Below are 47365 nucleotides of genomic sequence, written 5' to 3' on the forward strand. Positions count from 1 at the left end.
GTGCACGTCTAGGTCGAGTGGCTGCTGGCGCTGACCGACCGCCGCCTCTTCGGCTCCGAGCCCGTCGACGCGGCGACCGCCGAGGAGCTGCGCCGCCGCCGCGCTCCCCGTCATCGCGAAGCCGCCGATCCGCAAGCTCGCGAAGGACCTCGACGTCGACCTCCTCGAGGTGCAGGCCACCGGCCTCGCCGGCGAGGTCACCCGCGACGACGTCATCCGCCACGCCTCCCAGGCCAGCGTCTTCCGCAACATCCAGACCCCCGCCTGGGGCGACGACCGCGAGGAGCGCATCCCCGTGCGCGGCGTCCGCAAGGCGATCGCCGCCGCGATGTCGACGAGCGCGTTCACCGCGCCCCACGTCAGCGTCTTCGTCGACGTCGACGCGACCCGCACCATGGAGTTCGTCAAGCGCCTCAAGAACTCGCCCGACTTCGCCGGCGTCAAGGTCTCGCCGCTGCTCATCATGGCCAAGGCCATCATCTGGGCCGTCCGCCGCAACCCCACCGTCAACTCCGCCTGGACCGACACCGAGATCGTCGTCCGCCACTACGTCAACCTCGGCATCGCCGCGGCCACCCCGCGCGGACTGCTCGTCCCCAACGTCAAGGACGCCCAGTCGATGAGCCTCCTCGAACTGGCCCAGGCCCTCGAGAAGCTCACCCTCGACGCCCGCGACGGCAAGACCACCGCCGCCGACATGCAGAACGGCACCATCACCATCACCAACATCGGCGTGTTCGGGATGGACACGGGCACCCCGATCCTGAACCCCGGCGAAGTCGCGATCATCGCCCTCGGCACGATCAAGCAGAAGCCCTGGGTCGTCGACGGCGAGGTCCGCCCCCGCTTCGTCACCACGGTCGGCGGCTCCTTCGACCACCGCGTCGTCGACGGCGACGTCGTCAGCCGCTTCGTCGCCGACGTCGCCAGCGTGCTGGAGGAACCGGCGCTGCTCTTGGATTGAGCGGATTCCTCCTTCGTCGTCATCCGCTCCGCGGTCGGCTGTACGAGGTGGGGGCGTGTCGTGGAGCGGGGAGCGTACCGCTACGGCGAATCGCTGGAACGCGATTCGGCGGTCAGCTCGGCCCTGAGGGCGAGCGTGCACGGATGCGGCTCGGCCCTTCGCTGTCGAGGGAGAGCGGGTGGTCTCCGCTGAGGGTGCGGGGCACGGGCCGCGGCTGCGCCGGCGGGAGCGGGAGAGCGGGGGAACGGCAGCGGTCAGCGGGGGGCGACCGCGAAGGAGTGCAGGGCGAGGGCGTCGCTCAGGCGGGCGGCGACGCGGGCGCCGCGGACGCTGGTGCCCTGGGGGTCCAGCGGCGGGCTGACGACGGCGGCGCCGAGGCGGCCGGGAGCGGAGAGGACGAGGGCGCCCGAGACGCTCGACTTGGCGGGGACGCCGACCGCGCGCATCCAGCGGCCCGAGCCGTCGTAGACGCCGCACGTCGCCATGACCGCGACCACGTCGCGCGCGACCGAGGCCGGCACGACCCGCTCGCCGGTCCCCGGGTGCACGCCGCCGAACGCGAGCGTCGCGCCCATCGCGGCCAGGTCGCGGACGTCGACAAGCACGGCGCACGCCCGGGCGTACGCGGAGACGGCGTCGTCGGCGCTGCGGTGCAGGGTGCCCTCCGCGCGCATCAGGTGCGCGAGGGCGTGGTTCCGGTCGCCGAGGAGGTGCTCGTCGGCGGCGACGCTCTCGTCGACGGAGAGCGGGCGGCCGGCGAAGGCGGAGAGGCCGCGGAGGATCCGCTCGCTCCGGCCGTCGGCGTCGCCGCCGTCGACCAGGGCGGCGGTCAGCAGCGCTCCCGCGTTGACCATCGGGTTCGGCGGGCGCCCGGTGCCGCTCTCGAGCTTGAGGGCGTCGAAGGCCTCGCCGGTGGGCTCGATGCCGACGCGGTCGAGCGCGTCACCGCCGGTGTCGAGGAGCGCGAGCGCGAACAGGAACGGCTTCACGGCCGACTGGATGCTGAACCCCGACTCCGCGTCGGCGCTCGCGCGGACGGACCCGTCGGGCAGGACGAGCGCGATCGCGCAGAGTCCCGGGTCGGCGTCCGCGAGCGCGGGGATGCTGTCGTCGACCTCGCCCCCGTCGTCCGGCAGCACCTCCCGGCGCAGCGCCTCGAGGTCGAAGGCCAGGGGATCGGGGAGGGGGCTCATCCGTCCACTCTGTCAGGGCGGGGAGCCCGTCGCGTCCCGGGCCTCAGACGAGCCCGAACTCCGCGTCCAGCTCCGCGGCGAACGACGCGCGCAGACTCTCCTTCTCGTCGGCGGGCAGCCAGGAGGCCTCCGCTCCGGTGAGCGCCATCGCGCGCAGCTGAGCGGCGGTCGCGCCGATCGGGCCGGCGGCGAGGCGGTACTCGTCGGCGAGCGTGGTCGGGAACATCCCGGGATCGTCGGAGCACGGCACGACCCGCAGTCCCGCGTCGAGCATCGCCCGGATGGACGCGCGCCGCCAGGGCCGCCAGGAGCGGCGCGAGGTCGTCGAGGCGACGGTGAACACGACGCCCTGCTCGCGGACGCGCTCGACGACGGCGGGGTCCTCGAGGACGAAGTAGCCGTGGTCGATCCGGTCGCAGCCCAGCAGATCGAGGCAGGTCGTCGTGTTGGCCGCGGTCGGGGCGTGCTCGGAGGAGTGGGCGGTCCGGCCCAGGCCGGCCTCCCCGGCGAGGCGGTAGGCGTCGGCGAAGCGCTCGGGCGGACCCGCCGTCTCGAGGTTGTCGAGCCCGATCCCCGCCACGTACTGGTGGGGGTGGCGGACGACCTCGCGGACCAGCTCGAGCGCCTCCTCCCCGCTGTGGCCCGCGGCCTGAGCCGAGACGGTTGCCGACGGGGCCCGCGGGACCGCGCGGCTCCGGGAAGCCGGACGCGGTCCCGCGGGTCGGACGTCGCTACGCCGTGAGCGCGACCGCCGTCCACGAGACGGGCGGGAGGGTCAGCGTCAGCACGCCGTCCTCGAGCGTCGCCGTGGCCTCGCGCAGGCGCACGCGGTTCTGGTCGTCACGCGTGTTCTTCGCGTAGGGGTCCTCGTCGAACAGGGCCACCGCCTCCGCGATGCTCGAGACTCCGAGGCCGCTGACGTCGACGGTGACCTCGATCGGCTCCGTCTGCGAGCGGTTCACCAGGAAGACGGCCGCGCGGCCCTCGTCGACGGTGGCGACGGAGTCGATGAGCGGAGCGTCGCCGTGGCGGGCGGTCGAGTAGGTCCCCGCGTCGATCCGGGGGCGCAGCACCGAGCCGGAGGCCAGGCGTGCAGTGGTCGAGAACGGGAAGAACGTGGTCTGGCGCCAGGCGGCTCCGCCCGGCTCGGTCATGATCGGCGCGATCACGTTGACGAGCTGCGCGAGGGAGGCGGAGGTGACCCGGTCGGAGTTCTTCAGCAGCGTGATCATCAGGTTGCCGAGGACGACGGCGTCGGCGACGGAGTAGACGTCCTCGAGCAGGCGCGGGGCGTAGGCCCACTCGCGGGTGCTCTGGTCGCCCTCGGCGTCGGCCTTCTCCTTGGCCTGCCACTCCTCGAGGTACCAGACGTTCCACTCGTCGAAGGAGAGCTTGATGTCCTTCGTCTTCTTGAGCTTGAACTTCACGTGGTCCACGGTCGCCGCGACGGTGGCGATGAAGTACTCCATGTCGAGGGAGGAGGCGAGGAAGGAGCCGAGGTCTCCGTCGTACTCCTGGTAGTAGGCGTGGCACGAGACGTACTCGACGTCGTCGTACGCGTGCTCGAGGACCACGCGCTCCCACTCGCCGAAGGTCGGCATCGACGAGCTCGACGAGCCGCAGACGACCAGCTCGAGCGAGGGGTCGGCGATCTTGAGGGCCTTGGCGGTGCGGGAGGCGAGCTTGCCGTAGTCGTCGGCGCTCATGTGGCCGACCTGCCAGGGGCCGTCCATCTCGTTCCCGAGGCACCACATGCGGATGTCGTAGGGCTCGGTCCCGCCGTTGGCGATGCGCTGGTCGGCGAGAGCGGTGCCGGCCGGTCCGTTGGCGTACTCGAGGACGTCGAGCGCCTCGAGGACGCCGCGGGTGCCGAGGTTGACGGCGTACATGATCTCGCTGCCGGTCAGCTCCGCCCACTTGGCGAAGTCGTCCAGCCCGACCTCGTTGGTCTCGAGCGAGTGCCAGGCCAGGTCGCGGCGGCGGGGGCGCTCGGAGCGGGGGCCGACACCGTCCTCCCAGCGGTAGCCCGAGACGAAGTTGCCGCCGGGGTAGCGGATCGTCGTGGTGCCCAGCTCCTTGACCAGCTCGACCACGTCGAGGCGGAAGCCGTCCTCGTTCGAGGCGGGGTGGCCGGGCTCGTAGATGCCGTCGTACACGCAGCGGCCGAGGTGCTCGACGAACGAGCCGAAGAGGCGCGGAGTGACGGGGGCGACGACCGCGGCGGGGTCGAGGCTGATGCGCGCGGTGGCGGCGGGGGCGTCGGTCATGAGGGCCTTTCGGGCTTCGGGCTCCCGCAGCGGGCTCGGCGGCGAGCGGTCTTTCTAACGTTGTACACGATGGTCCGCCCCGGCTCGGCCGCTGTCAAGAGCGGCACGGGCCCCTCCTGCCTCGCTGCTCGCCGCTGCCGACGGCGGCAGACCTCTTCGGGCGTCGCGTCTCCCCGCCGCCGCTCAGCGCACCTGTGCTCGACTGGGCGGGTGCCCTCCTCCGATGCCGTCACCGACGCCTGCTCCGAGCTCGCCGACCGCGCCGACGCCCTCGCGGCGTCGCATCCCCGCCCGCGCGCGTTCCTCGCGGCCGTCGCGAAGGACGTCGCCGGCATCCGCAGCGCCCCTCTCGGCGCTCTCGACCTGGCGCACGGCGGCCGCAACCGGGTCCGGGGGAAGGGCTTCCGCCGCCCCTACGACGACGGCACCCGCGGCCAGGCCCGCCACTTCGCCGGCGTCGCGGGCGCCACGCTGTACCTCGGCGGCCCGCTCGCGCACCTGTTCCTCCGCACCGTCGGCGGCGACGTCCGCGGCTCGGCCGACGACCGGCTGACGACGCGGGCCGTGGAGTGGAGCCGGCTCCTCCGCCGCGGCGAGCTGGCCGTCGCGGACGCGGGAGCGTGGATCCGCCGCGAGATCTGCGGCAGCGGGACCTGCGCCTAGGCCCCGGCCGACGCCCGTCCGACGGCCGGGTCCTCCGCGATCGGCCGGCCCGCGGTCGACTCCCGGGCGACCACGGTGAACGCCGCCTCGTGGAGCGTCCCGGGGCCGGTGCGGGTGCCCTCGATCCGGGCCTGCAGCACCTCGACCGCGGTGCGCGCGATCTCGTCGCGCCCCGAGTCCACGGTGGAGAGGCTGGGGGAGGAGTAGCCCGCCTCGTCGATGTCGTCGAAGCCGATAACCGCCACCTCCTCGGGCACGCGGACCCCCGCCTCCTGGAGCGCGCGGACCGCGCCGAGCGCGAGGGTGTCGTTGAGCGCGAACACGGCGTCGAAGTCGAGCCCGGAGGCGAGCACGCGGCGCATCGCCTCGGCGCCGCCGGAGCGCCGCCACGGGCCCGAGACGCCGATCATCCGCTCGTCGTAGGCGATGCCGGCCTCGGCGAGCGCGGCGCGGTAGCCCTCGAGGCGGAGCGACGCCGAGCTGACAGCGGCGTCGGGGTGCGTCCCGAGCGCCACGATCCGGCGCCTTCCGGAGGCGAGCAGGTGCGCGGTGGCAGCGTGCGCCGCCGCCGTGTTCTGCATGGTGACGTGGTCGACCAGCCCGGTGAAGATCCGCTCGCCGAGCAGCACCAGGGGGAAGCCGACCGCGAGCGCGTCCTCGTCGGCGAGGCCCAGCGGGCTGAAGAGCAGCCCGTCGGTGAGCTGCCGGCGCTCGCTCGCCAGCACGCTCCGCTCGCGCTCGGGGTCGCCGCCGGTCTGCTCGATCAGCACCGTCAGCCCGCGCTCGTCGGCGGCGCGCATCACGCTGTCGGCGAGCTCGGCGAAGTAGGGGAGGCTCAGCTCCGGCAGGGCGAGGCCGATCACGCCGGTGCGGCCGCGGCGCAGGCTCCGCGCGGAGAGGTTGGGGCGGTAGCCCAGCTGCGCGATGGCCGCCTGCACCCGGGAGCGGGTGGCCGGGCGCACGTGCGGATAGTCGTTGATCACGTTCGAGACGGTCTTGATCGAGACGTCGGCGGCGCGGGCGACGTCGTGCAGCGTGACGGCCACGGTCCTCCCTCCGCTCGGCCCTCACGCTACCCCGGGGCTCCGCTCCGGCCTGTCGCGGATCGACGCCGGGGCGGCGTGCGGGCGGGGCGCGCCGCCGGAGCAGGACGCGCCCCGCGGCCGATCAGGTGTACCAGCTGGGCTCGGGGACGGTGTCGAGCAGGGCGAAGACGCCGACCTCGCGGCGCTTGTAGGGCAGCGGATCGTGCAGGGAGTGGGTGCGGAGGTTCCGCCAGTAGAGGTCGAGTCCGACCGAGCTGGCGGAGGCGCGGGCGCCGGTCAGCTCGAAGACGCGGGTCGCCGTCGCGAGGCCGTCCTCCACGATCCGCGCCTTGGCCGCGGCGATCCGCACGGCGATCTCGCCGCGGCGCCGAGGCGTCAGCTCCTCGCGCGGAGCGTGCAGCGCGGCCGAGAGCGCGGCCCCCGTCGCGTCGATCAGCGCCTCGTCGGCCCAGAGCCGGGACTGCAGGTCGCCGTATCCCTCGAGCACGTACCACTCGTCGCCGGCGCGCTCCTTGTCGTCGCCGCCGTACGGCCAGGCCCGGGTGCGCTCGCGGGTGTACTGCGCCGCGCGCTCGAGCGCTCCCTGCGCGATGCCGAGGTAGAACTCGGCGAAGACCTGCTGGATGACGGGCACGTTGAGGGTGTTGTAGACGAGCGGACGGTAGACCTTGTCGACGAAGCCGGCCGCCGCCGCCCACGGCACGCGGACGCCGCGGATCTCGACGGAGCCGGACTCGGTGAGCCGCTGGCCGAGGCTGTCCCAGTCGCGGCCGAAGACGATCCCCTCCTGATCGGTGGGGACGATCGCGAAGAGGTGGGTGTCCGTCCCCTCGAGCACCCCCTCGAGCACGGTCAGGTCGCTGACCACGCCGCCGGTCGAGAACGACTTGCGGCCGGTGAAGACCAGCTCGTCGCCCTCCTCCCGCACGGTGAGGTCGGAGTCGCGCGGGTTCACCGCGCCTCCGTAGAGGAGGTCCCCCTCGGTCGCGAGCTGCTCGACCGCGATGATCTGCTCAGGGGTCCCCACGAGGCGGGCCGCCCAGGCCCAGAGGTAGTGGTAGCCGAGCAGCTGGCCGATCGAGCCGTCGCCGCGCGCGACGGTGCGGACGACGCGGAGGGCGGTGGTCCACTCCTGGGCGCCGCCGCCGTGCTCGGCGGGCCCGAGCAGCGTGACGAGGCCGGCCGCCTTGAGCAGGGCGACCTCGGCGAAGGGGGCGGCGCCGGCGCGGTCGCGCTCGAGGGCGTCGGTCGCGAGCACGGCGGCGACCTCCTCGGCGCGGACGAGCCAGGCGTCGGGGGAGTCGGGCCGGGGGGCGGCCGACCAGTGCTCGGCGGCGGCGCCGATCGGCGTCGCGGCATCGGCGCCGGTGGTCGTGGGTGCGGTGGTGGTCACGGTGTCCTCGTCTCGTCGGGGGCGGTGTGCAGCGACTGTGCCAGGGGCGAGGTGCTCGGAGCGAGGCGCGTGTCGCCCCGTGTCCGCGTGTGTCCGCGGATGACCGGCGGGCGCCTCTGCACGATTTTGACAATCGTTATCAATAGCCGTTAGCGTGGGGGCACCCGCCCGGCCCCTGACCCAGATCGGCTCACCGTGAAGACCCGCCTCCTCGCCCTCACCGCCCTCCTCGGCGGCACCGCGCTCGCCCTGAGCGGCTGCTCCGGAGCGGGCAGCGCCTCCGACAGCTCCTCCGCCGCCGCCGCGGGCGGGCCCGTGAAGGTCGTCGCGTCGACGAACGTCTACGGCGACCTCGTCTCGAGCATCGGCGGCGACCTGGTCGAGGTGACCAGCATCATCGACAGCCCGGACAAGGACCCGCACGAGTACGAGGCCACCGCCCGCGACCAGCTCGCCGTGTCCGGCGCGACCCTCGTGATCGAGAACGGCGGCGGCTACGACCACTTCCTCGACACCATGATCAGCGCGGCCGGCACCGAGGCCCCCGTCATCACGGCCACCGTGATCGCCGGCCTGGAGGACGTCCACGACCACGCGGAGGAGGAGGAGGAGTCGGAGGGCGGGCACGAGCACGCGGAGTTCAACGAGCACGTCTGGTACGACCTCTCGGTGATGAAGGAGGTCGCGGGGCGGATCGGCGACGAGCTCGCCGCGCTCGACCCCGACAACGCCTCCGCCTACTCCGCCAATCTCGCCACCCTCGACGAGGGGCTCGACGCCCTGATCGCCCGCGAGGGCGAGCTGAAGGGCGCGCTCTCCGGCCGCTCCATCGCGATCACCGAGCCCGTCCCGCTGTACATGACCGATGCGCTCGGCCTGACCGACGCGACTCCCGAGGCCTTCAGCGAGGCGGTCGAGGAGGGCACCGACGTCCCCGCGACCACGCTCCAGGAGACGCTGGCGCTGTTCTCCGGCGAGGCCGTCGACGCGCTGATCTACAACGAGCAGACCGAGGGCGCGCAGACGGACGCGGTGCTCGACGCCGCGAAGGCCGCCGGGATCCCGGCCGTCCCCGTCACCGAGACGCTGCCCGAGGGCGACGACTACACCGGCTGGATGACCGCCAACCTCGACGCGATCGAGGGAGCCCTCTCCCAGTGAGGCACGACTCCCCGACCAGGCCCGTCTCCCCGGAGGCGGGCCCTTCGGCGTCCGTGCTGCGGCTGCGCGGCGCCGGGCTCCGCTTCGGCGACCGCGAGCTGTGGAGCGGCGTCGACCTCGACGTGCGCGCCGGCGAGTTCGTCGCGGTGCTCGGGGCGAACGGCTCCGGCAAGACGAGCCTCCTGCGCGCGGTGCTCGGTCAGCAGCAGCTGAGCGCGGGGGAGCTGCAGGTGCTCGGCGAGCCCGTGCACCGCGGCAACCGGCGCATCGGCTACATCCCGCAGCAGAAGCTCGCCGACGAGGGCACGCCGCTGCGCGCGCGCGATCTGCTCGGGCTCGGGATCGACGGCCACCGGTTCGGCCTGCCCCTGCCCTCCCGCTCCCGGCGCGCGGCCGTCGACGCGCTGCTCGAGGCCGTCGGCGCCACCGCCTTCGCCGACGCCCCCATCGGCAGCCTGTCCGGCGGCGAGCAGCAGCGCGTCCGCGTCGGCCAGGCGCTCGCGGGCGACCCGGCGCTCCTGCTCTGCGACGAGCCGCTGATCGCGCTCGACCTCGCCCACCAGCGAGCGGTCAGCGAGCTGATCGACCGGCACCGCCGCGAGCGGAACCTCGGCGTCCTCTTCGTCACGCACGACGTGAATCCGGTGCTCGGCATGGTGGACCGCGTGCTCTACCTCGCCGGCGGCCGGTTCCGGATCGGCACCCCCGACGAGGTCCTGCGCTCGGAGGTGCTCAGCGAGCTCTACGATGCACCCGTCGACGTGATCCGCGCCCGGGGCCGGGTCATCGTGGTCGGCGCACCCGACCACTCGCACGTGCACGAGCACGAGGAGGGGCAGTCGTGACGGACGTCTGGTCGCAGATCTTCGACTTCTCGGACTACGGAGCGCTGCTGTCGCTCCTGATGAACTCGGTGATCGCCGGCGCGGTCCTCGGAGTGGTCGGCGGGCTCATCGGCGTCTTCGTGATGTCGCGCGACATGGCCTTCGCGGTCCACGGCATCAGCGAGCTCTCGTTCGCGGGGGCCTCCGCGGGGCTGCTGCTGGGCGTCGGCGTCGTCGAGGGATCGATCGTCGGCTCGCTGATCGCGGCGGTCCTGATCGGCGTGCTCGGCTCGCGCGCCCGCGACCGCAACTCGATCATCGCGGTGCTGATGCCGTTCGGACTCGGCATCGGCATCCTCTGCCTGGCCCTCTACCCGGGCCGCAGCGCGAACAAGTTCGGCCTGCTCACGGGTCAGATCGTCGCGGTCGACGACCCGCAGCTCGGGTGGCTGATCGGCATCTCGGTGGTCGTCCTCGTCGGTCTCGCGCTGATCTGGCGCCCCCTCACCTTCGCGAGCGTCGACGCCGACGTGGCGGCCGCGCGCGGCATCCCCACCCGGGCGCTCTCGATCGCGTTCATGCTCCTGCTCGGCCTCGCGGTCGCCGTCTCGGTGCAGATCGTCGGCTCGCTGCTCGTGCTCGCGATCCTGGTGACGCCGGCGGCCGCGGCGCTGCGCCTGTCCGCCTCGCCGGTGGTCGTGCCGCTGCTGAGCGTGCTCTTCGCCGTCGGCGCGCTGGTGGGCGGCATCCTGCTCGCGCTGGGCGGATCGATCCCGATCAGCCCCTACGTGACGACGATCTCGTTCGCGATCTACGCGGTCTGCCGGATCATCGGCCGGAAGGGCGTCCGGCGCTCCCGGCTCGCCGTCGGCGGGGGGCGGTAGCGTGGCCCGGGTCGTGCGGAGTGGAGGTGGTCCAGTGGTCAAGCGCAACACGTGGCAGCGCGAGGCGGTGCGCGAGGCTCTCGGGCGTCGCGAGGACTTCGTCAGCGCCCAGGGCCTGCACAGTGCGCTGCACGCCTCCGGCTCGCCGATCGGGCTCGCGACGGTCTACCGCGCGCTCTCGGACCTGGCCGTGGAGGGCGAGGCCGACTCGCTGCAGTCGCCCGAGGGCGAGAGCCTCTACCGCGCCTGCACGCCGGGCACGCACCACCACCACCTGATCTGCCGCCGCTGCGGGCTGACGGTCGAGATCGCGGCCGACGAGGTCGAGGAGTGGGCGCGCTCGGTCGCGTCGCAGAACGGCTTCACGGACGCGCACCACGTCGTGGACGTCTTCGGGCTCTGCGCGGCCTGCACCGCGGGGCTCGCCGAGGCCTGAGGGTGGTCCGGCCGGGAGCCCGTCCGCGGGCGCCCCTCGATCCTGGTCCGGCTCAGGCCGGGAGGAACACCCCGATCGACCGGTCCTTCACCACGGAGCCGGCGGGCAGCACCCGTCCGCTCATCGCGAGGTAGACGCCCGGCGGCAGCAGCTGCACGGCGGCCACCGCGGTGCCGAGGTTGAACGCGGCGTCGCTGTCGAGCATCCGTGCGGGCTGCATCGCGCCGGTGAGGACGACCACCCGATCGCGGACGACGCCGAGGGCCTCGGCCGTCGCGGTCATCGTGTCGGTGCCGTGGGTGAGGACGATCCGGTCCTCCTCGGCGGCGAGCACCCGCTCGCGGATGAGGGCCCGATCGGCGTCGTCGAGCTCGAGGCTGTCCTTGGCGAGGACCTCCTCGACGCGGAACTCGAGCGTGGTGAGCACCGGGGCGAGCAGGCGCGGCACCATCGGGGCGCCGATCTCGAGCTCGCCCGCGAGCGAGTACTCCTTGTCGACGGTGCCACCGGTGGTGAGGACGAGGATGCGGTCAGTCACGCGATCAGACTAGGCGCCGCCTCCGACACCGGCACGTTCGTGCGCAGTGGCCGCGCCACGGCGGCGGCGGCGGCCCGCATCGGGAACGATGGAGCGCATGACATCCTCCTCCCCGTCCCTCCTCCGCACCGGCGCCAAGGTGCTCCTCGGCTCCGCCCTCCTCTTCGCGGGGGTGAGCCACCTTACCCGCAAGCGGGAGGAGTTCCAGGCGCAGGTGCCCGAGTGGGTGCCGCTGGACAAGGACGCGGTCGTGCTCGCCTCGGGCGTGGTGGAGATCGGCCTGGGCGCCTCCCTGGTGCTCGCGCGCCGCCGGGCGCCGCTGGTCGGAGCCGCGGCCGCCGCCTTCTTCACCGCGATCTTCCCGGGCAACGTCTCGCAGTGGGTGACGCGGACGAGCGCCTTCGGCCTCGACACCGACCGCAAGCGCGCCGTGCGCCTCGCGTTCCAGCCGCTGCTGGTGGCGTGGGCGCTCTGGTCGACCCGTCGTCCGCGGGGCTGATCCCGCTCGGCTGATCCCGCTCGCCGGGCGGCACGGCGCCGGCCGCGAGCGCGTGCCGTTCGCCGCCCGCCGCTGAGGATCCCCTCAGCCTCAGCCGTCGCCCTGCTGCGCCTCGGCCAGCAGCGGCGCGAGCAGCTCCTCGATCCGGCGCCGCGCCCCCTCGGCGTCACCCGCGGCGATCGCCTCGACCAGCTCGGCGTGCTGGCGGGCGTGTACGTCCTCCTCGCCGACGACGTCCTCCTCCAGCACCGACTCGAACATGCCGGTGAGGCCGTCGTAGAGCTCGACGAACAGGTCGTTGTGGGTCGCGACGACGACGGCCCGGTGCAGCGCGGTGTCCGCGGCGATCCGCTCGGCGAGCTCCGGCGCCTCCCACGAGCGGGCCCGGCGGGCCAGCAGGGCGCGGAGGGCGGCGACGTCCTCCCCGGTGCGGCGCTCGGCCGCCAGCGCGGCCGTCGCCCCGTCGATCGCGAACCGCAGCTCGAGGCCCTCCCGGCGGGCGGCGCTCGGGATGCGGCGGCGCAGCGACTCGGCGAGCTGCGAGCGCGCGGTGACGAACGTGCCGCGCCCCTGCTCCCGCCGCACGAGGCCCGCCTGCACGAGGGCCTGGACGGCCTCGCGGACGGAGTTGCGTCCGGCGCCGGTCCAGCGGGCGAGCTCGGCCTCCACCGGGATCCGCTCGCCGACGGCCCAGCGGCCCGAGCGGATCTCCTCGTGGAACAGCGCCGTGACGTGGTCGATCACGCTCTCGCGCTGGAACGGCGCCGCGGGGCTAGACTCGCCAGGATTCATCCCATCATCCTATCTCTCGGGGACTCCATGACCGCAGCACCGACGCTCCGCGCCACCGCCCTCCTGGCCCTCGCCGCCATCGCGATCACCGCGCTGAACCTCCGCACCGCCGTCACCGGCTTCAGCCCGCTGCTCGACACGATCGGCGCCGATCTCGGCTTCGGGCCCTCGCTCTACGGGGCGCTGGGGACGATCGTCACCGCCTCCTTCGCCGTCTTCGGCTTCGTCGCCGCGGCCGTCTCGCGCCGGATCGGCCTGGAGCGCACGCTCGCGATCGCGACGCTGGTGACCACGCTGGGCATCGCCCTCCGCGCGCTCAGCCCGAGCCCGGTCGCTCTGGTGCTCTCGACCGTCGTCGCCTTCGCGGGCGTGGGCACCACGAACGTGCTCATCGTGCCGATCGTGAAGCGGTACTTCGCCGAGCGGATCAAGACGGTCAGCTCGCTCTACCTGGCGCTGCTGCAGGTGGGCCAGTTCGTCGCTCCGCTGGTCGCGGTGCCGCTGGCCTCGACGGCGGGGTGGCGCTGGGCGATCGGGATCTGGGCCGTGATGACGGCCGCGGCCTGCCTGCTCTGGGCGGCGCTCGCGGCCCGCGGAGGAGGCGGGGCGGCTCCGGCCGCCGCCGGCGGCCGCGTGAACGGGGCCTGGCGCACGCCGCTGCTCTGGGCGATGGTGCTGATGCTCGGGATGACCGGTCTGCACACCTACGGGATCATCACCTGGCTGCCGACGATCCTCGTCGACGCGGGCGCGGATCCGGCGCAGGGCGGTGCGCTGCTGGCGCTGTTCTCGGTGTTCGGCCTCGCCGCCGCCTTCGTGGTGCCGCCGCTGACGCTGGGGATGCGCAACCCGGTCGTGGTCGTGGTGGTGTGCTGCGCGCTGCTCGCCGTCGGATACGCCGGCCTCGTCGTCGCTCCGCTGGAGGGTGCCGTGGCGTGGGTGGTCTGCCTCGGGCTCGGCGTCAGCACGTTCCCGATGACGCTGACGCTCGTGAACGCGCGGACGCGGACGACCACCGGCTCCTCGACCCTCTCCGGCGCCACGCAGGGGCTCGGCTACGGGCTCGCCTGCCTCGGTCCGCTGCTGATCGGCGTGCTCTACGAGGCGCAGGGGGACTGGAGCGGCGCGTACGCGCTGCTGTTCGCCGGAGTGGCGGTGCTGCTGGTCAGCGGGATCGTCGCGTGCCGTCCGCGGTTCCTCGAGGACGAGGCGGCGCTCCGCCGGGCCTGAGCGGCGGCGCTCAGCGCGACGCGGCCGGAGCGAGCGCGGAGACGATCCGCCCCAGCCCGAAGCGCCAGGCGCTCTCCACATCGCCGCCGAGGGTGAAGGCGCCGGTGATCTCCATCCCGATGAACCCCGTCGCCCAGGCGGTCAGCGTGCGCGCCGCCTCGAGGGCGTCCTCCTCGCCCGCCAACTGCGCGGTGAGGTCCAGCAGGCGGGCGCTCGCCGCGTCGCGGTACTCCTGGGCGGCGACGGGCGTGCCGGGAGCGGGGGCCATCACGAGGAGGAACGCGGCCGGCCGCTCGTGGCCGAAGGCGCGGAGGCGGTCGGCGAGCGCGGCGGCGTCCGGGGCGTCGGCGAGGCGGTCGGCGAGCACGGTCAGGGCGTCCGCGGCGACGAGGCGGATCAGCGTCTCGCGTCCCTCGACGCGCTTGTAGAGGGAGGGGGCGCGGACTCCGACGCTCTGCGCGACGGCCTGCATCGTGACCCCGGCGAGCCCGTCGCGCTCGAGGAGCTCGCCGGCGGCGCGCACGATCGCCTCGAGAGAGGTGCGGTCGGGAGCGGGCATGGACCGAGTATAGCTATTGACAGTAGCCATGATGGCTAACTAGCGTAGCCATCATGGAACTCGGACCCCACCTGCGCCGCATCGGCACCGACATCGTCGCCGTCCACCTCGTCCACACCCACGAGGGTGTCACCCTCATCGACGCCGGCCTGCCCGGTCTCTGGCCGGAGCTCCTGGCCGAGCTGCGCGCGATGGGCCGCACCCTCGACGACGTGCGCGGCGTCGTGCTGACCCACGGCGACTCCGACCACGTGGGCTTCGCCGAGCGCCTGCGCCGCGACCACAGCGTGCCGGTCCACGTGCACGCCGCCGACGCCGAGCGGGCGAAGGGCGGGGCGAAGCCGAGGACCGCGACACCGCGGCTGCGCGTCCTGCCGCTCCTCGGCTTCGCGGCCTACGCGCTGCGGAAGGGCATCGCGACGGTCCCGCCGCTCACCGAGGTCGTCGAAGTGCACGACGGGCAGACGCTCGACCTGCCGGGCGCTCCCCGCGTGATCGCGCTCCCGGGTCACTCCCCGGGGAGCATCGCCGTGCACGTGCCGCTGGCCGACGCGGTCTTCGTCGGCGACGGGCTGACCACCCGCCACGTGCTCACCGGCCGCACGGGTCCGCAGCCCGCGCCCTTCACCGACGAGCCGGAGCAGGCGCTCGCGTCGCTCCGGGCGCTCCTGCCCACCGGGGCGCGCTGGGTGGTTCCGGGCCACGGAGCGCCGTGGAGCGGCGGGGTCGAGGCGGCGGTCCGGCTGGTCGAGAGCGCCTGAGGCCCGGAGCCGCTCAGGAGGCGGGGACGAGCTTCCAGCGGTCGGCGAGGATCTCGAGGCCCTTGTCGAAGGTCGCCGACCACGCCGTGACGTCGTGGGCGCTGTCCGGCACCTCGACGTAGGTGGCGCTCATGCCGGCGGCGACGGCCGCGGCGTAGACGGTCTTCGCCCCGGGGAGGAACGAGGTGTCCTCGGCGCCGACTCCGAAGATCGCGACGGTGCCGGTGTAGGGGGCGTTCTCCGCGAGGACGTTCACCGGCTTCGCGGCCTCGTAGGCGGCCTGGTCGCCGCCGAACCCCTGCGCGACCGTCGCCGCCTCGCTGCCGAGGGTCGGCGCGAGCTCGCCCGAGGCGTCGACGATGTTGCCGAAGAGCGACGGGTGGCCGGCGCCGAGCTGGATCGAGCAGGTACCGCCCTGCGAGAGGCCGCCGATCGCCCAGTGCTGCGCGTCGCCGAGCACCGGGAGGTTCGCGCGGATCCAGTTCGGGACGTCGACGGTGAGGTACGTGGCCGACTTCCCGAGCGGCGAGTCGACGCACATCGGGTTCCTGTCCGGATCGCCCAGCTGGTCGGGCGACACGACGATCGGCGCGAGGCCGGCGTGCGCGGTGGCGTAGGCGTCGAGGGTCTGCTGGAACTTCTCGGTCGAGAGCGGATCGGAGGGCGACCCCGGCTGCCCCGAGAGCATGATCATCACCGGCAGCAGCGGCGGTGCCGCGGTGAGGGCCGCGGGCGGGAGGTAGACCACGGCGTCGCGGGCCGGGAAACCCGACGCGGTGGCGGGGATGGCGACCGTCGAGACCGAGCCGACGGCGGGCATCCCGGCCGGGGCCGTCCAGGTCGCGAGGTCCGAGTGCGGTCCGTCCGCGGCGGCGACCGGCACGGAGGAGTCGGAGTACGCGCTGATCCCGAGCGCGCTGCGCACCGTGGGGTACTGGCCGAAGTCGATGTTGACGGTCATCGCGGCCGCCGCGACGACGAGCACTCCGGCCGCGAGCGATGCGAGAACCCCCCGCGCGCGGCGGCGGGCGATCGCGTGCCCGAGGACGACCAGGGCGACGCCCAGCCCGCCGATCCCGAGGCCGATCGCGACCCGGGTGACCGGCGTGAAGTCGACGCCGAACGGGCCGTCGGGCCCGTCGACGAGGGCGGCCAGGGCGGCGCCGCCGATCAGGCCCAGGAGGAGGACCGCGACGGCGATCCCGCCGCGCCGGGAGCGCCCGCGGCGGGGAGCGCGGACGTGGGCGGCGAGCAGGAGGAGGAGCGCTCCGATCGCGAGCACGTAGACGGCGACGACGAGGGGGCCGGAGACGAGGCTCAGGTCGAGGAGAGAGGTCATGCGTCGATCCGGTCGGAGGGTGCTCGGGCGGGCGTCAGTCTGGCGGCGGTCTCTGGAGGAGAGCCGGGAGCTGTCGGGAGCGATTCTCCTCCCCGGGCGCGGATCCACCGAGCTCTCCACCGATCGGGCGCAACCCCGCGCGCCGCGCCGCCGCTCCCGCCTAGCGTGGGACTCCCGACGCACACCGCGCCCTCACGAAGGAGCCCGCACCATGACGCAGCACCCCCGCCTCGAGACCTCCTCCCGCGAGGCCCGCGCATGAGCCGCGGAGTCGCCGTCGTCACGGGCGGCACGGCCGGGCTCGGACGCGCCACGGTCCGCGAGCTCGCCTCCCGCGGCTGGGACGTCGCCGTGCTGGCGCGCGGCGAGGACGGACTGGCGGCCACGGTCGCCGAGATCGAGCAGAAGGGCCGGCGCGGGCTGGGCATCCCGACCGACGTGGCCGACCGCGAGGCCGTCGAGTCGGCGGCCGACCGGGTCGAGGCCGAGCTCGGCCCGATCGAGCTGTGGGTCAACGACGCGATGGTCGGCGTCTTCGGCGAGTTCCTCTCGACCGAGCCCGCCGACTTCGAGCGCGCCGTGGGCGTCAACTTCTTCGGCTTCGTCAACGGCACCCGCGCAGCCCTCTCCCGGATGACCCCGCGCGACCGCGGGCACGTCATCCAGGTCGGCTCCGCCCTCGCGCACCGGGGCATCCCGCTGCAGGCCGCGTACTGCGCCTCCAAGTTCGGCGCCCGAGGCTTCACCGAGGCCGTCACCGCGGAGCTGCTGCACGCGAAGAGCCGCGTGCGCCTGTCCGAGGTCGACATGCCGGCGCTCAACACCATCCAGTTCAACTGGGTGAAGTCGCAGCTGCCGCACCACCCGCAGCCCGTGCCGCCGATCTACGAGCCCGAGGTGGGGGCGATCGCGATCGCCGACGTGGCCGACAAGCCGCGCCGCCGCACGTGGGTCGGCGAGCCGACCGCGGGCACCATCCTCGGCGACCGCTTCGCCGGGCGCTTCATGGACTGGTACCTCGCCCGCAGCGCCTTCGACGGTCAGCAGGCCCCCGACAAGACGGAGCCGATGCTCCCGAACAACGTGTATGAGCCGGTCCCCGGCGATCACGGCGCCCGCGGCCTCTTCAGCGACCGCGCGCACACCATGACGCCCCAGATCTGGATGATCCGCCACCGCGCCCTGAGCTACGCGGGGGCCGCCGCGGCCCTCGCCGCCGGCGCCGCGGGCGTCGTCTCGGCCCTGCGGAGGAAGTGACCGTGGTCGACGCCGTCGTCATCGGGGCGGGGCCCAACGGCCTCGCCGCCGCGGTCACGCTCGCGCGGGCCGGGCTCTCGGTCACCGTGCTCGAGCGCAACGAGACGATCGGCGGCGGCGCGCGCACGGCGGAGCTGACGCTGCCCGGCTTCCACCACGACGTCTGCTCGGCGGTGCACCCGATGGCCCTCGCGTCCGGCTTCTTCCGCGCCTTCGGGCTCGACCGGCGCATCGAGCTGGTCGTCCCCGAGATCTCGTACGCGCATCCGCTCGACGGGGGCCGCGCGGGCATCGCCTACCGCGACCTCGACCGCACGGTCGAGGCGCTGGGGCGCGACGGAGCGGCGTGGCGCGCCCTGATAGGACCTCTCTCCGAGCGGGCCGACCGCGTCGCGGGCTTCACCAACGACGCGCTGCTGCGGATCCCGACGGACCCGAGCGTGCTGATCCGCTTCGGACTGCGGGTGCTCGAGCAGGGCACCCCGGTGTGGAATCTGCGCTTCCGCGAGGACGTCGCCCCGGCGATGTTCTCCGGGGTCGCCGCGCACTCGATCCGCCCGATGCCGAGCCCGTCGACGGCCGCGGCCGCCCTGGCGCTCGGCGCCTACGCCCACGCGCGCGGCTGGCCGGTGCCGATCGGAGGCAGCCAGTCGATCGTCGACGCGCTCGCCGACGACCTCCGGGCGCACGGCGGCACCATCGAGACCGGCGTCGAGGTGACCTCGCTCTCGGAGCTGCCCCCGGCCCGCGCCGTGCTCGTCGACGGCACGCCGACGGCGCTGCTCGCGATGGCGGGGGACCGGCTGCCCCCGGCGTACGCGGCGGCACTTCAGCGCTTCCGCTACGGCAACGGCGTGGCCAAGGTCGACTTCGCCCTCGACGGGCCGGTGCCGTGGACGAACCCGGAGCTCGCCGGCGCGGGCACGCTGCACGTCGGCGGGAGCCGCGCCGAGATCGCGGCTGCCGAGCGCGACGTGAAGCGGGGCCGGCACAGCCGCAGCCCCTACGTGCTGGTGGCGCAGCCCTCGATCGTCGATCCGACCCGGGCGCCCGAGGGCAAGCACGTCCTCTGGGCGTACACGCACGTCCCCCGGTACTCGCCCGCCGACCAGCAGGAGGCGATCACCGCCCAGATCGAGCGATTCGCCCCCGGGTTCCGCGACCGCGTGATCGGCGCCTCCTCGATGACCGCCCGCGACATGCAGGCCTACAACCCGAACTACCTGGGCGGGGACATCGCCGCCGGAGCCGCGAGCGTCGCGCAGCTGCTCTCGCGCCCGGTCCCCACGAACGACCCGTGGCGGACGCCCGCGAAGGGGCTCTACCTCTGCTCCTCGTCCACCCCGCCCGGGCCGGGCGTGCACGGCATGGCCGGCTGGCACGCCGCCCGCAGCGCGTTGCGGCACGAGTTCGGGGTGCGCGAGTCGCCCGACCTGTCGCCGGAGGCGCACCCGGCCTGAGCCGCCGCCGTTGCGCTGCGCCCGTCGCCGCCCCCGGCCTGCCAGGCTGAGGGACGGCGCCGCCACGCGCCCGACCACCACCAGAAGGAGCCCGCGATGTCCCGCACCACCCGCGTCGTCCACTGCCCGCCCGAGTCCGTCTTCGCGGTGCTCGCCTCCGGCTGGCTGTTCCCGAGCTGGGTCGTCGGCGCGTCGCGGATGCGGAAGGTCGACGCCGACTTCCCGCACGTGGGCTCGCAGCTGCACCACTCCTTCGGCCTGTGGCCGCTCGTGATCGACGACCGCACCACGGTTCTCGAGTGGGACCCGCCGCGCCGGATGGTCATCCAGGCCGCCGGCTGGCCGCTCGGCGAGGCCCGGGTGCGCGTCGAGGTCGAGCCGCACGCGCGCGGCGCGAAGGTGCGGATGCACGAGGCGCCCGTGAAGGGCCCGGGCACGCTCGTCCCGAAGCCGCTGATGCACTCGTTCCTCTGGATCCGCAACCGCGAGGCCGTGCGCCGGCTCGCCCACATGGCCGAGGCGGGAGCCGCGGGACGCACGCTCGCGCCCGCCTCGCTCCCCTCGCCCGCCGACCGCGCCGGGATCGACCGGCCGAAGCACGTCTGGGCGCGCCTGACCGGAGCGATCGGGTCGATCGCGGTCGGGACGCTCGTGGTCCGAGGCGTCCTCGCGGCCGTGCGGCGCGCCCGGAGCTGACGGGCCCGGACCCGACGGCGCCCGGACCCGACGGCGCCCGGACCCGACGGCGCCCGGAGTCGGCGGCGCCCCGGCAGGACGCCGCCCGGGTCAGACGATCCGCTCGACCAGCCGCACGTGCTGCACCGCGACGCGCTTCGGCTCGCCCGCGAAGGCGGCGTCGCGCTCGGGCGAGGCCAGGTACGCCCGCTCGACCTCGGCGAACGCGTCGGCGTCGCCGGCCGTGCTGACCGCCCAGACGAACTCGTTCACCTCGCGGTCGGCGTAGGCGAACTCGATCCGGAAGCCGTGGGCCTCGCGCGCCGGCACGATCCGCTCGGGGAACCAGGCGAGGAAGTCGTCCATCACCCCGTCCATCAGCTCGTAGCGTCGGAGTTGGATCGTCCTGGTCTCGGCTGCAGCGCTCATGCTGCGACGGTACCCGCCCGGCGGCCGCGCCGTCGCCGCGCTACGCTCGCCGCCGACAGCCCCACGCCGAGGAGGACAGCACGGACCCCCGCCACCGCTCCCTCGCGCTGCTCGTCGCCGGCTGCTTCTTCATGGAGAACCTCGACGCCACGATCGTGACGACCGCCGCGCCCGCGATCGCCGCCGACCTGGGCGTCGACTCCGCCGCGGTCTCGATCACCGTCACCGCGTTCCTCCTCACCGTCGCCGTCCTCATCCCGGCCTCGGGCTGGCTCAGCGAGCGCTTCGGCGTGCGCCGCGTCTTCACCACCGCGATCGCCGTCTTCACCCTCGCCTCCCTGCTCTGCGCGCTCAGCCCCACGCTGCCGCTGCTGGTCGGCGCCCGCGTCCTGCAGGGCGTCGGCGGCGCGCTGATGGTGCCGGTCGGCCGGCTCGCGGTGCTGCGGGCGACTCCGCGGGAGGGGATCATCCACGCCATCGCGATCCTGGTCTGGCCGGGACTGGTCGCCCCCGTGATCGCGCCGTTCCTCGGCGGGCTGCTCACCACCGTCGCCTCCTGGCACTGGATCTTCCTGATCAACCTGCCCCTCGGGGTCGTCGCGTTCGCGATCGCGCGCCGGATCGTCCCCGCCACCTCCGAGAGCGCGCCGCCCCCGCTCGACGTCACGGGGCTGGTGCTCGTCGCGGTCGGGCTCGGCGCGCTGGTCGGAGCGGCGGGGCTCCTCACCGGCTCCGAGCTCGACGGGCCGGCGGTGGCACCGATGCTCGTCGGCGCGGTCGTGACGGCGCTCGCCGTGCGGCACCTGCGCCGCGCCGAGAATCCGCTCGTGCGGCTCGACGCCTTCCGCTTCCGCACCTTCCGGGTCGCCAACGCGAGCGGATCGCTCTACCGGGCGACCGTGAACGCGGTGCCGTTCCTGCTCCCGCTGCTGTTCCAGGACGCGTTCGGCTGGAGCCCGGTGCAGGCCGGCTCCGTGGTGCTCGCGCTCTTCGCCGGCAACCTGGCGATCAAGCCGGCCACGACTCCGCTGCTGCGGCGCCTCGGCTTCCGCGGGGTGCTGGTCGCGGCGAGCGCGGTCGGGGCGGCGTGCATGGCGGCGATGGCGTTCCTCGAGCCGGCGACTCCGGTGGCGCTCGTGGTGGCGCTGCTGGTGCTGAGCGGAGTGGCCCGCTCGGCGGGCTTCACGGCCTACAACACCGTCACGTTCGCCGAGGTCCCGCAGGAGGGGATGTCGGGCGCGAACACCCTCAACGCCACCACGCAGCAGATCGCGGCCGGCCTCGGAGTCGCGGTGGGCGCGGTGGCGCTCGCCGTCGGCACCGCGATCGGGCCCGGCCTCGTCCCGTACCGCGTCGCCTTCCTCGCCCTCGCGGTGCTGACCCTCGTGCCGCTCGCCGCCGCCGCCCGGCTCCCGCGCGACTCCGGGAGCGCCCTCACCGCCTGACCCGCGCGGGCGTCAGGCGAGGCCGAGCGCGATGCCGTCGAGGATGTCGTGCGCGGTCGAGCGGACCCGGTCGACGCCCGGCGACGCCTCGTGGACCGCGCGGAGGACCTCGCCCCAGACCAGCGCGCCGGCCGCCAGCACGTCCGCGCGCCCCGGGCGGACCCAGGGGAGGGCCGCCGTCCCCTCCGGAGACAGCGCGGCGAGCTCGTCGCAGGCGGCGAGGACGTCGGAGAGGGGGAGGGACGTCTCGAGCGCGGCGCGGTCGGTGCTGCGGAGGACGTGCGCGGTGATCGTGAGCACGGTCGCGGCGACGCCGACGACGCTCCGGGCCTGCGAGAGGTCGACGGAGGAGGCGGCCAGCGCGGCGCCCACGTCCGCCCGCATCGCCGCGCGCTCGCCCTCCGTCGGTGCGGCGGCCCGGCGGTGGCGCTCGGTCAGGCGGACGCTGCCGACGTCCATCGAGTGCGCCTGCTCCGGCTCCGCTCCGCCGAGCACGAGCTCGGTCGAGCCGCCGCCGAGGTCGACGACCAGCACGGGCCGGGCGGAGTCGACGGCCGAGACCGCGCCGCGGAAGGAGAGCCGCGCCTCCTCCTCGCCGGAGATCGTCTCCGGGGTGACGCCGAGGATCCGCTCGACGGCGGCGAGGAAGTCCTCGCGGTCGGCCGCGTCGCGGGTGGCCGAGGTGGCGACGAAGCGGAGGCGCTCGGCGCCGGCCTCCTGCGCGGCGGCCGCGTACTCGCGGGTCACGGCGAGGGTCCGTTCGAGCGCGGCCGGGTCGAAGCGGCCGGTGCGGTCGACCCCGCGGCCCAGCCGCACGAGCTCGGTGCGGCGCTGGACGTCCCGGAGGCGGCCGCCCTCCACGTCGGCGATCAGCAGGCGGAGGGAGTTGGTGCCGCAGTCGAGCGCCGCGACGCGCGTGGGGGAGGACATCCGCCCATTCTGCCCGCGCGGCCCGGGCCGGAGGCGGGCGATAGCCTGGGGGAGAGACGAAGGAGCCGCCCGTGCACGAACACCACGTCCGCGTCCACCGCAGCGACGAGGAGCTCCCGCGACACGGGCAGCTCGCCCACGCGCTCGCCGAGGTCGCCGCCGATCCGGTCGAGATCGACGACGAGGTCGCCGAGATGGTGGTCAACCGGGTCATCGACAACGCCGCCGTCGCCACCGCGTCGCTCCTGCGCCGCCCGGTCGTCGCCGCCCGCGCGCAGGCTCTCGCGCACCCCGCCTCCATCGGCGGCCAGGGCTCGGTCGTCCTCGGCGTCGACCCGGCCCGCCGGGTCTCGCCCGAGTGGGCGGCCTGGGCCAACGGAGTCGCCGTGCGCGAGCTCGACTACCACGACACGTTCCTGGCGGCCGAGTACTCGCACCCGGGCGACAACATCCCTCCGCTGATCGCCGTCGCCCAGCACGCGGGCATCGGCGGGGCGCAGCTCGTCCGCGGCATCGTCACCGGCTACGAGGTCCAGGTGGACCTGGTGCGCGCGATCAGCCTGCACCGGCACAAGATCGACCACGTGGCGCACCTCGGCCCCTCGGCCGCCGCCGGGATCGGCACGCTGCTCGGCCTCGACGTCGCGACGATCGAGCAGGCCGTCGCGCAGGCCCTGCACACGACGACCGCCACGCGGCAGTCGCGCAAGGGCGAGATCTCGAGCTGGAAGGCGTACGCGCCGGCCTTCGCGGGGAAGATGGCGATCGAGGCGGTCGACCGGGCGATGCGCGGCGAGACCAGTCCGTCGCCGATCTACGAGGGCGAGGACGGCGTCATCGCCTGGATGCTCGACGGCGCCGACGCGAGCTACGACGTCCCGCTCCCCGACCGCGGCGAGGCCAAGCGCGCGATCCTCGACACGTACACGAAGGAGCACTCGGCCGAGTACCAGGCGCAGGCGCTGATCGACCTCGCCCGCCGCCTGCACCGCACGCACCCCGAGGCCGCCGATCCCGAGCGCGTCGAGCGGATCGTCCTGCACACCTCGCACCACACGCACTTCGTGATCGGCTCGGGCGCGAACGACCCGCAGAAGTACGACCCGGCCGCGTCCCGCGAGACGCTGGACCACTCCGTGCCGTACATCTTCACGGTGGCGCTGCAGGACGGCGCCTGGCACCACGTGCACAGCTACGCCCCCGAGCGGGCCGCCCGCGCCGACACCATCGCGCTCTGGCACCGGGTCACGACGCAGGAGGACGCGGAGTGGACGCGCCGCTACCACTCCACCGATCCGGGCGAGAAGGCGTTCGGCGCGCGCGTCGAGATCCTGATGACGGACGGCACGACGATCGTCGACGAGATCGCGGTGGCGGACGCGCATCCGCTGGGCGCGCATCCGTTCAGCCGCGAGCAGTACGTGTCGAAGTTCCGCACGCTCGCCGCCGACGTGCTCGAGGAGTCCGAGATCGAGCGCTTCCTCGACCTCGCGCAGCGCCTGCCCGAGCTGACCCCGGAGGAGGTCGGCCGCCTCAGCGTGATCGCCGCTCCCGGCGTCCTCGCCTCGATCGAGCCCCCGCGCGGCCTGTTCTGATCCCTCCGCGGGAGGGTCGTCCGCACGCACGGTGACGCGCGCACGGACGGCCTCCCGCGGCGGGGAGCGCCGTCGTCAGGCGGTCTGCTCGGCGACCCAGTCCTGGATCTCGGCGATGAAGCGCCGGCGCGAGAAGACCCGGGTGCGAGCCCGGAAGGCGTCGACGTCGAGCGCGAGCGCACGCCGCAGCAGGTCGCTCCAGTCGGGATCGCCCTCGAGGTCGGCGATGACGCCCCCGCCGGCGAGGGACACGCTCTCGCGCACTCCGCCGATGTCGGTCCCGATGACCGGCGTCCCGCAGGCCATCGCCTCGACGGGCATGATCCCGAAGTCCTCGACGGCGGGGAAGACGTACACGAGCGCCTGCGCGTAGAGCGCGCGGATCAGCTGGTCGGAGGGCGAGATGACGAAGGTCACGTCGGCCCGGATCTCCTCGGCGTAGGCGCGGAGCCGCGCCTCCCAGGGGCCGTGCCCGGCGATGACGACCGGGAGCCCGGTGCGGGCTCCGGCGTCCATGACCTTCTCGAGGCGCTTGTAGGGGACGAACCGCGAGGCGCCCAGGATGAACGGCCGGGCGAGCGAGTCGAGGAGGCGCAGCTCGTCGTCGTCGAGCGGGGAGCGCCAGTCGGTGATCGTCGAGAGCAGCTCGGTGTTCACCGGCGGGTAGATGACCCGCGACGGCTGGTGCCACGCGTCGCGCACCCGCTGCCCGGTGAAGAGGCTGTTCACGGCGATGGAGGAGGCCTCGGCGGCGCGGAGGCGGTCGATCGGCTTGAGGAGCAGGCTCGCGGTGCGGGCGGCGAGGCTGCTGCCGCGGCCGTCGCGGTCGGGCTCCCAGATGTAGCGGGCCGGGGTGTGCGCGTAGACGAGCTTGCGGGTCGGTCCGCTGGTGCGGACGTGGTGGGCGAAGAGGTGCGAGCTGACCAGCACCCACTCGCGGGAGGCGCCGACCGGGAGCCGCCACGTGGGCAGCATCGCCGGCAGGGCGAGGACCTTGTGGCGGCGCAGCGGCGTGCGCGCCAGCCAGGACTCCGAGACGGGCCTGCCGACGACCTCGGCGCAGTCGCTCCAGAGGACGCGGACGTCGGCGTCGGCGAAGGCCTCGGTCATCGCCTCGAGCACGCGCTCGGCGCCTCCGCGACGCTCGACCCACTCGTGCACGATCAGGCCGGGACCGACCGGCGGGACGGATCGGGAACGGGTGGTCGCGTCGATGACGGCAGTGATGATGGGCCCCTTCCCCCGGGCGTGCGGTGAGGATCGGGCGGCCATCCGGAGACGGGAGCGGCTCCGAATGCTTATCCGTCGTCGGTGACCGATCAGCAGTGCAGTAGAAGCTAACCGGCTCGTGGAGAAGGAATCGAAAGGCGAGTACGAGTCGTCGCAGAACGACGGGGAAAGGAGAGTCCGATGATCCGGATAAGCCGCGAGTGGAATGGCGAGGATCGTCTGGAGTGCGTCGCGGAGGCGCTATTCCCTCGGAGATCACAACGATGGAGGAGAGTCGCGGAGAAGAAGAAATCACTCTTTCAGTGACGCCGTGCCGGAAGGATCAGGAGACGCCGATGCGCTGCAGGGTCTGCCACCGCCACTGGTCGCGGACGCCCTCGCGGACGGTGCGCACCGCCCGCCAGCCCAGCTCCCGCTCGGCGCGTGCCGGGTCGGCCCAGCTCGCCGCAAGGTCGCCCGGCCGGCGCCCCACGGCCCGCCACCGGACCGTCTCCCCGCTCGCGCGCTCGACCTCGTCGATCAGCTCGAGGACGCTCGTCGGCGAGCCCGTGCCGAGGTTGTAGACCCGGTGCCCGGGCCGCGCGCGCTCGAGCGCCGCGACATGCCCGGCCGCGAGATCGCAGACGTGGATGTAGTCGCGCAGCCCCGTGCCGTCGGGGGTCGGGTAGTCGTCGCCGAGGACGTCGACGCACCGGGAGGGGTCGCCCGCGGCCCGCGTCAGCACGGGCAGGAGGCTCCCCGGCGCCGTAGCCGGATCCTCGCCGATGCGCCCCGACGGGTGCGCGCCGATGGGATTGAAGTAGCGGAGGCTGACCGCGCGCAGGAGGGGATCGGCGCGCGCGGCGTCGCCGAGGATCTCCTCGATGACGCGCTTGGTCGCGCCGTAGGGGCTCGCCGCGCTCAGCCCGGCGGGGGAGTCCTCCCCGACCGGCATCACGCCGCCCGGGCTGTAGACGGCCGCCGAGCTCGAGAACACGACGGTGCGGATCCCCGATTCCGCCGCGACCGAGAACGCCGCGGTGGCGAGCCCGACGTTGACCGTCCAGTACTCGAGGGGCCGCCGCACCGAGTCGCCGACCGACTTGAGCCCGGCGAGCAGGACCAGGGCGTCGACCGGTCCGTGGGCGGCGAGGAAGCGGGTCAGCGCGGCCGTGTCGCGCGCATCGGCGATCAGGCGGGGGACCACCGAGCCGGTCAGCTCCTCCACCGCGTCGAGGGTCCGCTCGCTCGCGTGCGAGAGGTCGTCCACGACCAGCGCCTCGTGGCCGCTCTCGAGGAGCGCGACGGCGGTGTGGCTCCCGATGTAGCCCGCTCCGCCCACCAGAAGGACTCGCATGCGGGGGAGCCTAGATCGGCTCTCGCGCGGCGTCGGCGCCGCTGCCGGGCCCGCGGGTCCGTCGATCCGCGCCGCCGTCACCCGTGCGCGGGACGCCCTCTGCCGCGGTCGTAGCCCGCGATCGCCGCGGACTCGACGGCGAGCGCGACCAGCTTCTCGCCGACCGGGCGGGGCACCACTCCGAGCGCGGCGTCCGCGACTCCCGCGACCAGTGCCGTCCGCCGCTCGCTCCCGCCGCGGGCCAGGAGGCGCACGGCCGCGTCCCACGCGCCGGCCGCGGGCACCGCCTCCCGCACCTGCTCGGGGTGCAGCCGCTCGAAGGTGCGGCGGGCCGCCCCCGAGAGGAACGCGCGCCGGCTGCGGACCGCCGCCGAGACGGAGGCGCCGTGGTGCAGGGCCTCGGCGCCGGGCTCGATCCGCACCGGCACTCCCAGGCGGTGCAGCCGGTAGCCCCAGTCGACATCCTCCCAGCCGTACTCGCGGTAGTCGGTGCTGTAGCCGCCGACCCGGTCGTACGTCGCCCGCGTCACCGAGACGTTGCCGCCCCAGTAGCGCCAGGAGGCGTCGGAACCCGCCGCGTAGGCGCCGCGGCGGAAGCGCTCGCCGGCGGGTCGGCCGTAGGCGCGCGAGTAGGCGGTGCCCGGGTCGACGTCGGGGCAGAGGCCGACGACGCCGACGACCGCGTCCCGGTGGGCCCCGACGTGCGCGGCGGCCCAGCCCGGGCCGGGCTCGAGGTCGTCGTCGCAGCGGATCAGCACGTCGCCCCGCGCGGCGTCGAAGCCGGCGGTGAGCGCGGCGGAGCGCCCCCGGTTCTCGGGGAGCACGACGCGGCGCACGGGCACGGGGGAGGCGTCGAGGGCGCGCTCGCTGGCATCGACGACGCCGTCGAGGACCACGACCACGTCGAGGTCGCGGTGGGTCTGAGCCGCGAGGGCGGCGAGGAGGCGGGGCAGGCGGGCCGCACCCGCGTAGCTGGGGACGACGACGCTCGCGACGCTCATCGTGGCTCCTCGCCGCGCGGGCTGCTCTCGACCAGGAGCAGCTCCTCCAGCCCGCTCAGCACGCGCGCCAGGTCGTCGGCGATGGCGCCGGGATCGGTGGAGTGGAGGCGGGCGAGCCGGTCGGCCAGGCCGGAGAAGTCCTGCGGCTCGTCGTCGAGCGCCCGCCAGGTCGCGGCCACGCTCTCGCGCAGCGCGTAGGGGCTGCCCATCGGGGAGACGTCCAGCGGGAGCACCAGGACGCGCCCGTTCAGATCGACGGAGGCCGTGTCCGGGCGGCGCCGCCAGAGAAGGAGCCGGGGGTCCTCTGCCATCTTCTCCGCGTCCTCTCCGCTGATCACCGCCAGTGCGAGTAGAAATCCGCCAGCGCCTCTTATGGCGACGCCTCTCTCGCTATGTTTGCCGCCGACGCGCCAAGGGGTGTACGTCGAGCGACAGCACCGGAGGGCCGCCAATGTCGGAGTCTAATCCGCTCGCATCCAGCGATATCAGCGATAAGAGTGAGAAGAAGAGCGCGAATTCCGCGGGCGTCTTCGCACGGCGGACGGTCGTGGCCGGAGCGGTCTGGTCGGTGCCCGCGGTGATGCTGGCGCAGTCCGCCTCCGCCGTCTCGATCAGCTGCTTCCCGGTGGGCACGGTCTTCCAGGCGGTCGCCCGCGGACGCCTCCTCAGCGGCTTCCTCGGCGGCGTGAACCTCGACAATGTCGCCGGTGTCTCGGGCGTGACGGCGACTGCGCCGGCGTCGGGACCGAATCCGCCCGACCCGGTCGTCGTGACGGGCGGCGTCAACGCCACGGTACTGAACGGCATCGCCGTGAACGCGACCGGGCTGACCGGCACGCTCTCCTCCCTCCTCACGCTGGCGGCTCCCGCCGGCGTCGGCACCCTCAACCAGTACGCGGAGGCGAGCACCACCGGCACCGTCCGCGGAGCCTCCGGTGCGATCACCAATGCCGGCCAGCTGGCGCTGACCCCGACGTCGGGGAGCTACCCCGACTTCGGCACCGTCAACCTGCAGGCGATCCTCGCCGCCGTCGGCGGGCCTGGTCTGTCTGACCTCCTGACCAACGTTGCCGGGCTCACTCTGCAGATCGGCGCCGTCACCGGACGCGCAGCTCTTCAGTCGGCCTGCGTGCCCGGGTCGGACAACCTGCAGCGCGACTACCAGATCACCAGGCTGAACCTGGTGCTCACGTCGACGGCGCTGACAGCTCTCGTCACTCAAGTGACGACCGCCCTGACGACGATCGGCAATATCGGTCTTGTCACCGTCGACACCGCCGCCATCCTCGCGGGGAACCTGCCGGGTGGAGGTCAGCCGATCCAGGCGAGCCTCGGGACGACTCCGGCGACACTGACCATCGATCTCGCCTCCCTCCTCGGGCCGGCTCCCGGGCAGCCCGGGAACACGCAGTTCGGCTCCTACTCCGCCTTCCTCAACAACCTCCCGCCGAACTCGACGCTCCTCGTGGACAGCGGACTCGGCGTTCCGGCGGCGGCCCTGACCGCCTTCACGACGTCGCTGGTCACCGTGCTCACACAGCGGCTGCGCGAGAACATCAGGATCCTCGGGATCCCGCTGAACGGCGCTGGCGTGCTCGCCAGCGTCTTGACCCTGGTCCTGAACGTGCTGAACCCGCTGCTCGCGGCCCTGCCTGCTCTTGTCGGAGCCGTTGTCACCACCGCGATCACCCCGGTCTTCGCCGCCCTGCGGGACGTCATCCAGATCGACGTCAACGCGCAGAACCGCTCGACCAACCCGACCGGGCCCGCCGCCCTCGAGGCGCTCCCCGTCGGCCGCTACGACGGCGCGGCGCTCTACATCCGCGCGGTGGGGCTCGTGAACCTGCTCGACCTGTTCATCGCCCGCGGCTCCGTCGGGCCGAACGTCCGCACGGGCTAGCCGCGCTCGGCGCCGTCAGGCGCCGCGGACCACGAGGCCGTGCTCGACCATCGCGTCGAGCACGGCCTCGACGTGCGCCCGGGGGTCGCCCGCGGGCGGGGCGCCGTGCTCGGCGACGACGGCCCCGGTCAGCGCGTCGACCGTCGCGGGCGTCCCGAGAGCACGCCACAGCACCGGGCCGATCCCGGTGAGCGTCTCGACCCGCTCGTCGAGGAGGCAGCTGACCACTCCGTCGCGCTCGACCCACTCGACGCCGGCGGCGCGCGCGAGCAGACCCGGGCCGGGCGCCGCCGGATCGGCCTCGGGTGCATCGGCGACGACCGGTGACGGCTCCCCGATCCGCTCGAGGAGGGGCAGCACCGTCTCCGCCTCGCGGTAGCGGAGCACCCGCGCCCCGCCGACGGAATCGAGCAGCCCGGCGAGGTGGTGCAGCGCCGCGGGCAGCCGTGCGAAGTGGCTCAGCTCGGGCAGCAGCACCGAGAGCGCCTCGTCGAAGGCGATCGGCTCGAGCCGGGGCTCCGCCGGGCCGGACGGGTCGCGGGCGATCAGGAGCAGGGCGGCCAGGCGCAGCGGAGCGTCCGGCAGCGGCTGCAGGCCCATCGCGGCGGGGGAGCGGTGCCGCTTCCAGTCGCCGCCGTCGAGGAGGGCGACGGGCTTCCGGAACGGCAGCACCCGCCCGTCGCGGCGGACGGCGAGCGTCTCGTCGGTCACGTACCCGTACCGCCGAGCGGCGAGGCTCACGAGGGTCGACTTCCCGGCACCGGGCCGGCCGACGAACGCGACGACCCGGCCGTCGGGCAGGGCGACCGCGGAGGCGTGCACGCTGAGCAGCCGGCCCTCGCAGGCGTCGGCCGCCGCGAGGGTGAGCGCGGCGCCGATGTGCTCGGCGAGGGCGTCCTCGGTCGGCTGCGCGATCACTCCGGGCTCCCCGACCGGCTCGGTCAGCGACACCCGGTACTCGGAGCCCGGGCGATCGGCGTCGTCGTCCACGTCGTTCCACGACTCCTCCACCTCCGTCACGAAGCGGTCGGGGACGGTGTCGTCGAAGGTGAAGCGCACGCCGAGCCCGAAGGGAGCGCGGATCAGCCGGCGGGTCATGTCAGGTCCTGTCCGTCCGTCGGAGGTGGTCCCACGCGAGCGGAGCCGTGCGGGCGCCGCGGCGCAGCCGCCGCCACCAGCCGGCCGCCACGTCGATCCGGCGCGGGCCGATGGCGGGGTCGGCGGCACGCAGGGCGTGGGGGGCGGGGAAGACGGCGCGGGCGAGGAGCAGCGGCCGCTGCCGCCAGCCGGCCGCGCGCACGGCCTGCACCCACCCCGCGGAGGCGTGGGGCGAGCTCGCGTTGATCCGCCACGCCCGCAGCTCGGCCGCGGGCACCTCCCCGGCGCGCGCGCGGATGCCGAGCGCGTCGAGGAAGGGCTGCGCGGTCTGGACGGCGCCGAGCTCCTCCGCCGCCGCCCGGAGCGGAGCGTGCAGCTCCGCGCGGGCGGCCACCGCCTCGACGAGCAGGTCGTAGTCGGAGGGCCGCGTGAGGCGCGGGTCGGTGATCTGCCAGGCGTCGCGGAGCGCGTGCAGCGCCAGCACGAGCGCCGAGTCGGCGACGCTCGCGGTCGCGACCGGACGGCCGGCCAGCTCCACGATCCGGTGCCGGCTCCACAGCGCCTCGAAGGCGTCGCGCGGCGGCACGAGGAATCCCGGCCACCGCCAGTGCACGTCGATGTCGACCGGCCACGCGGCGTGCCGGTAGGAGCGCGAGTGCTTGGCCGCGAGCGTCGGTCCGTCCGGCCAGGGCCGCTCGGTCCAGCCGTCGGCGGCCAGGAGGGCCAGGATCCGGGGCAGGTCGTCGGGGGCGACCAGCAGGTCGACGTCGCCGGAGGCGCGGGGCGGCCGGAGCCGGTCGGCGGCGGCGGTCGGTCCCTTGAGCACGAGTGCGCGCAGGCCCGCCGCGTCGGCCCGCCGGTGGACGAACGCCGACACCAGCGGCACGGCCTCGTCGGCCCAGAGAACGCCCACGAGCTCCATCCGGTCAGTATTCCAGCGCTCCTGCGGCCCGCGGAGCCCGGCCGGGGGCGGTGGAGCGGAGCGCTCGTCTCGGTGAGGATGGGCCCGCGGGCCGCGGGGGCGCCGCACGGAGGCGGGCGGGGCGGCGGATGATCCACGGGGGAGCGGGCGGCGCCGGGCGGCCTCCGGTGGCGCTCGCGACCAACAACGGCGACATCGGCGGCGGCGAGGTGATGCTGCTGAGCATCGCGGAGGCGCTCGAGGCGCTCGAGGTCCCGGTCGTGGTCGTCGGCCCCTCGGAGCCGCGTGCGCTCGTCGTCGCCGCCCTCGCCGCCGGCCACCGGGTCGTCGAGCTCGAGGCCACGGGCAGACCCGCCTGGATGCGCGCGCTGCGGCGCTGGGACGCCTCCTCCCGCGAGGGCGTGCTGTGGTGCAACGGGCTGGTGCCGGCCGTCGCGACCGCAGGGCGTCCGCGGCGGATCGTGCATCTGCACCAGCGCCCGTCCGGCCTGCAGCGGCTGCTCGCGCCCGTGGCTCGCCGCGGCGCGCTGGCGACCCTCGTCCCCTCCCGCTACCTGGCGGGGGTCGTCCCCGGGTCGACCGTGCTGCCGAACTGGAGCCGCCGCGTCGACCTGCCGGAGGCGCGGCCGCGGGAGGACGGGACGACCGTCCTCGGCTTCCTCGGGCGTCCCTCGCTCGCGAAGGGGGTGCGGGTCCTCACCGAGGCGCTGGCGCTGCTGGAGGCCGGGGAACCGGGCGCGTATCGCCTGGTGCTGGCGGGCGAGCCCCGGTTCGTGGCGGAGCGGGAGCGTCGCGAGGTGGAGGCGGCCCTCGCTCCGGTCGCCGCTCTGGTGGACCGGCCGGGGTGGATCGAGCCCGGCGACCTCTTCTCGCGGATCGACCTCCTGGTGGTGCCGTCGGTGCAGCCGGAGTCGTTCGGCCTGGTCGTGACGGAGGCGATGTCGGCCGGCGTCCCCGTGGTGGTGAGCGATGCCGGTGCGCTCCCCGAGGTCGTCGGCCCGTCGATCGACGCCACGTTCCGAGCCGGGGATCCGCGGGCTCTGGCCGAGCTGATCAGAGCCCGGAAGAAGAGAGGACTATCGGAGTCGCGGGAGAGGGATCGTGCCCGCTGGAACGATTCCTACTCGCCGTCCTCCGGGAAGTCGGCTATCGACGGACTTCTGGCGCGGATGGCCCTCTCCGATGATTCCTGATCCTCCCGCCAGGAGACCGATCCGCTTTCCGGGGAATGCCGCGGCGAGCCTCTCCTCCTCCCTCCGGAAAGGACGACGATGACCCGCGAACCGGAAGTCCTCAGAGTGCTCGGACTGTTCCTCAAGCACCCGACACTGCGCCTGGCTCCGGGCGAGCCCTTCGCCCGCGGGAGGCTGCCGTACCGGGCCGACCTCCTCCGGGACGACTCGACGCGGCTCCTCGTCCCCGGTCACGCGTCTCGGCCCGCGCACGTGAAGCTGCGCGACGTCGTGGAGCACCGCACGGGGCTGAACGTGGACACGCAGCTGCGCGCGCTCCGGGCGGTCCGCTCGGCCGACACGGTGCTCTGCGTGCTCGAGCCGGAGGCGGGCCTCCCCGCGCTGCTCCGGCGCGCGCGGCTCGGGCCGTACGGCCGCACGCCGCTCGTGGTCCTCTCCTGCTGGTGGGCGGAGGAGCTGCTCACCGGCTCGCCGCAGCGGCGCCGACAGGTGGTCCGGCTGCTTCAGGGGGTCGACCGGCTCGTCGTGCTCAGCGAGAACCAGCGCGAGGTCTTCGCCCGCCACGGCGTCGACGAGCGGCGGATCGCACCGGTGCTCTTCGGGGTCGACTCCGACTACTACCGGCCCGTTCCGCCGCGTCCGAAGCGGTTCGAGGTGCTCGCCGTCGGGGTCGACCGCGGGCGCGACTTCGATTCGCTGGTCGCCGCCGCCGAGCGCCTGCCGCACCGGCGGTTCGACATCGTGACCACTCCTGCGCGGCGGCCGTCCCGGGCGCTGCCGGCCAACGTCGTCCTGCACGATCCCGTCCCGGTCGGTCGGCACCGCGACAACCTGCGCGACGCCGAGCTCGTCGTCGTCACCAGCCACGACCTCGCCTACCCGACGGGCCAGAGCGTCCTGCTGGAGGCCTCCGGCTGCGGGACCTGCACGGCGGTCACCGCGAGCGCCGCGATGACCGGCTACGTCCACGACGGCGAGACGTCCTTCTCGCTGCCCCTGCACGACCCGGCGGGGATCGCGGCGGTGCTGGAGGCGGTGCTGAGCGACGACGGGAAGCGGGCCGAGGTCGCCCGCGCGGGCCGGGAGCGGGTGCTGGCCGAGCTGAACGCGCGGCACATGTGGGCGGGCGTCCGCGCCATCCTCCGCGACGCGGTCCGCGAGCGCGGCCGGGGCTGAGCAGCGGTCGGCCGGGGCAACACCAGGCGACCTCCGCCCCACCGGGAAGCGCCCGCCGACCGGGACCTCCGCGCCCCGGACCCGCGGATCCGCGCCGGATCGGGCGGGCGCGGGAGGCGCTACTCCGGCGGCAGAGCGCGGGCGCGGGCGGACTCCTCCGCGAGCAGAGCGAGACCCGCGCCGATCACGACGAACGAGATCGGGGCGAAGAACACCTCGCCCAGCTGCGTCGCACACAGCAGCACCAGGATGCTCGCCGCGCCGACCGCGTGCCCCGGGCGGCTCCCGGCCCCGGCGGCCGTCGTCGCGAAGCCGGCCACGAGCACGGTGCCGACGACGCCGACGAGCAGCACGACGCCGCCCTCGGCTATCAGCGCCAGGTAGGAGTTGTGGAAGAACCAGTCGATCCCGTCGACCCGCGCGGTCGCCTCTCCGAGCCCGGAGCCGGTCCACGGCGAGAGCGCCACCTTGTCGACCGAGGCGTCGAGGATGCGGGCGCGCAGGGCGTCGGAGCCGGCCCGCTCCACCCCGTAGCCGCCGGCCGTCGCCAGGTTCCGCTCGGCCCAGAGGAACAGCAGGACGAGGCCGCCGCCGAGGAGCGCGCGGAAGAGCAGGCGCAGGTACGGCGCCGCGACGAGCCACACGAGCGCGCAGGCGTAGGCCGCCATGGACGTGCGGGAGTCGGTGGCGACGACCGCGGCGGCCCCGAGCGCGAGCACGCCGACCCGCAGCCACAGCCGCGAGCTGAGCGCCGAGACCAGCAGCGCCGCCGCTCCGTAGACGAGACCGGCCACGTTCTTGTCCTGCAGGTAGCCGGTCAGGGCGCCCTGGTAGCTGTCCGGGGCGAGTCCCGCGACGAACAGCACGGCGTTCAGCGACAGCGCCGCGGCGAGTCCTTTGAGCCCCGAGACCACGTCGATCCGCCCGCTCGCGAGGAAGCCCGCGGCGAGCATGACGAGCGCGATGTTCGCCGCCCGGCGCAGGGCGTCGAGGCCGTCGAAGGACGAGCCGGCGAGGACGAAGGCGAGCAGGGCGAGGCACAGCCACGGGTACCAGGCGGCCCGTCCGAGACGGCGGGTGGGCCGCCGGAAGAGGCTGACGAGGACCAGGGCGGCCAGCGCCGTCTGGGCCAGCGGGACGCTCCCCGGGAGGAAGGGGGTGGGGAGCCGGTAGACCAGGAGGCCCATCAGGACGGCATCGAGTATCCGAGCGGAATGTGCTATCGGAAAGGCCTCGTGAACGAGCGGGGAACGCCTCTCGACGACGATCTCTCCCCCTGGCGCGGACATGTCGTCATCCTCGCAGAAAGGGCCTCCCGAGGGGTCGGGGACCGCCTAGGGAAAGGCGCTCCGCATTGCTAGCGTGACCGACACCTCAGCATCGTCGTGCGGCGCATGCGCGGCACGCAGAAAGGTGCGCAGTGACTGTCGTCGATCTCATCGCATTCATCCGGCGGAACTGGCGGACCCTCGTGGGCGCCGTGCTCGTCGGAGCTCTGGCGATGGCCGCCTTCTCGTTCCTCACTCCGAAGGTCTACGAGTCGAGCTCGGCCGGATTCGTGATCGCCGCGAGCGACGGCAGCTCGGCCGATGCGATCAGCGGGTCGCAGACCGCGGTGACCCGGGCGAACGCCTACCTGCCGCTGATCTCGAGCAGCGCCGTCTCCGAGCGGATCGAGGCCGACCCGGAGGCGAACCCCGGCGGAGAGGCCCTGAGCGGCCGCCTCACCGCGAGGGTCGCTCCGGGCAGCACCCTGATCGAGGTCACCGCCGCGGCCGGGACCGCGCAGAACGCCGCAGCCCTGGCCAACGGGGCGCTCGCGGCGCTGGCGGCCGTCATCACCGACATCGAGACGCAGTCCACCGCCGACCGCACACCGCAGATCACCGTCGTCCCGCTCGAGAACGCGGAGCCGCCCGCCGCTCCGACGAGCCCCGACTGGGTGCGGAACATCCTGCTCGGCGCCCTGGGCGGCCTGGTGCTCGGCTTCGGTCTCGCCTTCCTCCGCCGGGCCCTCGACATCCGCGTGCGGACCGTCGACGACCTCACCGAGCTCTTCGGCGTCGGCGTCCTCGGGCGCATCCCCAAGGCCGGACGCCCGGGCCGGACCGGCGGCCGCCGCGGCACCGACGCGCTCACCGCGGAGGCGTTCCGCTCGCTCCGGACGGGCCTGCGCTTCTCCAGCGTCGACGAGGAGACGCGCAGCGTCGTGATCACCAGCGCCAACCAGGCCGAGGGCAAGTCCACGATCGCCGCCGGACTGGCCCGCGTCACCGCGGAGTCCGGGCAGCGCACCCTCCTGGTCGACGCGGACCTCCGCCGGCCCTCCGTGGCGCGGATGCTGGACATCGACGGCGCCATCGGCCTCAGCGAGGTCCTCAGTCACCAGATCCCCGTGGACGACGCGATCCGCCCCACCGGCACCGCGGGCCTCTACGCCCTCCCGGCCGGGCACATCCCGCCGAACCCGTCCGAGATGCTCGGCTCCGAGGCGATGCGCGCCCTGGTCGCGCGCCTCTCGAAGGACTACTTCGTCATCATCGACGCGCCGCCCGTGCTGCCCGTCACCGACGCCTCCATCGTCGCGACCGTCGTCGACGGCGTCGTCTTCGTCGTCGCTTCGAACCAGACGCACCGGCCCGAGGTGGTCGCCGCCCGGCGGATCGTCCAGCAGGTCCGCGCCCGCGTGCTCGGCACCGTGCTCAACATGGTCACCGCCCGCGACGGCGACACCGGGTACTACTACTACGACCGCAAGAACGCGTACTACGCCGAGCCGCAGCCGGCGACGGGGCGCAAGCGCGCGGCGGCGGCACCGCGCCGGTCCGAGCTCGCCCCGGTGGAGTCGCGGGCCCTGCCTCCGCAGACGTCCCGCCGGGCGGCTCGATGAGCGGGCGCCTGCTCCTGCTCTGCCATGCGAACGTGGCCCGGTCGCCCTCGGCCGAGCTGATCGCGGCGCGCCTGCTCGGCGCCGGCTCCGACTGGCGGGTCGAGAGCGCGGGAACGCACGCGGAGGCCGGCCGCGGGATCGACCCCGAGCTCAGCGATGCGCTGCGGGCCCGCGGACTCTCCACGGCCGGGCACCGCGCGCGCCAGGCCGACGGCCGGATGCTCGCCGGCACCGATCCCGTGCTGGTGTTCGAGGCGGGCCAGCGGGAGTGGGTCACCCGCCACTTCCCGGCCGCCGCGCGCCGCACCACCACGGTCCGCCGGGCGGCGCGGCTGGCGGGAGCCGCCCCCGGCGTCCCGCTCCTGCGACTGCTCGCCGACGACACCGCCCCCTACGGCGCCGAGGACGACTTCGCCGACCCGTTCGGGCGCGGACCGGACGTCGCCGCGGCGGCCGTCGAGGACATCGACGCCCTGCTCCGGGTGATCCTCCCCGCTCTCGGCGCTCTGCCCGTCGGCGCGGAGCCCCCGGCCGCCACCGTCCGGAGCACCCGCCGCTCGCTCCGCCGGGACCGCGCCGCCGAGACGGTCGCGAGGTGACCGCCGAGGGGGTGAGCGTCGTGATCCCGCACTACGGCGACCCCGCGCCCGCGCTCGCCCTCGTCGAGCGGCTCCGCAGCCAGGAGTCGCCCCCCGCCCTCGAGATCGTCGTCGTCGACGACGCCTCCCCGGTCCCGTTCCCGGCCGGGATCGACGGAGTGGAGGTCGTGCGGCGCGAGCGGAACGGCGGCTTCGGCGCCGCGGTGAACACGGGCGCCGCCCGGGCGCGCCACCCGCTGCTCCTGGTGCTCAACAGCGACCTCGTCGTCGGGCCCTCCTTCCTCTGCGACCTGCTCGAGGCGGGACGGCCGTGGCTGCCCGCGGTCGTCGCTCCGGACCTCGTCGACGCGGGCGGGGAGCGGCAGTGGGTCGGCCGGCGCTTCCCGCGGCTGCGCCACTACGTCGTGGAGTGGCTCACTCCGCTCGCGCGCTGGCGCCCGCGGCTGCACGCCGCCGTCGGCCACGACACCCGGTGCGCCCCGGGCGCGACGGTGCCGGTGGACTGGGTGGTGGGCGCCGTGATGCTGCTGCCGGTGGCCGAGTTCCGCGCGGTCGGCGGGTTCGACGAGTCCTTCCACATGAACTGCGAGGAGGTCGACCTCCAGCGCCGGCTGCGCGAGCGCGGCGTGCCCTCGGTCTTCGCCGGCTCCGTCGTCGCCGAGCACACGGGAGGCGGCTCCTCCGACCCCGCGCGCCGGCTGGTCTGGCTGGTCGCCTCGCGCCTGCGCTACGCCCGCAAGTGGGGCGGACGCCCCGCCGCCCTCGCCGCGGCCCTGCGCGCCGCCTCCGCCGTGAACCTCGCCGCCAACGCGGTGCGCGCCGCCGCCGGCAGCGACGTGCGCCCGCTGGCCGTCCTCCGGCGCGAGCTCCGGCTCGTCGCCGCCGCCGAGGCGGCGTCCCGGTGAGCGGGCCCGTGCTCGTGGTGAGCCCGGTCTTCCACGGCTACTGGGAGGCGCTCGAGTCGGCGCTGGCCCACCTGGGCGACGACGTGGTCGTCCACCGCTACGACGCCGCGACCGGGCTGGCCCACGTGCGCGACGCCCTCGGCCACCGGCTCCCCGGGGGCCGGCTCCGGCGCTCGTCGATGCGCGCCGAGACCGACCGTGCGATCGCGGCGCTGCGCGCCGTCCGGCCCCGGGCCGTCCTCGTGGTGAAGGGCGACTCCCTCGGCGACGCCTGGTGGGAGGAGGTCGGCCGCGCCGGCGTCCCCGTGGTGCTCTGGCTCTACGACGAGCTCCGCAACATGGGGCACCCCGTGGACCGCCTGCGCTCCCTCGCCGGGGAGGCGGTGTCGATCGTCAGCTACTCCGCCGCCGACGTCGCCGAGCTCGCCCGCGCGGGGGTTCCGGCCGGGCACCTGCCCGACGCCTTCGACTCCCTCCTCTCCTTCCGCCCCCGCCCCTCCGCCGCTGTGACCTTCGTCGGCGCCCGCTACCCCGAGCGCGAGCGCGTGCTGCGGGAGCTCGCGGCCGGCGGTGTCGCGGTCGAGGCGTACGGGCGGCAGTGGTCGCGGCACCCCTGGGACGTGGCGCGCACCGGCCGCTGGCGCTCGGCCGGCGTCCCCGCCCGCCGCGACGTCCCGCGGGCGGGCTACTACGGAGTGATGGCCGGCTCGACCGCGACCCTGGCTCTGCACGGCGCGGGCCACGGCGGACTCTCGATGCGCGCCTTCGAGGCGCCGGGCGTCGGGGCGCTGACCCTGATCGACCGGCCCGAGGTGGCGGAGTTCTACGAGGTGGGCAGCGAGGTGCTCGTCTTCGAGGAGCGCGACCAGCTCGTCGAGCACGTGCGGCGGGCGGGCGCGGACCCCTCGTGGGCGCGGCGCATCCGCGAGGCGGGCGCGCGCCGCACCGGCGCCGAGCACACCTTCGTGCACCGGATGCGGGAGGTGAGGGCCCTGTGGCGCTGACGCACCCGACCGACCTGGAGGCCTGGCGCCGCTGGCAGCGCGGCCGCGACCCGCTGCGCACCGCCCGGGCGGCGCTGCGGGGCTCCGAGCCGACCCGCCTGGTGCTGCACGTGCGCGGCGACCGGCCCGCGGTCCTGCTCGCGGTGGAGGCGTCGACGGCGAGCGCCCTCGCTTCGACCGCGGCCTCGCTCGCTCCTCTCGGCGGGGCTCCGGCGGCGGTCCTCGCTCCCTCCGGAGCCGGCGACGCGCTGTCCGGGCTGCTGCCGGGCCGCTGGAGTGCGCACCCGGTCGACCCGGAGGCGGACCCGCCCGCCGAGCTGCGGGGCCTCCGCGCCGTGATCGCCACCGGCCACTTCCTCGCGGCGGGAGCGGCCGCCCACCGCTGGTCCGGAATCCTCGGCGCCCGCTTCCTGGTCGTGCAGCACGGCCTGCTCACCCCCTCCGCCCCGCCGCTCCCGCCCGGAGCGACGCTGCTGGCGTTCTCGGAGGAGGACGCGGCCTTCTGGACCTCCGGCCGCAGCGACGTGGAGACCGAGGTCGTCGGCAGCCAGCTGCTCTGGACCGCGTCGCGCCGCCCGCGCCCCGAGCGGCTCGAGGAGCGGCCCCTGTTCCTCGGCCAGCTGCACGGCGCGGAGCTGCCCCGGCGGACGGCCGCGGCCACCGCCTCCCGCTTCTGCCGCGAGGCGGGCGCCGACTACCGCCCCCACCCCGCCGAGGTCGACCGCCGCTCGCGCTGGCAGCACGCGCGGTGGGAGCGCCGCGGCATCCGGGTGCTCCGCGGCGGCGACCTCGCCGCGCAGGGCCGGCCGGTCGCCTCGATCTTCTCGACCGGGGTCCTGGAGGCCGCGGCCGCCGGGATCCCCGCGTGGGTCGTCTGCGAGGACCCGCCCGCCTGGGTGCTCGAGTTCTGGAGCCGGTACCGGCTCGCGCGCTGGGGCGGGGAGACGCCGACCGCGGCTCCGCCCGTCCCGTCCGTCGAGCCGGCCGTCGCCGTCGCCCGCCGGGCACTCGCCATCGCCGAAGGAGGCACCCCGTGACCGTTCTCTGCGTCATCCCCGTGCGCGGGGGCTCGAAGGGCGTCCCGCGCAAGAACGCCCGCCCCGTCGCGGGCCGCCCGCTGGTGGTCTGGAGCATCGAGCAGGCGCTCGCTGCCGGACTCGACGTGCTCGTGTCGACCGACGACCCCGAGCTGGCCGCGATCGCGGAGGGGGCGGGAGCGGACGTGCCGTTCCTCCGGCCCGCCGAGCTGGCGCGCGACGAGACGGCGACCGAGCCCGTCGTGCTCCACGCGATCGAGCACCGGGCCGCGCTGGGTCGCCGCCCGGACGCGGTGATGCTGCTCCAGGCGACCTCGCCGATCCGGCTCCCGGGCACCCTCGCCCGCGCGCTCGAGCAGTTCGCCTCGACGGGGGTCGACTCGCTGGTGGGCGTCGTCCCGCAGACGCCGTTCCTCTGGCGGCTGAAGGAGGGGGCCGCCGTGCCGCAGTACGACGTCACGGCCCGGCCGCGGCGCCAGGACCTCGCCGAGGCCGACTTCTTCTACCGCGAGACCGGGTCCCTCTACCTCACCCGCACCGAGGTCTACGAGCGCGAGCGCAACCGGATCGGCGGCCGGGTCGGCCTGTTCGTCATGGACGAGGCGGAGGGCGGGGACATCGACACCGAGGCGGACCTCGCGGTGGTCGAGCAGACCCTCCTCGGCCTGTCGGCGGGAGGCGGCGCATGATCATCGACCGGCACCTCGCCCCGTTCATCGTCTTCGCCGAGGACCCGGTGCTCACCGCGCTGGCCAAGATCAACGCGAACAAGCAGCGGATCGTCTTCTGCGTCGACGGGCACGGGATCCTCCGCGGGTCGGTGTCCGACGGGGACTTCCGCCGCTGGATCATCGCGAACCCGACGGCCTCCCTCGACGTCCCGGCCCTCGCCGTCGCGAACACCGCCGTCCGCACGGCGGGAGCGGACGAGCCGGCCACCGCGATCGCCGCCCGGCTCGGCCGCGACGGGATCAGCCACCTCCCGCTCGTCGACGACCGCGGGCACCTCGTCGCGATCGCGGTCGAGGGCGACCGGGCGCTGCGGATCGGCCGCCACGAGGTGGGCGACGGCCACCCGGCCTTCCTGATCGCGGAGATCGGCAACAACCACAACGGATCGGTCGATCTGGCGCGGCGGCTGGTCGACCTCGCGGTCGAGGCGGGCGCCGACGCGGTGAAGTTCCAGCTGCGCGACCTCGACTCCCTCTACCGGCGCGCCGGCGGGGCCACCGCGGGGGAGGACCTCGGCGCCCAGTACACGATCGACCTCCTGCGCCGCTTCTCGCTGCCCGCCGAGCCGCTCCTCCGGGTCTTCGACCACGCGGCCGAGGCCGGGATCGACGTCCTCTGCACCCCGTGGGACGCCCCGAGCGTGCAGGCGCTCGTCGACTACGGGATCCCGGGCCTCAAGATCGCCTCGGCGGACCTCACCAACCACGGCCTGATCGAGGACGCCGGCACCCGGGGCCTGCCCCTGCTGCTCAGCACCGGGATGTCCCGCGAGTCCGAGATCCTCGAGTCGGTCGCGCTGCTGCGCTCGCTCGGCACCTCCTTCGCCCTGCTGCACACCCAGTCGACGTACCCGGCGCCCTACCGCGACCTCAACCTCGCCTACCTCGACCGGCTCGCCGAGATCGGCGGCGGCGTCGTCGGCTACTCCGGCCACGAGCGGGGCTGGCACGTCCCCGTCGCCGCCGTCGCCCGCGGGGCCCGCATCGTCGAGAAGCACTTCACGGTCGACCGGGGGATGGAGGGCAACGACCACACGGTGTCCCTGCTCCCGGACGAGTTCCGCCGCATGGTCGGCGAGATCCGCGACATCGAGGACTCGCTCGGCACGCGCGAGGCCCGATCGGTCTCGACGGGGGAGTCGATGAACCGCGTCTCGCTCGCGAAGTCGCTGGTCGCCTCCCGCGACCTCTCGATCGGGGACGTGGTGCGCGCCGCCGACGTCGTCGTCCGCAGCCCCGGCCGGGGCCTCCAGCCCAACGAGCTGCCGCAGCTGCTCGGCCGCGCGCTCCACCGCGACGTCGAGGAGGGCGGGTTCTTCTTCGCCGGCGACCTGCGCGAGAGCACGCCGTCCGGCCGGCCGTTCCGGTTCCGCCGCCCCTGGGGCCTGCCGGTGCGGTACCACGACCACGCGGCGCTCGCCGCGGAGTCGAACGCCGACTTCCTCGAGTTCCACTTCTCGTACCGCGACCTGGAGATCGAGCCGGACGACGTGTTCACCCGCCGCCTCGACTCCGGCTTCACCACCCACCTGCCGGACCTGTTCGCGGGCGACTTCCTCGTCGACCTCGCCTCCTTCGACGACGACGTGTGGGAGCGCTCGATCGCGGAGGTGCAGCGCACCGTCGAGACCACCCGGAGCCTCGCGCGCTGGTTCCGCCAGGAGGAGGACCCGATGATGGTCGTCACGATGGGCGGCTTCACCCGGCACGCGCACGTGGCTCCGGATCAGCGCGCTCCCCTCTACGAGCGCGTCGCCGACGCCCTCGAGCGGATCGACGCGAGCGGCGTCCGCGTGCTGGCGCAGACCCTCCCGCCCTACCCGTGGCTCATGGGCGGGCAGCAGTTCCACAACCTCTTCGTGGACCCGCGCGACACCGCCGAGTTCGCGGCCGCGACCGGCACGCCGCTCTGCCTCGACGCCTCGCACACCAAGCTCGCAGCGAACCACCTCGGGCTCGCCTTCTCGGAGGCGGTGGCGCTGCTCGCTCCGCTCAGCGCGCACCTGCACCTCGTCGACGCGACGGGTGTCGACGGCGAGGGGGTGCAGATCGGCGAGGGCGAGATCGACTGGCCGGACTTCGCGGCGTCGCTCGACGAGCTGGCGCCCGGGGTGCCGTTCATCCCCGAGATCTGGCAGGGGCACGTCAACAGCGGCGAGGGCTTCTGGACCGCGCTCGAGCGGCTGGAGGAGTGGCTGTGACCCCGCTCGCGCTCTGGGCGGTGCCGGTCGGCGAGTTCGGCGGGGTGGCCCGCCACGTCCTCGACGCCGCCCGGCACGGGATCCCCGGCCACCGCCTCGTCGTGCTCTGCCCGGAGGGAGCGCTCGCCGAGCGGCTGCGGGAGCAGGGCTCGGCCGTGACGACCGGGCGCTTCGGAGCGTCCGCCGGCGCCGCCGCCTCCGTGGCGACCCTGCGCGCGACCGCGGCGGCTCTCCGCCCGGCGGTCGTCCACTCCCACCTCGCCCACGCCGACCTCGTGACCGCGGCGACCCCGCTGCCCCGCGGGGTCCGCCGCGTCACGACGGAGCACGGCATCGCCGGGCCCGACGTCTACCACCGCACCGCACTGCGGGCGCGGACGACCGCGGCGGCGCACCACGCGCGGCTGCGGTCGTTCCACGGCGCGATCGCCGTCTCGGAGGCCACCCGCCGCACCATGATCGAGAAGTGGCGGCCGAGCCTGCCGGTGCAGGTCGTGCTGAACGGAGTCGACGCCGCGCCCCGCGACCGCGAGCCGGGGGAGCCGGGCTCCCTCCGGGTCCTCTCGCTCGCGCGCCTGGCGCCGGAGAAGCGCCTGGACGCGCTGCTCGAGGCCTTCGCGGTGCTGCACCGGCGCGTCCCCGGCGCCACGCTGACCGTCGCGGGCGAGGGACCGCTCGACGGCGCCCTGCGCGCCCGGGCCGAGCGGCTCGGCCTCGGCGACGCGGTGTCCTTCCCCGGCTTCGCCGATCCGGAGGCGGCGCTCGCCGCGGCGGACGTCGTCGCCCAGCTCTCGGTCTGGGAGAACTGCTCCTACACGCTGCTCGATGCGGCCGCCCGCGGGATCGGCGTGGTCGCCTCCGCGGTGGGCGGGAACCCCGAGATCGTCGAGCGGGACTCGCTGGTCGACGCCGACGACCCGGAGGCGGTGGCCGCGGCGCTGGAGCGGCAGGCGTCGAGGGCCGCGGCTCCTCGTGCCGTGCGGGACGTCTCCGCCATGTGCGGCGGGATCGCCGCCGTGTACGAGGGGGTGGCGGCGTGAGCGGCGGGTCCCTGCGACCGGGGCTGCGCACCCTCCTCTCGCTGGCCGGCGCCGCCTCTCCGGGGTGGATCACCGCCGCCGTCGCGGGCTCCCTCGCGCTCGCGGTCCTCGACACCCTGGGCGTCGCCGCGATGGTGCCGCTCATGGCGCTGCTCACCGGGACCGACACCACCACGGGCGCGCTCGGCGTCCTCTCCGGCGTCCTCGGCTCGACGGACGTCCAGACCCTCCTCCCGATCATCGCCGGCTTCGTCGCGGTCGTCTTCGTGCTCAAGAGCGCCGGGACGATCGTCTTCCGGTGGTGGCTGCTCGGCCGCACCACGCGGATCTCGGCCGACGCTGCGACGGAGCTGCTGCGGCGGTACGTCCTCGCGCCCTACGCCGTCCACCGCTCCCGGCGCCTCGCCGAGGTGTACCGGACCATCAACGACGCCAGCGCGCAGGCGGCCGGCGTGCTGCTCGGCGTGATCGGCATCGCCTCCGACCTGCTGGTGCTCGTCGCGATCGTGGCGATCCTGCTGGTCGCCTCGCCGGTCGCGACCCTGTTCGCGGCCGTCTTCTTCGCGGTGCTGCTCGGCGGCGTCCAGGCCCTCCTGCGGCGGCGGCAGGGCCGGATCGGCGAGGAGATGGCGGAGGCGGCGCTGGAGTCGTGGCAGTTCCTGCTCCCCTCGCTCGACGGGTTCCGCGAGGCGCGCCTCACGTCGAGCGCGGCGAGCCTGGTCGCCGGCTTCAGCGGGGCCAAGCGCCGCAGCGCCCAGGCTCTGCGCTCCCTCTCGCTCGTCTCGGAGCTGCCGAAGTACCTGCTCGAGATCGGCTTCGTCGTCGCCGTCGTGGGCGTCTCGGGGATCCTCGTCACCACCGGCTCCGGCGCCGAGGCGCTCTCCGTCCTGGGCGTCTTCGCGGCCGCCTCCCTCCGCGCCCTGCCGACGCTCAACCGCGTCTCGGCCACGTTCGCGATCGTGCGCAGCGGGCAGGCGGGGCTGCGGATCGTCTCCGAGGCGGCCGAGGAGCTCGCCTCCGAGGGGGCGCACGACGAGACGCCCGGGCCGGGCGGCCGCTACTCCGGCGACATCGCGCTCGAGCACGTCACGTACCGCTACGCCGACTCCGACGTGGACGTGGTGCGGGACGTCTCGCTGGTGATCCAGCGGAACGCCACGACCGCCTTCGTCGGATCCAGCGGCGCCGGCAAGAGCACCCTCCTCGACCTGGTCCTCGGCCTGCTCCCGCCCACGAGCGGCCGGATCCTCTGCGGCGGGCGGCCGATCGACGAGGACCCGGCGGCCTGGTACGCGGGGCTCGGCGTGGTGCCGCAGGACGTGTTCCTCCTGGACGCGACCGTCGCCGCGAACGTCGCCTTCGGGGTGCCGGCGGCCGAGGTCGACCACGGGCGCGTGCGCGAGGTGCTGCGGACGGCGCAGCTCGAGGAGTTCGTCGGCGGGCTGCCGCAGGGTCTGGACACCCGCGTGGGCGAGCGCGGCGTCCGCCTCTCCGGCGGCCAGCGCCAGCGGCTCGGCCTCGCCCGGGCGCTGTACCGGCGCCCCTCGGTCCTCGTCCTCGACGAGGCGACCTCGGCGCTCGACAACCGCACGGAGCACGAGATCTCGCGGGCCGTCGCCGAGCTGCACGGCAGCATGACCGTCCTCGTGGTCGCCCACCGGCTCTCGACCGTGCGCGGCGCCGACCGGCTGCTCTTCCTCGACGGCGGCAGGATCGAGGGGGCCGGCACCTTCGAGGAGGTGCGGGCCGCGCACCCCGGCTTCGCCCAGCTCGTGGCGCTCGGAGAGCTCTCGTGAGCGGGGGAGGCCCGCGGTGGTGACGCTCGGCGACGTCCGCTCGACGCTGCTGGCGCCCCTCCGCCGACGGGGCACGACGGTGCTGCTGCCCGGCGAGTCGTTCGGGGTCGGGAACCTCGCCTACTTCTGGCTGCAGGCCCACGCCCGTCGGAGCCGCGGGGTGCCGACCGCGGTGCGCGCGACGCGGCGGACCGCGGAGTGGGCGGAGGTCTTCCCGCGGGTCGTCGAGGAGCTCGTGGTGCCCCCGGCGGGGATGTCGTTCTTCAGCCCCCGCGAGCTCGGGAGCGTCCACCAGGATTTCGGCGTGGAGTTCACGGCGGACGAGCTGGCGGACTTCGTCGCGACGATGCTGCTCCCGCCCGGCGGCCCCTTCACCGCTCTGGTGGCGGCGGCGCGACCGGAGGCGGACCTCACCGTGAACATCCGGCGCGGCGACTACTACAGCGTCCCGGCCTTCCGCGGCCGCTACTCCTTCGACGTGGTCGAGTACGTCGACGCGGCGCTCGCCCTGGCCCGCGAGCGGGAGCCCGTGCGCAGCGTCCTGATCGTGTCGGACGACCTCGACTGGTGCCGGGTGAAGCTGGCCCGCGTCCTCGAGGGCCTCGAGGTGCGCTTCCCGGGGGCGGGGACGCCGGTGCCGCAGCAGCTCGCCCTGCTGGCCGCGTCCCGCCGCCTGGTGCTGACGAACTCGACCTTCTCGTACTGGGGCGCGCATCTCGGCGACCACGTGCACGGCGGCGCCGAGGTGATCGCGCCGTGGTTCCACAGCCGCGCGTGGAACGGAGGGGCGGCGACGCAGCTCGACCCGCGCTGGCGGGTGGTCCGCGACCTCCCCGGCGGCTGGGACGGCTGACGCGGCGGGTCGGAGGCGGGCGGCGGCGACGGCCGGCTCGACGGACGGGACGGGCGGAGCCGCGGTCGGCGTCTCCCCGCCCCAGCGCGCGAGCCGGTACCGGCTCCAGAACT

General features: G+C 74.8%; 43 protein-coding genes and 2 pseudogenes. 27 read left to right on the top strand and 18 right to left on the bottom strand.

Annotation, left to right across the window (positions count from 1 at the left end):
- Positions 1-91: 91 nt before the first annotated feature.
- A pseudogene (locus C5B98_RS14085) lies at positions 92-964 on the top strand (dihydrolipoamide acetyltransferase family protein); the annotation flags it as partial.
- Positions 965-1218: 254 nt separating this feature from the next.
- Here C5B98_RS14085 and glsA read toward each other — a convergent pair.
- The 3 genes and pseudogenes from glsA to C5B98_RS14100 all read right to left on the bottom strand — a co-directional run bounded on the left by glsA (position 1219) and on the right by C5B98_RS14100 (position 4424).
- Positions 1219-2157: a glutaminase A gene (glsA, locus tag C5B98_RS14090; RefSeq protein ID WP_104324656.1), complete on the bottom strand. Its 939-nt coding sequence runs from the start codon at positions 2155-2157 to the stop codon at positions 1219-1221.
- A 43-nt stretch (positions 2158-2200) separates the two neighbouring features.
- Positions 2201-2779 (bottom strand): annotated as a pseudogene (locus C5B98_RS14095) (adenosine deaminase); the annotation flags it as partial.
- 109 nt (positions 2780-2888) lie between these two features.
- On the bottom strand, positions 2889-4424 hold the full coding sequence (locus C5B98_RS14100) for an alpha-N-arabinofuranosidase (protein ID WP_104327948.1): 1536 nt from the start codon (positions 4422-4424) through the stop codon (positions 2889-2891).
- A gap of 210 nt (positions 4425-4634) precedes the next feature.
- Here C5B98_RS14100 and C5B98_RS14105 point away from each other — a divergent pair, with 210 nt between their 5' ends.
- Positions 4635-5087 (top strand): hypothetical protein, encoded by a 453-nt coding sequence (locus C5B98_RS14105; RefSeq protein WP_104224546.1) that lies wholly within the window; start codon positions 4635-4637, stop codon positions 5085-5087.
- Here the strand turns inward: C5B98_RS14105 and C5B98_RS14110 are convergent.
- Positions 5084-6133 (bottom strand): LacI family DNA-binding transcriptional regulator, encoded by a 1050-nt coding sequence (locus C5B98_RS14110; RefSeq protein WP_104227227.1) that lies wholly within the window; start codon positions 6131-6133, stop codon positions 5084-5086. The two genes, C5B98_RS14105 and C5B98_RS14110, sit on opposite strands and share 4 nt — an antisense overlap.
- 121 nt (positions 6134-6254) lie before the next feature.
- A complete protein-coding gene (locus C5B98_RS14115) occupies positions 6255-7526 on the bottom strand; it encodes an acyl-CoA dehydrogenase family protein (RefSeq protein ID WP_258072316.1) in 1272 nt (423 codons plus the stop codon).
- A gap of 195 nt (positions 7527-7721) precedes the next feature.
- Here C5B98_RS14115 and C5B98_RS14120 point away from each other — a divergent pair, with 195 nt between their 5' ends.
- The 4 genes from C5B98_RS14120 to C5B98_RS14135 are packed head-to-tail and all read left to right on the top strand — an operon-like array spanning position 7722 to position 10831.
- Positions 7722-8687, top strand: a complete 966-nt coding sequence (locus C5B98_RS14120) for a metal ABC transporter solute-binding protein, Zn/Mn family (protein WP_104327949.1) — start codon at positions 7722-7724, stop codon at positions 8685-8687.
- On the top strand, positions 8684-9532 hold the full coding sequence (locus tag C5B98_RS14125) for a metal ABC transporter ATP-binding protein (protein WP_104247996.1): 849 nt from the start codon (positions 8684-8686) through the stop codon (positions 9530-9532). The genes C5B98_RS14120 and C5B98_RS14125 overlap by 4 nt, the downstream gene beginning before the upstream one ends.
- 59 nt (positions 9533-9591) lie before the next feature.
- Positions 9592-10395, top strand: a complete 804-nt coding sequence (locus C5B98_RS14130; RefSeq protein ID WP_104224551.1) for a metal ABC transporter permease — start codon at positions 9592-9594, stop codon at positions 10393-10395.
- Positions 10396-10429: 34 nt separating this feature from the next.
- Positions 10430-10831: a Fur family transcriptional regulator gene (locus tag C5B98_RS14135; protein ID WP_104224542.1), complete on the top strand. Its 402-nt coding sequence runs from the start codon at positions 10430-10432 to the stop codon at positions 10829-10831.
- A gap of 52 nt (positions 10832-10883) precedes the next feature.
- Here the strand turns inward: C5B98_RS14135 and C5B98_RS14140 are convergent, their stop codons facing one another.
- Positions 10884-11369: an asparaginase domain-containing protein gene (locus tag C5B98_RS14140; RefSeq protein ID WP_104224541.1), complete on the bottom strand. Its 486-nt coding sequence runs from the start codon at positions 11367-11369 to the stop codon at positions 10884-10886.
- 88 nt (positions 11370-11457) lie between these two features.
- Between C5B98_RS14140 and C5B98_RS14145 the strand changes: the two genes are divergently transcribed.
- Entirely contained in the window at positions 11458-11868 is a 411-nt protein-coding gene (locus tag C5B98_RS14145; RefSeq protein WP_181027249.1) for a hypothetical protein, read from the top strand.
- 90 nt (positions 11869-11958) lie between these two features.
- Here C5B98_RS14145 and C5B98_RS14150 read toward each other — a convergent pair whose 3' ends face one another.
- Entirely contained in the window at positions 11959-12660 is a 702-nt protein-coding gene (locus C5B98_RS14150) for a FadR/GntR family transcriptional regulator (RefSeq protein WP_104327950.1), read from the bottom strand.
- 27 nt (positions 12661-12687) lie between these two features.
- Here C5B98_RS14150 and C5B98_RS14155 point away from each other — a divergent pair, with 27 nt between their 5' ends.
- Positions 12688-13890 carry an MFS transporter gene (locus tag C5B98_RS14155; protein ID WP_104327951.1) on the top strand — a complete coding sequence of 401 codons (1203 nt, stop codon included), beginning with the start codon at positions 12688-12690 and terminating at the stop codon, positions 13888-13890.
- A 10-nt stretch (positions 13891-13900) separates the two neighbouring features.
- On the opposite strand, the gene C5B98_RS14160 is transcribed toward C5B98_RS14155, so the two are convergent.
- Entirely contained in the window at positions 13901-14449 is a 549-nt protein-coding gene (locus tag C5B98_RS14160) for a TetR/AcrR family transcriptional regulator (RefSeq protein WP_104327952.1), read from the bottom strand.
- 53 nt (positions 14450-14502) lie between these two features.
- On the opposite strand from C5B98_RS14160, the gene C5B98_RS14165 reads away from it, so the two are divergent.
- Positions 14503-15210, top strand: coding sequence for an MBL fold metallo-hydrolase (locus C5B98_RS14165; RefSeq protein ID WP_104327953.1), 708 nt, complete (start codon positions 14503-14505; stop codon positions 15208-15210).
- A gap of 13 nt (positions 15211-15223) precedes the next feature.
- On the opposite strand, the gene C5B98_RS14170 is transcribed toward C5B98_RS14165, so the two are convergent.
- Positions 15224-16549 carry an esterase family protein gene (locus C5B98_RS14170; RefSeq protein ID WP_104327954.1) on the bottom strand — a complete coding sequence of 442 codons (1326 nt, stop codon included), beginning with the start codon at positions 16547-16549 and terminating at the stop codon, positions 15224-15226.
- Positions 16550-16807: 258 nt separating this feature from the next.
- On the opposite strand from C5B98_RS14170, the gene C5B98_RS14175 reads away from it, so the two are divergent.
- From C5B98_RS14175 to C5B98_RS14185, 3 genes are all read left to right on the top strand, one after another.
- Positions 16808-17806 carry an SDR family oxidoreductase gene (locus C5B98_RS14175; RefSeq protein ID WP_104233564.1) on the top strand — a complete coding sequence of 333 codons (999 nt, stop codon included), beginning with the start codon at positions 16808-16810 and terminating at the stop codon, positions 17804-17806.
- A gap of 2 nt (positions 17807-17808) precedes the next feature.
- On the top strand, positions 17809-19266 hold the full coding sequence (locus C5B98_RS14180; RefSeq protein ID WP_374953065.1) for a phytoene desaturase family protein: 1458 nt from the start codon (positions 17809-17811) through the stop codon (positions 19264-19266).
- Positions 19267-19362: 96 nt separating this feature from the next.
- Positions 19363-19962 (top strand): SRPBCC domain-containing protein, encoded by a 600-nt coding sequence (locus tag C5B98_RS14185; RefSeq protein WP_104233566.1) that lies wholly within the window; start codon positions 19363-19365, stop codon positions 19960-19962.
- Between the two features lie 90 nt (positions 19963-20052).
- Here C5B98_RS14185 and C5B98_RS14190 read toward each other — a convergent pair whose 3' ends face one another.
- Positions 20053-20370 carry an NIPSNAP family protein gene (locus C5B98_RS14190; protein ID WP_104224531.1) on the bottom strand — a complete coding sequence of 106 codons (318 nt, stop codon included), beginning with the start codon at positions 20368-20370 and terminating at the stop codon, positions 20053-20055.
- A 131-nt stretch (positions 20371-20501) separates the two neighbouring features.
- On the opposite strand from C5B98_RS14190, the gene C5B98_RS14195 reads away from it, so the two are divergent.
- A complete protein-coding gene (locus C5B98_RS14195; protein WP_104327956.1) occupies positions 20502-21815 on the top strand; it encodes an MFS transporter in 1314 nt (437 codons plus the stop codon).
- Positions 21816-21827: 12 nt separating this feature from the next.
- Here C5B98_RS14195 and C5B98_RS14200 read toward each other — a convergent pair whose 3' ends face one another.
- Entirely contained in the window at positions 21828-22745 is a 918-nt protein-coding gene (locus C5B98_RS14200) for an exopolyphosphatase (protein ID WP_104327957.1), read from the bottom strand.
- A 71-nt stretch (positions 22746-22816) separates the two neighbouring features.
- Between C5B98_RS14200 and C5B98_RS14205 the strand changes: the two genes are divergently transcribed.
- Positions 22817-24340 carry an MmgE/PrpD family protein gene (locus C5B98_RS14205; protein ID WP_104251037.1) on the top strand — a complete coding sequence of 508 codons (1524 nt, stop codon included), beginning with the start codon at positions 22817-22819 and terminating at the stop codon, positions 24338-24340.
- A gap of 75 nt (positions 24341-24415) precedes the next feature.
- Here the strand turns inward: C5B98_RS14205 and C5B98_RS14210 are convergent, their stop codons facing one another.
- From C5B98_RS14210 to C5B98_RS14225, 4 genes are all read right to left on the bottom strand, one after another.
- Positions 24416-25612: a glycosyltransferase gene (locus C5B98_RS14210; protein ID WP_104224527.1), complete on the bottom strand. Its 1197-nt coding sequence runs from the start codon at positions 25610-25612 to the stop codon at positions 24416-24418.
- A gap of 280 nt (positions 25613-25892) precedes the next feature.
- The gene (galE, locus tag C5B98_RS14215; RefSeq protein ID WP_104248008.1) at positions 25893-26906 is read right to left on the bottom strand and encodes a UDP-glucose 4-epimerase GalE; all 1014 of its coding nucleotides are present in this window, start codon (positions 26904-26906) and stop codon (positions 25893-25895) included.
- A gap of 77 nt (positions 26907-26983) precedes the next feature.
- Entirely contained in the window at positions 26984-27907 is a 924-nt protein-coding gene (locus C5B98_RS14220) for a glycosyltransferase family 2 protein (RefSeq protein WP_104261308.1), read from the bottom strand.
- Positions 27904-28218, bottom strand: coding sequence for a hypothetical protein (locus tag C5B98_RS14225; protein ID WP_146076975.1), 315 nt, complete (start codon positions 28216-28218; stop codon positions 27904-27906). The genes C5B98_RS14220 and C5B98_RS14225 overlap by 4 nt, the downstream gene beginning before the upstream one ends.
- A 236-nt stretch (positions 28219-28454) precedes the next feature.
- Between C5B98_RS14225 and C5B98_RS14230 the strand changes: the two genes are divergently transcribed.
- Positions 28455-29807, top strand: coding sequence for a choice-of-anchor G family protein (locus C5B98_RS14230; protein WP_104327958.1), 1353 nt, complete (start codon positions 28455-28457; stop codon positions 29805-29807).
- A 15-nt stretch (positions 29808-29822) separates the two neighbouring features.
- Here C5B98_RS14230 and C5B98_RS14235 read toward each other — a convergent pair whose 3' ends face one another.
- Positions 29823-30905, bottom strand: coding sequence for a PqqD family protein (locus C5B98_RS14235; RefSeq protein ID WP_104327959.1), 1083 nt, complete (start codon positions 30903-30905; stop codon positions 29823-29825).
- A gap of 1 nt (position 30906) precedes the next feature.
- On the bottom strand, positions 30907-31827 hold the full coding sequence (locus C5B98_RS14240; RefSeq protein ID WP_104248013.1) for a nucleotidyltransferase family protein: 921 nt from the start codon (positions 31825-31827) through the stop codon (positions 30907-30909).
- Positions 31828-31955: 128 nt separating this feature from the next.
- On the opposite strand from C5B98_RS14240, the gene C5B98_RS14245 reads away from it, so the two are divergent.
- Both C5B98_RS14245 and C5B98_RS14250 read left to right on the top strand, forming a co-directional pair.
- Entirely contained in the window at positions 31956-33020 is a 1065-nt protein-coding gene (locus C5B98_RS14245) for a glycosyltransferase family 4 protein (RefSeq protein ID WP_104261312.1), read from the top strand.
- A 78-nt stretch (positions 33021-33098) separates the two neighbouring features.
- The gene (locus tag C5B98_RS14250) at positions 33099-34196 is read left to right on the top strand and encodes a glycosyltransferase family 4 protein (RefSeq protein WP_104273577.1); all 1098 of its coding nucleotides are present in this window, start codon (positions 33099-33101) and stop codon (positions 34194-34196) included.
- 119 nt (positions 34197-34315) lie between these two features.
- Here C5B98_RS14250 and C5B98_RS14255 read toward each other — a convergent pair whose 3' ends face one another.
- The gene (locus tag C5B98_RS14255; protein ID WP_104327960.1) at positions 34316-35383 is read right to left on the bottom strand and encodes an O-antigen ligase family protein; all 1068 of its coding nucleotides are present in this window, start codon (positions 35381-35383) and stop codon (positions 34316-34318) included.
- A gap of 233 nt (positions 35384-35616) precedes the next feature.
- Here C5B98_RS14255 and C5B98_RS14260 point away from each other — a divergent pair, with 233 nt between their 5' ends.
- Genes C5B98_RS14260 through C5B98_RS14305 form a run of 10 tightly spaced genes read left to right on the top strand, consistent with a single transcriptional unit; the run spans position 35617 to position 47252 of the window.
- Entirely contained in the window at positions 35617-37086 is a 1470-nt protein-coding gene (locus tag C5B98_RS14260; protein ID WP_104247947.1) for a polysaccharide biosynthesis tyrosine autokinase, read from the top strand.
- A complete protein-coding gene (locus C5B98_RS14265) occupies positions 37083-37685 on the top strand; it encodes a hypothetical protein (RefSeq protein WP_104224517.1) in 603 nt (200 codons plus the stop codon). Before C5B98_RS14260 ends, C5B98_RS14265 begins: the two co-directional genes overlap by 4 nt.
- A complete protein-coding gene (locus C5B98_RS14270; protein ID WP_104273574.1) occupies positions 37682-38590 on the top strand; it encodes a glycosyltransferase family 2 protein in 909 nt (302 codons plus the stop codon). The genes C5B98_RS14265 and C5B98_RS14270 overlap by 4 nt, the downstream gene beginning before the upstream one ends.
- Positions 38587-39594, top strand: coding sequence for a glycosyltransferase (locus tag C5B98_RS14275; RefSeq protein ID WP_104258156.1), 1008 nt, complete (start codon positions 38587-38589; stop codon positions 39592-39594). The genes C5B98_RS14270 and C5B98_RS14275 overlap by 4 nt, the downstream gene beginning before the upstream one ends.
- Entirely contained in the window at positions 39585-40631 is a 1047-nt protein-coding gene (locus C5B98_RS14280) for a hypothetical protein (protein ID WP_104327961.1), read from the top strand. The genes C5B98_RS14275 and C5B98_RS14280 overlap by 10 nt, the downstream gene beginning before the upstream one ends.
- Entirely contained in the window at positions 40628-41320 is a 693-nt protein-coding gene (locus C5B98_RS14285) for a cytidylyltransferase domain-containing protein (protein WP_104327962.1), read from the top strand. Before C5B98_RS14280 ends, C5B98_RS14285 begins: the two co-directional genes overlap by 4 nt.
- Positions 41317-43563 carry an N-acetylneuraminate synthase family protein gene (locus tag C5B98_RS14290; protein WP_104327963.1) on the top strand — a complete coding sequence of 749 codons (2247 nt, stop codon included), beginning with the start codon at positions 41317-41319 and terminating at the stop codon, positions 43561-43563. The genes C5B98_RS14285 and C5B98_RS14290 overlap by 4 nt, the downstream gene beginning before the upstream one ends.
- Positions 43560-44603, top strand: a complete 1044-nt coding sequence (locus tag C5B98_RS14295) for a glycosyltransferase family 4 protein (protein WP_104327964.1) — start codon at positions 43560-43562, stop codon at positions 44601-44603. Before C5B98_RS14290 ends, C5B98_RS14295 begins: the two co-directional genes overlap by 4 nt.
- Complete coding sequence (locus C5B98_RS14300) at positions 44600-46399, top strand: ABC transporter ATP-binding protein (protein ID WP_104327965.1); 1800 nt, start codon at positions 44600-44602, stop codon at positions 46397-46399. Before C5B98_RS14295 ends, C5B98_RS14300 begins: the two co-directional genes overlap by 4 nt.
- A 16-nt stretch (positions 46400-46415) precedes the next feature.
- On the top strand, positions 46416-47252 hold the full coding sequence (locus C5B98_RS14305; RefSeq protein ID WP_104327966.1) for an alpha-1,2-fucosyltransferase: 837 nt from the start codon (positions 46416-46418) through the stop codon (positions 47250-47252).
- Positions 47253-47365: the final 113 nt, after the last annotated feature.

It is taken from the genome of Rathayibacter sp. AY1A5 (assembly GCF_002930875.1).
Lineage (GTDB): Bacteria > Actinomycetota > Actinomycetes > Actinomycetales > Microbacteriaceae > Rathayibacter.

Coding starts and splice junctions, on each gene's coding strand:
- glsA (WP_104324656.1), bottom strand. CDS start 2,157: ATGAGCCCCCTCCCCGATCCCCTGGCCTTCGACCTCGAGGCGCTGCGC.
- C5B98_RS14100 (WP_104327948.1), bottom strand. CDS start 4,424: ATGACCGACGCCCCCGCCGCCACCGCGCGCATCAGCCTCGACCCCGCC.
- C5B98_RS14130 (WP_104224551.1), top strand. CDS start 9,592: ATGAACTCGGTGATCGCCGGCGCGGTCCTCGGAGTGGTCGGCGGGCTC.
- C5B98_RS14145 (WP_181027249.1), top strand. CDS start 11,458: ATGGAGCGCATGACATCCTCCTCCCCGTCCCTCCTCCGCACCGGCGCC.
- C5B98_RS14150 (WP_104327950.1), bottom strand. CDS start 12,660: ATGAATCCTGGCGAGTCTAGCCCCGCGGCGCCGTTCCAGCGCGAGAGC.
- C5B98_RS14155 (WP_104327951.1), top strand. CDS start 12,688: ATGACCGCAGCACCGACGCTCCGCGCCACCGCCCTCCTGGCCCTCGCC.
- C5B98_RS14160 (WP_104327952.1), bottom strand. CDS start 14,449: ATGCCCGCTCCCGACCGCACCTCTCTCGAGGCGATCGTGCGCGCCGCC.
- C5B98_RS14165 (WP_104327953.1), top strand. CDS start 14,503: ATGGAACTCGGACCCCACCTGCGCCGCATCGGCACCGACATCGTCGCC.
- C5B98_RS14170 (WP_104327954.1), bottom strand. CDS start 16,549: ATGACCTCTCTCCTCGACCTGAGCCTCGTCTCCGGCCCCCTCGTCGTC.
- C5B98_RS14175 (WP_104233564.1), top strand. CDS start 16,808: ATGAGCCGCGGAGTCGCCGTCGTCACGGGCGGCACGGCCGGGCTCGGA.
- C5B98_RS14185 (WP_104233566.1), top strand. CDS start 19,363: ATGTCCCGCACCACCCGCGTCGTCCACTGCCCGCCCGAGTCCGTCTTC.
- C5B98_RS14190 (WP_104224531.1), bottom strand. CDS start 20,370: ATGAGCGCTGCAGCCGAGACCAGGACGATCCAACTCCGACGCTACGAG.
- C5B98_RS14195 (WP_104327956.1), top strand. CDS start 20,502: ATGGAGAACCTCGACGCCACGATCGTGACGACCGCCGCGCCCGCGATC.
- C5B98_RS14200 (WP_104327957.1), bottom strand. CDS start 22,745: ATGTCCTCCCCCACGCGCGTCGCGGCGCTCGACTGCGGCACCAACTCC.
- C5B98_RS14210 (WP_104224527.1), bottom strand. CDS start 25,612: ATGGCCGCCCGATCCTCACCGCACGCCCGGGGGAAGGGGCCCATCATC.
- galE (WP_104248008.1), bottom strand. CDS start 26,906: ATGCGAGTCCTTCTGGTGGGCGGAGCGGGCTACATCGGGAGCCACACC.
- C5B98_RS14220 (WP_104261308.1), bottom strand. CDS start 27,907: ATGAGCGTCGCGAGCGTCGTCGTCCCCAGCTACGCGGGTGCGGCCCGC.
- C5B98_RS14225 (WP_146076975.1), bottom strand. CDS start 28,218: ATGGCAGAGGACCCCCGGCTCCTTCTCTGGCGGCGCCGCCCGGACACG.
- C5B98_RS14235 (WP_104327959.1), bottom strand. CDS start 30,905: ATGACCCGCCGGCTGATCCGCGCTCCCTTCGGGCTCGGCGTGCGCTTC.
- C5B98_RS14240 (WP_104248013.1), bottom strand. CDS start 31,827: ATGGAGCTCGTGGGCGTTCTCTGGGCCGACGAGGCCGTGCCGCTGGTG.
- C5B98_RS14245 (WP_104261312.1), top strand. CDS start 31,956: ATGATCCACGGGGGAGCGGGCGGCGCCGGGCGGCCTCCGGTGGCGCTC.
- C5B98_RS14250 (WP_104273577.1), top strand. CDS start 33,099: ATGACCCGCGAACCGGAAGTCCTCAGAGTGCTCGGACTGTTCCTCAAG.
- C5B98_RS14255 (WP_104327960.1), bottom strand. CDS start 35,383: ATGGGCCTCCTGGTCTACCGGCTCCCCACCCCCTTCCTCCCGGGGAGC.
- C5B98_RS14265 (WP_104224517.1), top strand. CDS start 37,083: ATGAGCGGGCGCCTGCTCCTGCTCTGCCATGCGAACGTGGCCCGGTCG.
- C5B98_RS14290 (WP_104327963.1), top strand. CDS start 41,317: ATGATCATCGACCGGCACCTCGCCCCGTTCATCGTCTTCGCCGAGGAC.